Annotated in this window: 44 protein-coding genes and 1 riboswitch; of the genes, 16 read left to right on the top strand and 28 right to left on the bottom strand. The window is 62.0% G+C overall.

Annotated elements, in window-relative coordinates:
- The 6 genes from VJS46_RS04350 to VJS46_RS04325 form a co-directional block, all read right to left on the bottom strand.
- On the bottom strand, positions 1-608 hold a 608-nt coding region (locus VJS46_RS04350; protein WP_324058124.1), incomplete at its 3' end, for a phosphomethylpyrimidine synthase ThiC.
- 43 nt (positions 609-651) lie between these two features.
- Positions 652-763: riboswitch (TPP riboswitch) on the bottom strand.
- Between the two features lie 38 nt (positions 764-801).
- Positions 802-1,365, bottom strand: a complete 564-nt coding sequence (locus tag VJS46_RS04345; protein ID WP_324058123.1) for a hypothetical protein — start codon at positions 1,363-1,365, stop codon at positions 802-804.
- 350 nt (positions 1,366-1,715) lie between these two features.
- On the bottom strand, positions 1,716-2,357 hold the full coding sequence (gmk, locus tag VJS46_RS04340; protein ID WP_324058122.1) for a guanylate kinase: 642 nt from the start codon (positions 2,355-2,357) through the stop codon (positions 1,716-1,718).
- A 48-nt stretch (positions 2,358-2,405) separates the two neighbouring features.
- Positions 2,406-2,666 (bottom strand): hypothetical protein, encoded by a 261-nt coding sequence (locus tag VJS46_RS04335; protein WP_324058121.1) that lies wholly within the window; start codon positions 2,664-2,666, stop codon positions 2,406-2,408.
- Positions 2,667-2,720: 54 nt separating this feature from the next.
- A complete protein-coding gene (fumC, locus tag VJS46_RS04330) occupies positions 2,721-4,115 on the bottom strand; it encodes a class II fumarate hydratase (RefSeq protein WP_324058120.1) in 1,395 nt (464 codons plus the stop codon).
- Positions 4,116-4,260: 145 nt separating this feature from the next.
- Positions 4,261-4,737, bottom strand: coding sequence for an SspB family protein (locus VJS46_RS04325; protein WP_324058119.1), 477 nt, complete (start codon positions 4,735-4,737; stop codon positions 4,261-4,263).
- 82 nt (positions 4,738-4,819) lie between these two features.
- Between VJS46_RS04325 and hisB the strand changes: the two genes are divergently transcribed.
- From hisB to VJS46_RS04300, 5 genes are all read left to right on the top strand, one after another.
- Positions 4,820-5,416: an imidazoleglycerol-phosphate dehydratase HisB gene (hisB, locus tag VJS46_RS04320; RefSeq protein WP_324058118.1), complete on the top strand. Its 597-nt coding sequence runs from the start codon at positions 4,820-4,822 to the stop codon at positions 5,414-5,416.
- Positions 5,413-6,033 carry an imidazole glycerol phosphate synthase subunit HisH gene (hisH, locus tag VJS46_RS04315; RefSeq protein WP_324058117.1) on the top strand — a complete coding sequence of 207 codons (621 nt, stop codon included), beginning with the start codon at positions 5,413-5,415 and terminating at the stop codon, positions 6,031-6,033. The genes hisB and hisH overlap by 4 nt, the downstream gene beginning before the upstream one ends.
- Positions 6,030-6,767, top strand: a complete 738-nt coding sequence (gene hisA, locus VJS46_RS04310; protein ID WP_324058116.1) for a 1-(5-phosphoribosyl)-5-[(5-phosphoribosylamino)methylideneamino]imidazole-4-carboxamide isomerase — start codon at positions 6,030-6,032, stop codon at positions 6,765-6,767. Before hisH ends, hisA begins: the two co-directional genes overlap by 4 nt.
- On the top strand, positions 6,764-7,534 hold the full coding sequence (hisF, locus tag VJS46_RS04305; RefSeq protein WP_324058115.1) for an imidazole glycerol phosphate synthase subunit HisF: 771 nt from the start codon (positions 6,764-6,766) through the stop codon (positions 7,532-7,534). Before hisA ends, hisF begins: the two co-directional genes overlap by 4 nt.
- 72 nt (positions 7,535-7,606) lie before the next feature.
- On the top strand, positions 7,607-8,635 hold the full coding sequence (locus VJS46_RS04300) for an MBL fold metallo-hydrolase (RefSeq protein ID WP_324058114.1): 1,029 nt from the start codon (positions 7,607-7,609) through the stop codon (positions 8,633-8,635).
- A gap of 421 nt (positions 8,636-9,056) precedes the next feature.
- Here the strand turns inward: VJS46_RS04300 and VJS46_RS04295 are convergent, their stop codons facing one another.
- Genes VJS46_RS04295 through uvrB form a run of 6 tightly spaced genes read right to left on the bottom strand, consistent with a single transcriptional unit; the run spans position 9,057 to position 13,656 of the window.
- Positions 9,057-9,587, bottom strand: a complete 531-nt coding sequence (locus VJS46_RS04295; protein ID WP_324058113.1) for a hypothetical protein — start codon at positions 9,585-9,587, stop codon at positions 9,057-9,059.
- Positions 9,588-9,634: 47 nt separating this feature from the next.
- On the bottom strand, positions 9,635-10,405 hold the full coding sequence (locus tag VJS46_RS04290; protein ID WP_324058112.1) for a hypothetical protein: 771 nt from the start codon (positions 10,403-10,405) through the stop codon (positions 9,635-9,637).
- A 6-nt stretch (positions 10,406-10,411) separates the two neighbouring features.
- Positions 10,412-10,732: a HigA family addiction module antitoxin gene (locus tag VJS46_RS04285; protein WP_324058111.1), complete on the bottom strand. Its 321-nt coding sequence runs from the start codon at positions 10,730-10,732 to the stop codon at positions 10,412-10,414.
- Entirely contained in the window at positions 10,704-10,985 is a 282-nt protein-coding gene (locus VJS46_RS04280) for a type II toxin-antitoxin system RelE/ParE family toxin (RefSeq protein ID WP_324058110.1), read from the bottom strand. Before VJS46_RS04280 ends, VJS46_RS04285 begins: the two co-directional genes overlap by 29 nt.
- A complete protein-coding gene (locus VJS46_RS04275) occupies positions 10,982-11,425 on the bottom strand; it encodes a hypothetical protein (RefSeq protein WP_324058109.1) in 444 nt (147 codons plus the stop codon). The genes VJS46_RS04280 and VJS46_RS04275 overlap by 4 nt, the downstream gene beginning before the upstream one ends.
- A 47-nt stretch (positions 11,426-11,472) precedes the next feature.
- Complete coding sequence (gene uvrB, locus VJS46_RS04270) at positions 11,473-13,656, bottom strand: excinuclease ABC subunit UvrB (RefSeq protein ID WP_324058108.1); 2,184 nt, start codon at positions 13,654-13,656, stop codon at positions 11,473-11,475.
- A 69-nt stretch (positions 13,657-13,725) separates the two neighbouring features.
- Between uvrB and VJS46_RS04265 the strand changes: the two genes are divergently transcribed.
- The 4 genes from VJS46_RS04265 to VJS46_RS04250 are packed head-to-tail and all read left to right on the top strand — an operon-like array spanning position 13,726 to position 15,605.
- Positions 13,726-14,280 carry a DUF3617 domain-containing protein gene (locus tag VJS46_RS04265; protein WP_324058107.1) on the top strand — a complete coding sequence of 185 codons (555 nt, stop codon included), beginning with the start codon at positions 13,726-13,728 and terminating at the stop codon, positions 14,278-14,280.
- Entirely contained in the window at positions 14,253-14,456 is a 204-nt protein-coding gene (locus tag VJS46_RS04260; protein WP_324058106.1) for a hypothetical protein, read from the top strand. The genes VJS46_RS04265 and VJS46_RS04260 overlap by 28 nt, the downstream gene beginning before the upstream one ends.
- Positions 14,438-15,064 carry an arylamine N-acetyltransferase family protein gene (locus VJS46_RS04255; protein WP_324058105.1) on the top strand — a complete coding sequence of 209 codons (627 nt, stop codon included), beginning with the start codon at positions 14,438-14,440 and terminating at the stop codon, positions 15,062-15,064. The genes VJS46_RS04260 and VJS46_RS04255 overlap by 19 nt, the downstream gene beginning before the upstream one ends.
- Before the next feature lie 31 nt (positions 15,065-15,095).
- Complete coding sequence (locus tag VJS46_RS04250) at positions 15,096-15,605, top strand: DUF3617 family protein (protein ID WP_324058104.1); 510 nt, start codon at positions 15,096-15,098, stop codon at positions 15,603-15,605.
- A 161-nt stretch (positions 15,606-15,766) separates the two neighbouring features.
- On the opposite strand, the gene ssb is transcribed toward VJS46_RS04250, so the two are convergent.
- From ssb to VJS46_RS04200, 10 genes are all read right to left on the bottom strand, one after another.
- Positions 15,767-16,294: a single-stranded DNA-binding protein gene (ssb, locus tag VJS46_RS04245; protein ID WP_324058103.1), complete on the bottom strand. Its 528-nt coding sequence runs from the start codon at positions 16,292-16,294 to the stop codon at positions 15,767-15,769.
- Positions 16,295-16,356: 62 nt separating this feature from the next.
- Positions 16,357-18,213, bottom strand: coding sequence for a ferrous iron transporter B (gene feoB, locus VJS46_RS04240; RefSeq protein WP_324058102.1), 1,857 nt, complete (start codon positions 18,211-18,213; stop codon positions 16,357-16,359).
- Positions 18,210-18,485, bottom strand: coding sequence for a FeoA family protein (locus VJS46_RS04235; RefSeq protein ID WP_324058101.1), 276 nt, complete (start codon positions 18,483-18,485; stop codon positions 18,210-18,212). The genes feoB and VJS46_RS04235 overlap by 4 nt, the downstream gene beginning before the upstream one ends.
- Before the next feature lie 95 nt (positions 18,486-18,580).
- Positions 18,581-19,243: a COQ9 family protein gene (locus tag VJS46_RS04230; protein ID WP_324058100.1), complete on the bottom strand. Its 663-nt coding sequence runs from the start codon at positions 19,241-19,243 to the stop codon at positions 18,581-18,583.
- 167 nt (positions 19,244-19,410) lie between these two features.
- Positions 19,411-19,833 (bottom strand): 6,7-dimethyl-8-ribityllumazine synthase, encoded by a 423-nt coding sequence (gene ribH / locus VJS46_RS04225; protein WP_324058099.1) that lies wholly within the window; start codon positions 19,831-19,833, stop codon positions 19,411-19,413.
- An 18-nt stretch (positions 19,834-19,851) separates the two neighbouring features.
- On the bottom strand, positions 19,852-21,129 hold the full coding sequence (ribB, locus tag VJS46_RS04220; protein ID WP_324058098.1) for a 3,4-dihydroxy-2-butanone-4-phosphate synthase: 1,278 nt from the start codon (positions 21,127-21,129) through the stop codon (positions 19,852-19,854).
- A gap of 45 nt (positions 21,130-21,174) precedes the next feature.
- On the bottom strand, positions 21,175-21,789 hold the full coding sequence (locus VJS46_RS04215; RefSeq protein WP_324058097.1) for a riboflavin synthase: 615 nt from the start codon (positions 21,787-21,789) through the stop codon (positions 21,175-21,177).
- Positions 21,790-21,799: 10 nt separating this feature from the next.
- Positions 21,800-22,774: a bifunctional diaminohydroxyphosphoribosylaminopyrimidine deaminase/5-amino-6-(5-phosphoribosylamino)uracil reductase RibD gene (ribD, locus tag VJS46_RS04210; protein ID WP_324058096.1), complete on the bottom strand. Its 975-nt coding sequence runs from the start codon at positions 22,772-22,774 to the stop codon at positions 21,800-21,802.
- Positions 22,771-23,229, bottom strand: a complete 459-nt coding sequence (locus VJS46_RS04205; RefSeq protein WP_324058095.1) for a hypothetical protein — start codon at positions 23,227-23,229, stop codon at positions 22,771-22,773. The genes ribD and VJS46_RS04205 overlap by 4 nt, the downstream gene beginning before the upstream one ends.
- A 98-nt stretch (positions 23,230-23,327) precedes the next feature.
- Positions 23,328-23,546, bottom strand: coding sequence for a helix-turn-helix transcriptional regulator (locus VJS46_RS04200; RefSeq protein WP_324058094.1), 219 nt, complete (start codon positions 23,544-23,546; stop codon positions 23,328-23,330).
- A 781-nt stretch (positions 23,547-24,327) separates the two neighbouring features.
- On the opposite strand from VJS46_RS04200, the gene VJS46_RS04195 reads away from it, so the two are divergent.
- A complete protein-coding gene (locus VJS46_RS04195; protein WP_324058093.1) occupies positions 24,328-24,561 on the top strand; it encodes a helix-turn-helix domain-containing protein in 234 nt (77 codons plus the stop codon).
- A gap of 137 nt (positions 24,562-24,698) precedes the next feature.
- Here the strand turns inward: VJS46_RS04195 and VJS46_RS04190 are convergent, their stop codons facing one another.
- The 4 genes from VJS46_RS04190 to VJS46_RS04175 are packed head-to-tail and all read right to left on the bottom strand — an operon-like array spanning position 24,699 to position 37,423.
- Positions 24,699-25,355 carry a 4'-phosphopantetheinyl transferase family protein gene (locus VJS46_RS04190; protein ID WP_324058092.1) on the bottom strand — a complete coding sequence of 219 codons (657 nt, stop codon included), beginning with the start codon at positions 25,353-25,355 and terminating at the stop codon, positions 24,699-24,701.
- Positions 25,352-26,362 carry a glycosyltransferase family 2 protein gene (locus tag VJS46_RS04185; protein ID WP_324058091.1) on the bottom strand — a complete coding sequence of 337 codons (1,011 nt, stop codon included), beginning with the start codon at positions 26,360-26,362 and terminating at the stop codon, positions 25,352-25,354. Before VJS46_RS04185 ends, VJS46_RS04190 begins: the two co-directional genes overlap by 4 nt.
- Positions 26,359-32,829 carry a type I polyketide synthase gene (locus tag VJS46_RS04180; RefSeq protein ID WP_324058090.1) on the bottom strand — a complete coding sequence of 2,157 codons (6,471 nt, stop codon included), beginning with the start codon at positions 32,827-32,829 and terminating at the stop codon, positions 26,359-26,361. The genes VJS46_RS04185 and VJS46_RS04180 overlap by 4 nt, the downstream gene beginning before the upstream one ends.
- A gap of 4 nt (positions 32,830-32,833) precedes the next feature.
- Complete coding sequence (locus tag VJS46_RS04175) at positions 32,834-37,423, bottom strand: MupA/Atu3671 family FMN-dependent luciferase-like monooxygenase (RefSeq protein ID WP_324058089.1); 4,590 nt, start codon at positions 37,421-37,423, stop codon at positions 32,834-32,836.
- Positions 37,424-37,972: 549 nt separating this feature from the next.
- Between VJS46_RS04175 and VJS46_RS04170 the strand changes: the two genes are divergently transcribed.
- Both VJS46_RS04170 and VJS46_RS04165 read left to right on the top strand, forming a co-directional pair.
- Complete coding sequence (locus VJS46_RS04170; RefSeq protein WP_324058088.1) at positions 37,973-38,950, top strand: glycosyltransferase; 978 nt, start codon at positions 37,973-37,975, stop codon at positions 38,948-38,950.
- An 8-nt stretch (positions 38,951-38,958) separates the two neighbouring features.
- Positions 38,959-41,052, top strand: a complete 2,094-nt coding sequence (locus VJS46_RS04165) for an NAD-dependent epimerase/dehydratase family protein (RefSeq protein ID WP_324058087.1) — start codon at positions 38,959-38,961, stop codon at positions 41,050-41,052.
- A 314-nt stretch (positions 41,053-41,366) separates the two neighbouring features.
- Here VJS46_RS04165 and VJS46_RS04160 read toward each other — a convergent pair whose 3' ends face one another.
- Together VJS46_RS04160 and VJS46_RS04155 are read right to left on the bottom strand one after the other, a co-directional pair.
- Positions 41,367-42,521 carry a glycosyltransferase family 2 protein gene (locus tag VJS46_RS04160; protein ID WP_324058086.1) on the bottom strand — a complete coding sequence of 385 codons (1,155 nt, stop codon included), beginning with the start codon at positions 42,519-42,521 and terminating at the stop codon, positions 41,367-41,369.
- 3 nt (positions 42,522-42,524) lie between these two features.
- Positions 42,525-43,799 carry a glycosyltransferase gene (locus VJS46_RS04155; RefSeq protein ID WP_324058085.1) on the bottom strand — a complete coding sequence of 425 codons (1,275 nt, stop codon included), beginning with the start codon at positions 43,797-43,799 and terminating at the stop codon, positions 42,525-42,527.
- 269 nt (positions 43,800-44,068) lie between these two features.
- Between VJS46_RS04155 and VJS46_RS04150 the strand changes: the two genes are divergently transcribed.
- From VJS46_RS04150 to VJS46_RS04135, 4 genes are read left to right on the top strand one after another with little or no spacing between them, the layout of a single operon-like run.
- Positions 44,069-45,064, top strand: a complete 996-nt coding sequence (locus VJS46_RS04150) for a glycosyltransferase family 61 protein (protein WP_324058084.1) — start codon at positions 44,069-44,071, stop codon at positions 45,062-45,064.
- A gap of 19 nt (positions 45,065-45,083) precedes the next feature.
- Positions 45,084-45,674 (top strand): serine acetyltransferase, encoded by a 591-nt coding sequence (locus VJS46_RS04145; protein WP_324058083.1) that lies wholly within the window; start codon positions 45,084-45,086, stop codon positions 45,672-45,674.
- Entirely contained in the window at positions 45,671-47,254 is a 1,584-nt protein-coding gene (locus VJS46_RS04140; RefSeq protein WP_324058082.1) for an AMP-binding protein, read from the top strand. Before VJS46_RS04145 ends, VJS46_RS04140 begins: the two co-directional genes overlap by 4 nt.
- A 6-nt stretch (positions 47,255-47,260) precedes the next feature.
- Positions 47,261-47,500 (top strand): acyl carrier protein, encoded by a 240-nt coding sequence (locus tag VJS46_RS04135; RefSeq protein ID WP_324058081.1) that lies wholly within the window; start codon positions 47,261-47,263, stop codon positions 47,498-47,500.
- The last annotated feature ends 134 nt before the right edge of the window (positions 47,501-47,634 follow it).

Below are 47,634 nucleotides of genomic sequence, written 5' to 3'. Positions count from 1 at the left end.
TTGCGGCCGATCGCCATCGGCTCGGATTCGGGGTGGTTGATGTTGCTGGGAATGATGGCGCGGCCCCGAGCTACCTCATCGCGGACAAATTCGGGGGTGACATAGTCGGGGATGGAGGCGCCCCAGTCCTGCCCGTCGCGCACATATTCCTTCAGCCGTTCGCGGCCGAGATTTTCGCGCTCGGCGACATATTCCATTTCCGGCGTGATGATGCCGCGCCGGGCATAGTGCATCTGGGAGACATTCATGCCGGGCTTGGCGCGCAGCGGGCGCTTGACGACATTGGGGAAGGCGGCGACGCCCGCGGCGCGATCGGGACCTTTCAGGCCATTATCTTCCGGCTTAACATCGCGCGCGGCATAATCCTCCACATCGTCCCGGCCGACGATCCAGTCACGGCGCAGGGCTGGCAGGCCGGCCATGATGTCGATATGGGCTTCAGGATCGGTATAGGGACCCGATGTGTCATAGACCCGAACCGGCGGTTCGCCGCCATCGAGGGAGATTTCCCGCATGGCAACCTTGCGCTCGCCGACATAAATCTTGCGGCTGCCGCGAATGGGCCCGGTGGTGACTTTGAGTTCGGTGCGCGCCGGAATATCTGCCATCGCTCTATCTCCTTGGGCGGGTAGAGCGGCTTGCTCGCCGGCGGACCGGCTATGCTTCCGCTCCCTCCGCCAGTGTCAACTGGATCAGGTTCAGCGGGTCGCGGCCACGTCAGCCGCCTCTCAACCGCCTGTGGACGGTCCCCCGGGGATGGGCGCACTGTAGGGACAATGCGCCTCCGGGGAAAGAGCGAATTTATTCCACTGCGACCGACCTCGGCAGGAACCATCGCGCGATGACAAGACCCGCCGCCAGGAAACCCAGCACGTCACAGACGAAGCTGTAGACAAAATAGGGCCAGGGGGCATGGTTGAAGATCGGCTGGCCGATATGGATGTAAAGCGGTATCGCCACGGCAAAGGCGGCTACCAGCCTCGCCCTCAGCCCGAAATCCGCGAAATAATGGCCGACGGTACGAAGCGCGAAGGCGATGATGAGCGCCGACACAATGGCAAGGATGAGCCCGGCGAGCAGCGCCGCGCTGTCCATGACCGGGAAGCCGCTGGTGTTGAAATGCACCATCGCGGTCGGACCCCTGCCGTAAAGCGTCGTGCCCTGTGGCGTGCCGGGCCAGGGAATGGGATAGCTTCCGCTGCCGCTTTCGGTCAGATTGGCGGCAAGCGCCTGCTGGATGGTGGCGGATTCCAGGTCGCCGGTCTTTGAAAGGGCGATGCGGCTAAGCGGTGTCCCCCAGAAGATGAACCCCACCACATACATGGCAAAGCCGCCTGCGATGCCGCCAAGGATCGTCCGGACCATGGGCATTCCCTCCTGATGTTGTGGAGGGAGGGTGAGGCAGAAGGGGCGCCACGTCAATGGGTTGGACCGGCGAGCGGCGTGGTTGTTTGCGTCAGGCGACCTTCTTTGCCCCCCTCTCCAGAGGGAGTGTGAAAAATGAACATGCTGGGGGCATGTCCATTTTTTTTTTACACTGGATACGCAGACTTAGGCCGGCGCAGTCGGACTTAGCCGCAGTTGGGCGAGGGGTTCCCTGCTCCTGATGGGGCGCAACCCCTCACCAACTCCGGCTAGGCTGGCAGGCAGCCAAGCTTCCATATCCTCTCCCTATGGGAGAGGGAAACAGCCTGTCCTTCGGGCCAAACGGTCCCTCAAGCGCCCTTCGTCAGGCTCCGCACGAAGCCGATCAGTCCCGTCTGGCGGCTGCGGCGGAGGCGTTCGGCGGCGAGGATGGTCTTTACCTGCTCGAAACAGGCCTCAAGGTCATGATTGATGAGCACATAGTCATAGCCATCCCAGTGCCCGATTTCCGCTGCGGCGCGTTCCATGCGGGCGGCGATGACCTCGTCGCTATCGGTGGCGCGGGAGCGCAGGCGGCGTTCCAACTCCTTCATCGAGGGCGGCAGGATGAAGACGCGGACGACATCCCCGCCCGCCTGCTGAAAGAGCTGCTGCGCGCCCTGCCAGTCAATGTCGAAGAGGACGTCCCGACCAGAGGCAAGCGATTCCTCCACCGGTCCCCTGGGCGTACCGTAGCGATGGCCAAAGACATGCGCCCATTCCAGGAAAGCGTTATCGGCGGCCATTTCCTTGAAGGCTTGCTCATTGACGAAATGATAATCGACTCCATCCGTCTCGCCGGGGCGGATCGGCCGCGTGGTGGCGGAAACCGAAAGAGCGATATGATCGTCGGCGCCGAGCAGCTTGCGCGCAATGGTGGACTTGCCCGCTCCAGAGGGCGAGGAAAGGACGAATAACAGGCCGCGGCGGGCGGGCGGATCGGTAATTGCCATGACCGCTAGTGACGCAAGGCATGGGGTGAGGTCAAGGGGTGACGCGACTTACACGCTGTCCTGTTCGCGGGCTACCTTTTCCGCGGCTTCGCCCTCGGCTTCCGCGGCCCGGCGAGCGTCGGCGCTGCGTTTCATCTTAATGAGCTGGCGTGCAACGACCACGCCGCCGATGACGACCGCACCGGGGACGGAGCGGCGCAGCAAGGTGGTGGCCGCCAGTCCGGCAAGCATGCCCAGCGCCCCGGCCTTGCCCGTTTCGGACTTCACATGATTGGCGAGAACCGCGGTGGCGATCTTGTGCAGGACCAATGCTTCCTCCCCTGTCTGTTGAGGGCAATATAGGGGCGGCGTTCGCCCAGGCAATCACTCCTTCTGCCCCACCATGTTTTCCGGCCGCACCAGCCGGTCAAAGGTGGCGGCATCGATAAAGCCAAGCTCCAACGCCGCCGCTTTCAAGGTCTGGCCCTTGTCGTGGGCGTGTTTTGCGATCTTTGCCGCCTTGTCATAGCCGATTTCGGGCGCCAAGGCGGTCACCAGCATCAGCGAGCGTTCGACAAGCTCCGAAATGCGGCTGCGGTCAGGCTGCAGGCCATCGAGCGTTCGCTCCACGAAACTGTCCACGCCCGTGGCGAGCAACTGTATCGAGCGGAGCACATTGGCCCCGATCAGCGGCTTGAAGACATTGAGCTCCAAATGCCCCTGCATGCCGCCCGCCGTGACGGCCGCATGATTGCCGATCACTTGCGCGGCGACCATGGTCAGCATCTCGCACTGGGTGGGATTGACCTTGCCGGGCATGATCGAACTGCCCGGCTCATTGGCGGGCAGCATAAGCTCGCCAAGGCCTGAGCGCGGCCCCGAACCCAGCAGCCGGATGTCATTGGCGATCTTTGTCAGGGAAACGGCCAAGGTGTTGAGCACGCCCGAAAGCTCGACCAGCGTGTCGTGCGCGGCAAGCTCCGCGAACTTGTTGGGCGCCGCCGTGAAGGGAAGGCCGGTAATGGCGGCGATTTCGCGCGCCATGTCCTCGTCGAAAGTTTTGGGAGCGTTGAGCCCCGTACCCACGGCCGTTCCGCCCTGCGCCAGTGCATGCAGGCGCGGCTGCACGTCCCAAAGCCGCTCAATATTGGCGCAGATCTGAGCCGCATAGCCGGAAAACTCCTGCCCCAGCGTTAGCGGCGTCGCGTCCTGAAGGTGCGTGCGGCCGATCTTGACGATGCCCGCCCATCGATCCGCCTGCTCGGAAAGGCGGCTGTGCATGCTGGTGAGCGCCGGAAGCAACTGTCCATGCAACGCTCCGGCCGCAGCAATGTGCATCGCGGCAGGAAAGCTGTCATTGGATGACTGACCCCGATTGACATGATCATTGGGGTGGACCGGCTCTTTGCCCCCGCGCTTGCCCGTCAGTTGCTCATTGGCATAGCCAGCAATCACCTCGTTGACGTTCATATTGGATTGGGTGCCCGAACCCGTCTGCCAGATGACCAGCGGAAACTGGTCGTCCAGTTCGCCGGAGCGGATGGCAATGGCGCCCTCCTCGATCGCCACGGCAATCTTGCTGTCCATGCCATGATGACCATTCACCCGGGCGGCGGCCTGCTTGACGATCGCTAGCGCATGAATGATGCCGATGGGCATGCGTTCGGACCGGCCGAAGGGAAAATTCTCGATGCTGCGCTGGGTCTGCGCACCCCAATAGGCGCCTGCCGGGACCTCAATAGCGCCGATGGAGTCGGTTTCTATGCGCGTCTCGGACATGACGGGGCCTCCGGCGTTCCAATGCCCGTTCGGACCAAGCCCATCGGCCTTCCTTTTCAGGGGAGAAGGCCCTTCGACAGTTCAGGGCGAACGGATCGGTAAGGTCAATGTGGGCATAGACCCAATTGACTGCCAGCCCCGATCCTTATTTCTTCTTGCCGAAATCCACCGTCACGACGTTCGAGCCGTCCTCAGCCGGTGTTGGCGCGTCGTTTTCGGCTTCCTCATGCGGCTCGGGCTCTTCGCCGCCGCCCTGAACCTGGAACTGGAGCGCGAAATTCACTGCGGGATCCACAAAGGCCGTGATGGCAGAGAAGGGAATGACGAGCTGCGCCGGAACCTGGTTGAAGGTCAAGCTTACTTCAAAGCCTGAATGATCGACCTTCAGGTCCCAGAACTTGTTCTGAAGCACGATGGTCATCTCATCGGGGAAGCGTTCCGAAAGATGTTTCGGTATCGAAACGCCGGGCGCTGCAGTCTTGAAAGTGATATAGAAATGATGGGAGCCTGGAAGCCCGCCCGACGCTTCGATCTCGCCCAGAACGCGGCCGACCACTGCCCGCAGCGCCTCCTGTACGATCTCGTCATAGGGAATCAGGCTATCGGGCAGGTCGTCACTCATGCTTGCTTTCGTAGCGAAGGCATTGGGTGCGTCAAGCGCCCACGTTATTGCATCGAATGATTCTCCCGCTATAGGGATCGCCATGCGCAGCGCGGAAATCCATCGCCAGACGGCGGAAACGTCGATCGATGTCGAAGTGAATCTCGACGGCACCGGCGAATATGAAATTTCGACCGGCATCGGCTTTCTTGACCATATGCTGGAGCAGCTTTCCCGCCACTCGCTCATCGACCTGAAAGTGAGGGCGGTGGGCGATCTCCACATCGACCAGCACCACACGACCGAAGATACCGGCATTGCCATTGGCGAGGCGGTGGCGAAGGCGTTGGGCGATCGCAAGGGCATCACGCGCTATGGATCGGCCTATGCACCGATGGATGAGACGCTGACCCGCTGCGCGCTGGACATCTCCGGTCGTCCCTTCCTGGTCTTCAAGGCCGAATTCTCCAACCCGCGCCTGGGCGAGATGGACACTGAGCTGTTCGAGCACTGGTTCCACAGCTTTGCGGGAGCGGCGGGGATCACGCTGCACGTCGAAAATCTCTACGGCGTTAATAACCATCACATCATCGAAAGCTGCTTCAAGGCGCTGGCGCGTGCCCTGCGCGTTGCGGTCGAGATCGATCCGCGCAAGGCCGACAGCATTCCTTCGACCAAGGGTACGTTGGGCGGGCAATGACCGGCATCGTCGCCCTGGTCGATTATGGCGCGGGCAACCTCCACTCCGTCTATAATGCCTTGAAAAAGGCTGGCGCGGCGCATGTCGAGGTGACAAGCGATCCCGCCCTGGTGCGCGGCGCGTCGCGCGTCGTGCTGCCGGGGGTGGGCGCTTTCGCGGCCTGCCGCGATGCGCTTCGTGCGGTTTCGGGTATGGTGGAGGCGATGGAAGAGGCTGTGCTGGAGCGCGGCGTCCCCTTTCTCGGTATCTGCGTCGGCATGCAACTGCTCGCCGAGCGCGGTGAGGAGCATGGCAGCCATGAGGGGCTGGGCTGGGTAGCCGGCACGGTGCGGCTCATCGAACGCGCCGATCCGGCCATCAAGATTCCCCATATGGGATGGAATGATGTGACGCTCGTCCGCGAACATCCGCTGCTGCATTCGGGCGAAGCCTATTTCCTGCACAGCTATCATTTCGATGCCGCGAGCGAAGCGAACGTCATGGCGCGAACCGATCATGGCGGTCCGCTGGTGGCCGCGGTCGGCCGCGACAATATCATGGGCGTGCAGTTCCATCCGGAAAAGAGCCAGTCCTATGGCATTCAATTCCTCAGCCGGTTTCTGGAGTGGCATCCGTGAGTCTGATCGTTTTTCCTGCAATTGACCTCAAAGGCGGTCAGGTTGTGCGCCTTGCCGAAGGCGATATGGATCGGGCCACGGTCTATGGCGACAATCCCGCGCATCAGGCGGCCTTGTTCGCTGAAGCAGGCGCAGGGTTCCTGCACGTCGTCGATCTGGACGGCGCCTTTGCGGGCAAGGCCGTCAATGCCGGTGCGGTGAAAGGCATATTGGACGTTTTCCCTGGCCATGTGCAGCTTGGCGGCGGCATCCGGGACCGGGCGGCAGTCGAAGGCTGGTTCGACCTGGGTGTTTCCCGCGTGGTCATCGGCACTGCGGCACTCAAGAACCCCGAATTCGTAAAGCAAGCCGCCCGCGATTTCCCCGGTGGCATCGTGGTCGCCGTGGATGCGCGCGATGGTTTTGTTGCCACGGAGGGCTGGGCGGAGAAATCCGACATGCCGGTCGTGGACATGGCCCGGCGCTTCGAGGATGCGGGCGTAGCTGCGCTGCTCTTTACCGACGTGGGCCGCGATGGGCTGCTCAAGGGCTGCAATGTGCAGGCGACGGTCGACCTTGCCCGCGCAACGGACATTCCCGTGATCGCCAGCGGCGGCGTTGCGGGGATCAGCGACATTCGCATACTCAGCCTGCATGTCGAGGACGGCATCGAAGGCGTGATCACTGGCCGCGCGCTTTATGACGGACGGCTGGACCTGAAAGCCGCGCTGGCGGTGGCGGCGGCGGCAACATGACCGTCCGTACCCGAATAATCCCCTGTCTGGACGTGGCCAATGGCCGGGTGGTCAAGGGCGTGAACTTCGTCGATTTGGCCGACGCTGGCGATCCGGTGGAACAGGCCCGTCTCTATGACGCGGCGGGCGCGGATGAGCTTTGCTTTCTTGACATCACGGCAAGCCATGAGGCGCGGGGCACCATATTGGACGTGGTGCGGCGCACAGCCGAAGTTTGTTTCATGCCGCTGACCGTCGGCGGCGGCGTCCGCTCCGTAGAGGATGCGCGCGCGCTGCTGCTTGCGGGGGCGGACAAGGTGGCGGTCAATAGCGCTGCCGTGGCCCGACCGGAAGTGGTCGCCGAATTGGCCGACCGCTTCGGCAGCCAGTGCGTGGTCGGCAGCGTCGATGCACGGCGGGTGGGTGAGGGCCGCTGGGAAATCTTCACCCATGGCGGCCGCCGGGAAACCGGCATCGACGCTCTTCAGCATGCGGTCCGCCTGGCGGAACTGGGCGCGGGGGAACTGCTCGTCACCTCCATGGATGGAGACGGCACACGGCAGGGCTATGATCTGGCGCTTACCCGCACGATCGCAGATGCCGTGTCCGTGCCCGTAATCGCCAGCGGGGGCGTGGGCACGCTGCAGCATCTGGTGGACGGCGTCATTGAGGGGCATGCCAGCGCCGTGCTGGCCGCCTCCATCTTCCATTTCGGCCAGCACAGCATAGCTGAGGCGCATGCCGCCCTCGCGGCGGCGGGAATAGCGACCAGGTCCGCCGCGGCCTGATCAGATAAGGTCCGCTGGCCGCCTGTCCGTCCTTCAGCTATACTTCGCTCCCCCTTTTCAAAGGAGCGGGCCATGATCTTCGAACAGATCGTTACCGGTGGCTGCCAGTCCTATCTGATTGGCTGCGAGACGAGCAGGGCAGCGGCGCTCATTGATCCCGAACTTTCGCAAATAGACCGCTATCTGGGGCTTGTGAACCAATTGGGCGTGCATGTCCGCTATGTGGCCGACACCCATACGCATGCCGATCATTTCTCAGCCAGCCGGGAAATGGGGCGGCTGCTGCATGCCCCGGTCGTTATGCACCGCCTCAGCCCCGCGCCCTATGCGGACATGCGGCTGGACGATGGCGACATGCTGATCCTTGGCGAGTTACGGTTGCAGGCGCTGCATACCCCTGGGCACACCCGCGATTCCCTGTGCCTCGTGATGGCGGACCGCGTTTTTACGGGGGACACGCTGCTGATCGGCGGCACGGGCCGCACCGACCTTCCGACCGGCGATCCGAACGCACTTTTCGAAAGCCTGTTCGACAGGCTCCTCAAGCTGCCGCCTGAGACAATGGTGTTCCCGGCGCATGACTATAAGGGCCGTTCTCATTCCACCATTGGCGCAGAGCTCGCCGAGAATCCCCGCTTACAGAAGCGCGAGCGGGCGGCCTTTGTCGAGATGATGGAGCATCTGGACCTGGCGGCGCCCACCCACCTCACCGAGGCGCTCCGCACCAATATGAGCGGAGGCAGGACGGTGGCGCAACTGCTCGCCGAAGCGGCGGCCAAGGTGCCCTTCATGTCGCTGGAGGAGCTCAATAGCCGCATCGGAGGCAACGGCCGGGATATCGTGGTGCTTGATGTTCGCGAAAGAGAAGCATTCCAGGCGGGCCACATTCCGGGCGCCGTCCACCTTCCTCGCGGTCAGCTCGAGCTTCGGGTGAACAGTGAGCTTCCAGACCCCACTGCCAAAATCATCGCCTGCTGCGAGTTCGGGAAGATCTCGACGCTGGCCGCAGCCACGCTGCGGGATCTGGGCTTCCGCCGGGCCATTGCGCTCGACGGGGGAATGAAGGCCTGGCGTGAGGCGGGCTACGCCATGGAGGAGTGAGGGCCTGTTCCCCTGCCTTGGCCGCCGTGGGGCGCGCGACCGCTTTGAGATAATTCGTTAAAAATGAGAGGGGCCGCCAGCGCCTTTGCGCCGACGGCCCTTCAACATGGTCAGCGGCCGGAAGTGCCGTTCCGGAAAGCTTGATACCGCGCTAGAAGCGACGGAAATCCGTGCTTAGCAGCGAGCTCCCCGAATGGACTTGACCGACCCCCTTGCTGAACCATGAGACATCGGATCACCTCCTTTCGCTATGTTGAAACTGGTGTCACCGGCTCTTTCGATCTGGTGACACATTATGTGTGAATCATTCCGAGTCGGTGATCAAGGCTTGTAAAAATATAATTTCGAATCATAATAATGCGCTCGCGCCGCTGCCCTGGCGCTGCACTTTTCCATGATTTCAATGGGCTCGCTGTGGCGATCAGCCGCGGCAATCCTCAATTACCCGGATGAATTCCGCCCAGGGCGGCATGGCGAGATAGGGAAGCCCGCTCACCTCGACCACGAAGCGCCCCCGGCTGAACGCCATCCGGTCGAGTGCAGGATCCATGGCGTCAAGTTCTGCCACGACATAGGGCGGGTTGCTGGCGGTCGTTTGCGCCGCCCAGGTGGCATCGCCGAAGCTCGTGCGGACCCTCAGTTGGGCCGCTGTGCGCAGCGTTCCAGCTCGCGACAGGGTGATCCGGCGCCTGGACCGGTCGCAGCGCACGGCAAAGTCGGGCTGCATGGCGGGGCGTCCGAAGGAAGCCGCTGGCCCGTTCGCATCCTGAACATAGCTCCAGTCGCCCGGCGTCATCGGCCAGTTCCGCCAGTCGGCCCCAAGCGGCGGAGCGGCGGCGGCGGCAGGCGGAGGTGCCGGAGCAGGTTTCGGCGCAGGCGGCGGAGGGGACTTTGGCGCAACGCAACCACCAAGGGCCGCCAGCAGCATCAGCGAGGGAAGGATGAGGCGCATGGCGGTTGCTTATGCCCGCCAAGTCCCTGACGCTCAACCGCAAATCGCTACAGGAAATTATTGGGCCAGATCATCGTCCGCCACATATGAGCGACAGGCGATCCGTCAAAGCCCAGGCCCTCTTCCGGCTCGCGGAAGTTCCGGCCGATGATGCCGGTGAAGATTTCGGGATCTATTTCTTCGCCCTCATCGAAGAAGTAGATGTCGTAAAGCGTCACTTGCCGGGCACTCATGTACCAGCGATGGCCGCGCGCATATTCGGCATCGCGGCGGATATAGGCGGGCGGCACATAGTCGCGGCCGAAGAAGCGGTAATAGCTTTCCGGATAGTCATAGCCGACGCTTGGATCGGCGAAATAGCGCAGGCACTGGTGATATTGCACCGCCCAGGCGATTTCCTCGCTGACATAGGGGGCGATCAACTGCGCCCCCCAATAGCCATGATCGGCGCGCATCAGGCAGCCATTGGACATGTCATGGAGAAGGCAGGCCAGGACGATCTTCTCATCCAGCCCGTCGTCCAGCGCCCGCTTGGCAGAGGTCAGCAGATGGCGCCCGGTAAGCCCTCCAAAACGGTGCCTGAAGAAATCGAGCAGCCGCGGCCGTTCCGGCATTTTGGGCAGGGCGGGATTGTCACCCATCATGAAAACCGTCCGCTCATCCATCTTCGCGAGCAGCCCGTCCTCGGCATCGCTGAGCCCCGTCCCGGCCAGCGCCACCGGCGGCGGCAGGATCATCCGCCTGAGCCCCGCCTGGCAATGCTCCCCCTCAGCCGCCTCAGCGATCAGCAGGGCTTCCATCATTTCGGGGGTCATCATGGCGCGTCAGGCGGCGCGGGGAACGATACGATCGAGTTCGGAACCCAGGTTCCGTTTCGCCGCCAGCAGTTCATATCGATCTTGCAGGCGAAGGAAGAAACCTTCCGACATCCGGAAATAGCGTGTAAGCCGAAGATCAAGCTCGGCATCCATCGGGCGCACCCCATCGATCACCAACAGAAGCCGGTCAGGTGCAACAGCAATCAACCGCGCCAGTTCCTCCACTGAGAGGTCCAGCGGCTCCATGAATTCCGACACCAGCATTTCCCCGGCATGCTCATTAGGCAGCCAGTCGGGATTAGTGGTAGTCCGTGATTTCGACGTCATATGCGTCACCGTCCTTCCAGACGAAGCATATACGCCATTTCATGTTAATGGAAATACTGTGTTGGCCTGCCCGGTCGCCAGTCAGCGCGTGAAGCCGATTGCTGGGCGGGTTTTTCAGGTCGTCGAGGTCATTTGCCGCATCAAGCATTTTCAGTCTACGGAAAGCGCGCAGATGAATATCAGATGGGAGTTGGCGACTACGGACACCATTCCAGATTTTCTCAGTTTCTGGTTCGCCAAAAGAGCGGATCACCTCAGTTCATCCAAACGATGCCACTCCACATCACCGGGACGAAGCGCATGCCAAAAGCGCCAACCATTAACGTTCGTTCCCTCACAAACAGCGCCGGCGGCATCTGAGGGGCTGTTCCGCGTTACACCCGCTTGGTCAATCCACTTTCCACCTTCAATTTTAGCGGTATACGTTGACCCTTTATATGTTGCGCGCAATTTTGTACCGTTCGGAAAGTATGTTCCATTAAACCAGACACCTTCCACCAATAGTTCTGCCAATCCGGATAGTCCTCTTTTGGGCAAGCCATTGGATTGACCTTCAAGCAGTGCTTTTGCAATTTGCTGCATTGGATCGGGAAGTTGAAGCAATCGTCGGATAACGGCATTGTATGTATCCGCCTCAGTCCGCCGTAATGCGGTAAGGGCCTTGAATACATCAAAATCGATTTCAATCTGCATATTTCTCACCAATCTGAGAGAGAAACTATAGCAGATAAATTAGTTGGTCACCGCCCCATCTTCCGCTGCACCTTGCCATAGCGCAGCTTCCGCGTTCCGGGCTTGCCCTCGTGCGCCCGACCCTTGGGGGAGGCGACGCGCTCCTCCACTGGCAGGCCCAGTTCCTCCGCCTCCAGCTTGCGGATTTCGTCGCGGAGTCGTCCGGCTTCCTCGAACTCCAGATCGGCTGCGGCGGCGCGCATCTGCTTTTCCAGATCCTCGATATAGGCGCGGAGATTATGGCCCACGAGGTGCGGGCGATCGTCGACGCCGGTGTCGACCGTCACCTGATCCTTGCTTGCCACATGGGCGATGATGTCGCCGATATTCTTGCGAATGGTCTGCGGCGTGATGCGATGTTCTTCATTATAGGCGAGCTGCTTTTCCCGCCGCCGGCTGGTCTCGTTGAGCGCCCGTTCCATGCTGCCCGTCATACGGTCGGCATAGAGGATCACGCGGCCGTCGATGTTGCGCGCCGCGCGCCCGATGGTCTGGATGAGCGAGGTCTCGGATCGCAGGAAACCTTCCTTGTCGGCGTCGAGGATCGCGACCAGCCCGCATTCGGGTATATCCAATCCTTCGCGCAGCAGGTTGATGCCGACCAGCACGTCGAACACGCCCAGCCGCAAATCCCGGATCAGCTCGATGCGCTCCAGCGTCTCAACGTCCGAATGCATGTAGCGGACCTTGATCCCGGCCTCATGCATGAATTCGGTAAGGTCCTCCGCCATGCGCTTGGTGAGGGTGGTCACCAGCGTGCGATAGCCCTTCTTCGCCGTCTCCCTCGCCTCATGGATCAAGTCATCGACCTGGTCCTCTACAGGTTTGATCTCCACCGGCGGGTCGATAAGCCCCGTCGGGCGGATCACCTGTTCGCTGAAGACGCCCCCGGTCTGTTCCATTTCCCATGAGCCAGGCGTCGCCGACACGCTGATCGTCTGCGGGCGCATGGCGTCCCATTCGTTGAAGCGCAGCGGCCGGTTGTCGATGCAGCTTGGCAAGCGGAAACCATATTCGGCGAGCGTCAGCTTGCGCCTGTGGTCACCCCGCGCCATGGCCCCGATTTGCGGGATTGTCTGATGGCTTTCATCGACGAAAAGGAGCGCATTTTCCGGCAGATATTCGAACAGGGTGGGCGGAGGCTCGCCGGGCAGGCGGCCTGTGAGGAAACGGCTGTAATTCTCGATCCCGGCGCAGCTTCCGGTGGCGGCGATCATCTCCAGGTCGAAATTGGTGCGTTGCTCCAGCCGCTGTGCCTCCAGCAGCCGCCCTTCGCCCGTCAGTTCTTTCAGCCGCTCGGCCAGTTCATGCCGGATCGCCTCCATCGCCTGCTTGAGCGTGGGACCGGGCGTCACATGGTGGCTGTTGGGAAAGACCTTCACATAATCGAGGCTCGCCACCTTCTTGCCGGTCAGCGGGTCGAACTCGACGATCTCCTCTATTTCATCGCCGAAAAAGCCGATCCGCCAGGCTGTATCCTCATAGTGGGAAGGAAAGATCTCCAGGCTATCCCCCCGCACCCGGAAAGCACCGCGTGCAAAGGCTGCATCATTGCGCTTGTACTGAAGCGCGACGAGCTTGCGGATGATCTCGCGCTGGTCGGCTATCTCTCCCTTCTTCATCGAAAAGGTCATCGCCGAATAGGTTTCGACCGAACCAATGCCGTAAATGCAACTCACCGATGCGACGATCAGCACATCATCCCGTTCCAGCAGCGCGCGCGTGGCCGAGTGCCGCATACGGTCGATCGCCTCGTTTACGCTCGACTCCTTCTCGATATAGGTGTCGGATCGAGGCACATAGGCTTCGGGCTGGTAATAATCATAATAGCTGACGAAATATTCGACGGCATTTTCAGGAAAGAAGCTCTTGAACTCGCCATAGAGCTGCGCCGCCAATATCTTGTTGGGTGCCAGCACCAGGGCAGGGCGCTGGGTCGCCTCCACGACCTTGGCCATGGTGAAGGTCTTGCCGGACCCGGTGACGCCCAGCAGCACCTGGTCCCGCTCGCCTCCATTTGCGGTTTCGACCAGTTCCGCAATTGCGGCAGGCTGGTCGCCCGATGGTTCATAGTCGGACACCAGCTTGAACCGGCGCCCGCCCTCGCTTTTTTCGGGGCGCTGCGGCCGGTGCGGAACGAATGTCGCGCCGGTTTGGGGCTCGTCCAGCGTGGTTCTGATTTGAATCGTCATAGTCAGTTGATATGGTAGCGCAAAAGGGGGCCGCAATGACAGTTACGATCCTGGGGAGGAGCTGATTTCATGAAAGCATTGATCCTAAGCGCCGCGACCGGCCTTCTGCTGCTTTCCGCCTGCGGTAAGAACGGGGAGGGCGACGGCAAACCCATGTCCGCCGAGGATGTCGCCGAAAAAGTCAAGGCGGTGAAGCTGACGCCCGGCCAGTGGGAAACGACGGTCGAGATTTTGGACGTGAAGATGGAGGGCCTCCCGCCCGGCGCACCGAAGGGCATGATGAACAATATGATCGGCAGCAAGACGACAGTAAAAAGCTGCATCACGCCCGAACAGGCGGAAAAGCCCAATGCGGATTTCCTTTCAGCCCAGAAGGACGCCAATTGTTCCTATTCCAGCTTCGACATGAGCGGCGGCCTTATCAAGGCGGCGATGACCTGCAGCGGCAAGAATCAACCAGGCAAGCTGCAGATGAGCATGACTGGCAAATATGGCTCGAACAGCTATGAGATGAACCAGGAAACCAATATGTCGGGCTTTCAGCAAGGCATGAGCATGGCTATGAAGTCAAAGGTAACCGGCCGCCATATCGGCGAGTGCCCGGCTGGGGGAGAGGGCGCCTGACCGACCTGCAGGCTTATTTCGATCGCATCGGCCTGACCGGAACCGTTGCACCGGACCGGGAGGGCCTGCTGGCCGTTCAGCGGGCGCATCGGCTCGCCATTCCGTTCGAGAATCTGGACATTCCGCTTGGGCGTGGCATCAGCCTGATCCCCAGTGGGTGTTCGACAAGCTGGTGACCCGCCGCCGCGGCGGTTATTGCTTTGAGCAGAACCAGCTTTTCCTTCGCATGCTCCGGCATATCGGTTTTGAGGTGCGGTCGCTGTTGGCGCGGGTCTGGCTGATGGTTGAGGATGTTCCGCCGCTGACACATACGTTCAACCTGGTGAAGCTGGGCGGGGAGCATTGGGTGGCCGACGTGGGCTTTGGCGGGGACTTCACGCCGCCCATGCCGCTCGTCGCCGGCCGGGCGGTGGAGGTGCCCGGCGGCATTCTCTACCGGCTCATAGAGGACCAGCGGGGATGGGTGCTGCAGCGGGACGGCGGCACTGGATGGCAGGACCAGTACAGCTTCCTTCTGACGCCGGTGGAGCTCGTCGATCTGGAGATGGCCAATCATTGGACGTGCACCCGGCCCGGAACACGCTTTACCGCGCTGCGCATCGTCAGCCGCGCGCTGGCGGATGGGCGCGCCGGCATCATCGACCGGCACTTGTCGGTCACGCAGAACCGCTCGACACAGGAGCGGGAGATCACCGAACCAGAGGAATATCGCGCCGCGCTGGCCGATATATTTGGCCTCCGGCTGTCAGCAGAGGAGGTTGCCGCACTCGGCCTGTTCGGCTGAGCCATAATGACAAACAGGGGAGAATGGTGAAATGCAAAAGCTTTGGTTTATCGCCGTTGCCGCACTTCCGCTGGCCGCATGCGGGGGAGGCGGGGAGGAAAAGGCCGCTTCTACCGCCGCCGAAACGAAACCCCCATTGATGCAGCCCGGCGAGTGGGAAATCACCCACAAGGTCACCGGCTATAATTATGACGGCCTTACCGCCGCTGAATATCAGGCGAAGCTGGGCGAAACCGACACCGCCAAGGCCTGCATCACCGCTGCCACCGCCGAACGCCCGGAACCCGCCTTCCTGGCCGTCAATCGCGGCGATTGCAGCTATGACAATCTGACGACCACCGCCGACCGCGTTTCCGCCACGCTTACCTGCAAGGACGATGGCGGCACGCTCAATATCCTGCTCGACGGATCGAATCGCGCCGAGGGTCTGATTCTTGCAGAGCAAAGCACCTTCACGGCCGACGGAAAGCCGACCGTTCGGGCGTCAGCCGATGTGACGGCAAAGCGCCTGGGGGATTGCCCTGCGGCGAAACCGAGTTGAGGACGGTACTATAGCCGGTTTCCGTTTGGATGAGCCTGTCGAAGCCCTTCCTTGATGAAGAGGAGGGAAGCCGTCCTTCGACTGCCCGCCTGCGGTAGTCGTTCAGGACGGCTTCGACAGGCACAGAGCGAACGGATCATGGAAACCGAACTTGCCTAAAATCAGAACGGGACTTCGTCATCCAGGTCATTGTCGAAGCTCGGCCCGCTGCTGCGCGAACCGCCGCTGCGGCTGCTGCCGCCGCCAAAGCCGCCATCGTCATAGCCGCCGCCCGACGATCCCCAGCCGTCATCGCTCCGTCCGCCGCCGCTGAAGCCGCCGGATGAACCGCCGCCCTCCCGCGCATCGAGCAGCACCAGCTTGGCGTCGAAACCCTGAAGCACGACCTCTGTCGTATAGCGGTCCTGGCCGCTCTGGTCCTGCCATTTCCGGGTGCGGAGCTGCCCCTCGACATAGACCTTGCTGCCCTTCCGAAGGAAACGCTCGGCAACGCCGACCAGACCTTCGGAGAAGATGGCGACGCTGTGCCATTCGGTGCGGTCCTTGCGCTCGCCTGTCATCCGGTCCTTCCAGCTTTCGCTGGTGGCGATGCGGATATTGCAGACCTTGCCGCCATTCTGGAAGCTGCGGACCTCCGGGTCAGCGCCCAGATTCCCGACCAGAATCACCTTGTTGACGCTGCCTGCCATGCTGTCTCCTGTCGTCCTGCAATTGGGAGCGGCGAAATGCGCCGCATAAAGGGAAAATCCCCTTATAGCCCCAGCGCAGTCGCCGTCCAGTAGGTGATCCCGGCGAAGATATAGGCCAGGGCGAAGAGATAACCCATCATGAACAATGGCCAGCGCCAGCCATTGGTTTCACGCCGCGCCACGGCAATGGTCGAGATGCATTGCGGCGCAAACACGAACCATGCGAGGAAGGCCAGGGCAGTCGCAAGCGACCAGCGGCCCTGCAGCCTTTCCGTCAGGGAACGCTCCGTTTGTGCTTCATCGCCGCTTTCGATGGAATAGACCGTCGCCAGCGCCGACACCGCCACTTCCCGGGCCGCCATCGCCGGGACGAGGGCCAGCGAAATGTCACGGTTGAAGCCGATCGGTTCCATGACTTTATTCAGTCCGCCAGCGATCCGCCCGGCGATGCTGTAGTCCACCGGCGATACATCGCTGCCCTGCGGCGGCTTGGGGAAGCTGAGCAGTGCCCACAGGATCACCGTCGAGACGAAAATGATCGTGCCGGCGCGCTTCAGGAAGATGACGGCCCGCTGCCACAGGCCTAGCAGCACGTCGCGGGGGCGGGGCCATTGATATTTGGGCATTTCCATCAGAAAACCGCTGCTCTTGCCCTTGGTGACGCTCCGCCGCAGCACCAGCGCTGCGAGCAGCGCACCCGCAATGCCGCTCACATAGAGCAGGAACAGCACCAGCCCCTGAAGCCCGATGCCGCCTGCCAGCTCCCGGTTGGGAATGAAGGCCGCGATGATCACGGCATAGACCGGTAATCGCGCCGAACAGGTCATCAGCGGCGCGATCAATATGGTGGTGAGGCGGTCCTTGTGATCGCTTATCGTCCGCGTCGCCATGATGCCGGGAATGGCGCAGGCAAAGGAGGAGAGCAGCGGAATGAAGGCCCGGCCCGACAGGCCCACGCGGGCCATCAGCCCGTCCATCAGGAAAGCGGCGCGGACCATATAGCCCGTCGCTTCCAGCAGCAGGATGAAGAGGAAGAGAATCAGGATCTGCGGCAGGAATACGATGACCGATCCCACCCCATTGATGACGCCGTCGACCAGGAATGAACGCGGCACTCCGTCCGGCAGGCTCGCCGTCGCAAGATCGGCGGCTGAGGCGGCCAAGCCCTCGATCCAGGCGACCGGCGCCTCCGACCAGGAAAACACCGCCTGGAACATGACGAACAGCAATGCCGCCAGGATGACGGGTCCCACGACCGGGTGCAGCACCACCGAATCCACTGCGCTGGTCAGCCTACGCCGCGGCTTTTCGGAACGGATGGCGTTCCTGGCTATCCGGCGCGCCCGTGCCTGCACTTCCGAGAAACTGCCCGGGGCGACTGCCGTGGCCGATCGAGCACCGCCTGATCCGATGACCTCGCCAAGATGCTCACGCAGCGCGTCCAAGCCCCGCTTGCGGACGGCAACGGTGGGGATGACCGGTACGCCCAGATCGCGCGCCAGCACGTCCGGATCAAGCTCAAGGCCGTCCCGCTCTGCAAGGTCAACCATGTTGAGCGCCACCACTACCGGCAGGTCCAGCGCGATGAGTTCCAGCGCGAATCGCAAATGATTGTCCAGGTTGGCGGCATCCACCACGATGACCAAGGCATCGGGTTTCCGCTCGCCAGCCTGCAAGCCCATGACCACGTCGCGGGTCACTTGCTCGTCGGGGCTGGCGGGATTGAGGCTATAGGTGCCGGGCAAGTCCACCAGCTCGACCGGGCGGCCATCGTTCAAAGCCAGGCGGCCCGATTTCCGCTCCACGGTCACGCCCGGATAATTGCCGAGCTTCTGCCGCGCGCCCGTCAGCGCGTTGAACAGCGCACTTTTGCCGGCATTTGGATTGCCAACCAGCGCAACCAGCGGAATGCCGCTCATGCCGCCGCTTCCGACCGGTCGAAGTTGCTATGGTCCAGCGGGCGTACAGTGATCGCCGCGGCATGCAGGCGGCGCATGGCGACGATCATCCGGCCGACGCGGCAGGCGATGGGGCCGCGTCCGAACAGGCCGCCATGATGCAGTGCCTCAACCGTCACGCCTTCGCTGACGCCAAGCTCGCGAAGCCGTTGCCCTTCGACATCGGAAAGCGACGGCCAATGAATGCTGTCGACGGACGCTGGCTGGCGAAGCGGTAACTGATCGAGACGCAATTGCTGACTTTCAGGCAGAGAATATTTGCGGAAAAACCCTGCGATTGATTATCAATAACCAAGGGGAATTACCAGTCCTAGCTGCCATTTGAACATCAAATGGCGGGATAGCGCAGCCGACCGATGAACCGCGCCAAGCTGGGCCGGCGCTCTGAATTGGCGCGCCACTGTTGCTTTGTTCTTTCAAAGCGGATGATGCCGTCAATGCGGCGGCTGAGAAAGCCGCGCGTTTCGATCCATCCTTCGCTTTCGTCGCCGAGGAAGATGAGCAAGGTCGCGGCATAGACCGCCGCCAGCGTGGCGCGCTTGCTATAGTGATTGAAATCGGTCGCGACGTCCCCTGCCAAACGCCACATCTGGTCGGCCGCCCGCCATCCCAGCCGTGTTGCCGCGACCAGATTCTGCGGCAAGGCCATGATCGCCTGGGCGCGCCGAAGCGCCTCCCTTTCGGGAGCCAGCAGCATGAGCCGCGCTTCGATCAGCGCAGTGATCCGCTCTCGCACCTTCATGGGCGCCAGCGTTTCGGGCGGATATTTCCCTTCCATCTCTCGGTCGATCCAGGCGAACCATGCATCGATCATATCCATTGCGCCGCCGGGGAAGGCGAGTTCCACCATGGCCGCATCAAGCCCCGCCTCCGCCGCGGCGTTTCGGAGCGCCGCGCGGTTCCACCCGTCAAAGGCTGCTTGGCCCGGCAGGAGCGGGGCCAGATATTCACGCACTTCGTCCAGCGTCGGATCGACCGGCAGGCCTGTCATTGCTTGTCTCCCTGTCACTGCATGTAGGGAAGAGGGTGAGGGGAAGGAATAGGCAAATTATGGGGACGGGTGCTTGGTGGGGCCGGACATCCCACGTAAAGCAAACCGTCGTCCCCCCGCAGGGACGACGGTTTTCCTCTATGAAAACCCCACCAAGCTCCCAGCCCTCAACCCGCGAATTTCTGGCTGATCTCGAACATGGCGATGGCCGCCTTGGCTGCCTCGCCACCCTTGTTCTTATGCTTGCGGTCGGCTCGGGCCAGAGCCTGTGCCTCATTCTCGACGGTCAATATGCCATTGCCGATGGCGATACCGTCCATCGACAGCGCCATCAGACCGCGCGCGCTTTCGTTGGACACCACTTCGAAATGATAGGTGTCCCCCCGGATCACGACGCCGATGGCGACAAAACCGTCATAGCGCCCCGACTCTGCGGCCATGGAGATGGCGCCCGGAATCTCCAGCGCGCCGGGGACGGTCAGCACCTCGAATTTATGCCCGGCCTCTTCCAAAGCGGTCTGCGCTCCGTCGATCAGCATATCATTGAGATGGTCGTAAAAGCGCGCTTCCACGATCAGGAATTTGGCCATGATCTTGCCCCTTTGCCGTTAGTCGATGCGCCGCTCGCCAACCACGGCAAGGTCATAGCCGTCAAGCGCCACAAGGCTGTGATGGCTATTGGTGAGCAAAATCATATCGTGGACGCCCAGTTCCGCCAGGATTTGAGCGCCGACGCCATAATCGCGCAGTTCCTCCAGATTATATGTCTCGATTCCGGCATGAATGCGAAAGAGCTTGGTGAAGGTATCGGGCATGTTGCGATTGAGCAGCACGACGACGCCGGAGCCCGCCTCTCCGATCATTTCCATCGAACGCGACAGCAACTTGCTGCGCGGGCTGTCCATTCCCAGAAGATCGGAGAAAGGAGCGAGCTGATGCATGCGCACCAGCGTCGGCTGGTCGGGGTTTACCTTCCCCTTTTGCAGCACGACCTGCTCCGTGCCGGTCGCCTTGTTATAGAAGGTCATCGCCGTCCATTCGCCGCCCCAGCGGCTGGTGAACCTGGTTTCCGAGCGCTTTTCGACCAGATGGTCGTTGCGGCGGCGATAAGCGATCAGGTCGCGGATGGTCCCAATTTTCAGCCGGTGCTTCTGTGCAAAGGGAATGAGGTCATCCATGCGCGCCATGGTGCCATCGTCCCTCATGATCTCGCAGATCACGCCCGACGGATTGAGGCCCGCGAGCCTCGCGACGTCCACGGCCGCCTCGGTGTGGCCGGTGCGCACCAGCACCCCTCCGTTGCGGGCAACCAGTGGAAAGACATGGCCAGGCGATACAATGTCGTCCTTTCCGCGCGACGAATCGATTGCCACCGCTATGGTCCGTGCCCGGTCAGCGGCGCTGATGCCAGTGGTTACGCCGTCCCGCGCCTCGATGGACACGGTGAAGGCGGTTTCGTGCCGTGTGCCATTGTTACGGCTCATGAGGTCGAGGCCAAGCTGGTCAACCCGCGCCTTGGTCAGCGCCAGGCAAATGAGTCCCCGCCCATGCGTCGCCATGAAATTGATGGCGTCGGGAGTAGCCATCTGGGCGGGAATCACCAGATCGCCCTCATTTTCCCGATCCTCATCATCGACAAGGATGAACATGCGGCCGTTGCGCGCCTCGTTGATGATCTCTTCAGGGCTGGCCAGCGCTGTTCCGCCTTCCCGTTTCACCAGATAGCTTTCCAGCTTGCCCAATGTCTCGGCGGTGGGATTCCAGTCGGGCTCGTCCATGCGGCGAAGGGAGTTGGCGTGAAGTCCCGCCGCCCGGGCGAGCCCGGAACGGGACATGCCGCCTTCCGTAACCAGGTCGCGCAGTTTTTCGATCAGATCGGTGCTCATGCCGTCCCATTATCACATTATAATGTGATAACAAAGGCGCAAGCTTCACATAGCTGATTTTTGCACTTGCTGCATGCGCGACAAATAACGGGCAAGGACGTCGATCTCCAGATTGAAACTGCGTCCCGCCCGCAGGTTGTCGAGCGTGGTCATTTGCGCCGTATGCGGAATGACGTTGATGCCGAAATGAACGCTCCCGTCGGCCTGGTCCTCCACGCCGTTCACCGTCAGCGAAATCCCGTCCAGAGCAATCGATCCCTTGGCCGCAATGTTGGGGGCAAGCTCCGGGGGTGCCGCGATCACGATCCGCGTCGAATCGCCTTCGGCCTCGGCTGACACCAGCGCGCCAATGCCGTCGACATGGCCTGTCACAATATGTCCGCCGAGCTCATCGCCCACCCGCAGTGCGCGTTCCAGGTTCAAGCGCTGTCCCTTGGCCCACATGCCGGGAACAGAGCGCGAAACAGTTTCAGCCGAAACATCCACCGCGAACCAGTCCGGCCCCTTTTCCACGACCGTCAGGCAAACGCCGGAACAGGCAATGGATGCGCCAATGTCCACGCTTTCCATGTCATAGCCGCTGGCGATCCGCAGGCGCAGGTCGCCATGCTGCTTTGCATCTTCAATATGGCCGATATCCGTGATGATCCCTGTGAACATGCCCAATTCCCTAAGCGGCGCGGATGCGCTCGTAAAGCTCCATGCGGTCGAGGCCCAGCATACGGGCCCCCGCCAGCCGCCAACGTCCCTGCGCGGCGCCAAGTTTTTCAAGGCCGATGTCTCCCATCGCTGCCCTGCCGGCGCCGATCAATATGGGTGCGCGGTAGAGGAGCAGGCGGTCCACCAGATCCGCCGCGATAAAGGCCGATGCGGTTCGCGCGCCGCCCTCGACCATCAAAAAATCGGTTCCGGCCAGGCCGGCAATGTCCTCAGGCGCAGTGATGGCGTTCCATCCCTTGGGTGGCTTTCCCGCTCCCAGCATCACTCGCATGGGCGAGCGGTTCTCCAGCCCCGGCAGCCGCACGTCGAGTCGCGGCTGATCTGCCTCTACGGTACCGCGGCCCACCAGTATCGAATCATGCCGCGCCCGTTCCAGATGGGTATGCGCTCTCGCCTGCGGGCCAGTGATCCACTGGCTCTCGCCATTCGCCCGCGCAATTTGTCCGTCGAGGGATGTCGCAAGCTTCAGCGTCACATGCGGCCGTCCGTGGCGCTGCCGTGTGAAAAAACCGGCCATTGCGGTGCATGCTTCGGCTTCCATGATGCCCGTCATCACTTCCACGCCGCCGTCGCGGAGCATGGCCGCGCCCTGCCCATCGGTCCGTGGATCGGGATCACTCGACGCGATCACCACGCGCGTAATCCCGGCTTCCCGCAGCAAAAGGCTGCAGGCAGGTCCGCGATGAGATTGATGAAAGCAAGGCTCCAGCGTCACATAGGCACTCGCGCCACGCGCACCCTCTGCGGCCTCGGTAAGCGCCATGGCTTCGGCATGCGGCCGCCCGCCCGGTTGCGTCCAGCCGCGGCCCACGACATGTCCATTCCTGACGATGATGCAACCGACATTGGGATTGGGCGCCGTCCTGCCGCGGCCCCGCTCCGACAGGGCAATGGCAGCGGCCATATATCGGGCATCCGCGTTCACGGTTGCGGCGTGGCCTCCGGCTTGGCGGTCTTCTGCTTGGCTTTCGCCTCGGCCTCCATCTTGTCGAGCTGCTTCATCAAGGTGTCGACGGCCTCTTTCTCCCGCTTGTCACCGACAGCGGCTTCCTTGCGCCACTCGATGCCGAATTGATCGGCGACCTTCCGGAAATCCTGTTGCTTGCGCTTGATCGCCGCCTGCCGCTTCATCAGGTCGATCTTCTGCTGCGCGATGATGTCGGCATCGGACCGGCCTTCGCTCCAGTTCTGAATATAGATGATCTGCCGGCCTGGAGCCGTGTTGGTTTTCGAATCGATCAGAAAGCCCCAGATGATCGCCCAGGTCGCAGCAGCCGCAAGCCCCAGGAACAACAGCTTGTGCCGCCGTCCTTCGGCCAGATAGTCACGCAGATCGGTCCATGCCCGCTTGGGGGAAACAGGACGGGGAAGAATAGCCATGGCCGCTAAATAAGGGATGGAAGCTCATAGCGCCAGTGGGCCGCGCCGATTGCATGACGTCCAACCTCTTGCCGCCGCAAGATCGCAGCAGTCTCTTTTCAGCCGATCAGCCCATGGGCGATGGCATAGGCCACCATGTGGGAACGGTTTTTGGTCCGTGTCTTCAGGCGTATATGATCGATATGGCGCTCCACCGTGCGTGGAGCGATAGCGAGCTTCTTGGCAATTTCCTTGGCCGATAGGCCGGTCGCAATGCACGTTAGAACCTGCACTTCGCGCGGCGTCAGCCAAAGCTGGGCGTCCTGGTCCACATCCATCGTTTCAATCCCCCTGCCCCGGCAAGTTCCGGGGCCTAAGCCGGCAATGCCCTGTGAACGTCCGGCGTAAGCATAGAAGTCAGGAGAATAGTTTGTATCAGGGGTACTCGATAGCCAAGCGTGGAGAGTAGTTAATCTCTATGGCCAAGACGGGCCCGTCTCCATCGTAGCTGTGACTATTTTCGTTTATACCCTTAGATATATATTGCGTTTCCGGCTCGATTTTCCGTGCTTATTCTTTTGATAATCATGGATAATTTGCCGTGGTAAGACGCGGCAGAAAAGTTCTGGCCAGGTAAAACATTAGTTCTATTCCCCGAAATAACCGCATCTGGATTCACTGCTGGGGTCCGTCAGTTCGTTTCTGTCCCAAAACGAAACAGATACGGCGGTATTTTTGCCATGGGATAAACGCATAATCTGTTTGATCCGTTCCCGGATTCCTTCTGCGTCTCAGTAGCTTATGCGTCTGTGTGGCCGTATGGATTATCCTTGTCCAAAATGCGCCAAGGTGTCGCTATTGCCCGACTCGGCCCCGGCGTGAAATATAGTTGCTGTGACGAGAGCACGGTCCGGCGCCAAAAAGACTTCGTCATCCTCCGGGTCGCAAAGAGCGGTAAGTACATGCCCTGATCATTGGGGTGTACGCAGGTAAATCTTTTGGAACAGCTTACCTTGCTTTTGCGATTCTGCGCAAATCAGCACTTCATTAGACGTGGAGTGTTTCCTTCGTTTGCGTCACATTGCGAATGTCAGGTAATGCGCAGATTTGGGGGTAGCCATGTCGCATGCTGATGCAACAACTTCTGTTGAACTGACCAACAGGGAGTCGGAAGTACTCCGCCTTGTCGCATTTGGTCTTTCGGCCAAGAAGGTGGCAATGGAGTTGGACATCGCACCTTGTACGGTGGAACGCCATATTGAAAATGTCCGCCTCAAGACGCGGACCCGCAATCGGGCTCATATGATCGCCTATGTCATTCGCGCCGGCATTCTGCCGACCCAATATGGCTGATTTCCGGGTGGGGGTGCAGGAGATGGCGGCGGACGGCGCGCACATTCGGTCTGCCCGCCACCATCGCCCGCATGCCCTTTCTTAGAATTGTTGATTGCCGTGATTTCCGAGACGCCAGGCTTCAATCTGGCTCGAAATCACTGCAACAGCCGGGCCCATGAGGCGACATGGCCTGCAATCCGGAACGAACCCACTTCGATTCCGCCCGTTTCAAAGGGCAGCCTGCAGCGATCTGGCTGAAGCTGCGTCTCGATTTCCTTCGGTGAACGGCTGAAACCAAGGCCCGCTGCCTTCAGGCAAGCCTCTTTGCGGGTCCAACCCCAAAGGAACAGAAGGCTTGCTTGCTCCTCATTCGAGGCGACATGCAGCATCTGCAATTCCGAGGCCGTGAAAAGTTCTCCCGCGATTGCCGACGCGTCTGGAATGATCCGCTGCTGCTCGATATCGACACCCAGTTCATCGGCAGCTCCGATCCCGATCAGGGCGAGCCTGTGAGCATAGCTCAGCCCGAAACCCATATTGCCCTGCGCAAGGGCTGGTTTTCCGTGCGATCCTTTCACAAAGCAGACCTGCTCAGGCGAAATGCCCAAGCGCGCCCCAAGCAGCTCCCGCAGCGCCGCATGAGCCGCCAGATAACGGTGCCGGTCCCAACGAAAGCGAAAACGCCCCGCACGCTGCCTCTCCTCGGCAGAAAGCCAGGCCAGGCACCGCTGGTCCAACTCCATCGAAAGATCGAGCAGCCATAATTTCATCGGCGCCGCCACCCTAAGGGGAATAAGGGCGTCCAGCCTCATCGAGCGTCCGGTAAAATCGGTGGTTTCGAAGCCTCGCCCTTCAACAAGGCTGAATGCCGGACAAAATCCTCGAGCAACCGCTGCGGATCGCCGTCGGCCAGCGCCTGCATCCGTCTGCGTAGCCGCCATAGCAGGTGCGCCAGGATCCAGCACAGATCGGCCGCGATCGCATAGAGGCGGCCATGATTCTTCAGGAAATAGTGCCGCCGGGACTCAAACCAGTAGGCCGGCATCCGGCGGATCACCCGGTCCTTGCCGGTTACGCCCGTGCTTTGCCCGGCGATGTGGAGGACCCGCGCCTGCGGCACATACCAGCATTCCCAGCCGGCGCGTTGTGCCTGCAGGCAAAAGTCGGTTTCCTCATAATAGAGGAAATAGCGCTCGTCCATTGCGCCGATTGCGTCGAATAGATCCCGCCGGATCATCATGCTCGCACCCGATACCCAGTCCACTGGCTCGGCTTCGCTTCCCATTTCCTGCACGGCTGCATGGCCGCGTAGCAAATGGCTCACCAGGCCCAAACGTGCGCCGCGTTCTATCTCGCCCAGCAATGAGGGAAAGCGGAAGGTATAAGGCCAGGGATGGCCATCGCGGTCTTCGAGCAGAGTGCCGGCGATGCCCGCCCTTGGATGAGCGCGCATGAACTCAATGAGCGCCTTCATCGCGCCGGGCCGGGCGCGCGTGTCGGGATTGAGCAGCCAAACAAGATCCGCTGGACCGCGAACCGCCCGGTCGGCTGCGACCGCGCGATTGTTCCCCTGAGCAAATCCGCCATTGATGGGAGACACCACCAGTCGCGCCCAGCGGGACCAGCCCCTCTTTCTGATCGCGGAGTCTATGCGGTGGCAGCTATTGTCGCCGGACGCATTGTCAACCACCACGACCCGCGCACTGGGATGGGCCTTCATTTCCGCTGCAAGACTGGCAAGGCAGTCCACGACCAGAGCCGCCGTGCGGTAGTTCACGATCGCCACAAGGACCGAAGGCTCACATTCCGAAGCACTCATGGCGCGATCAGTTCGGGCACAGCCTTCAGGGGCGCTCTTGCTGCCTCAGCTACTATCTCGCCCGGCAATGAAGTCGGTAAAAGCTGCCGCTCCAATGCCGCATCAATGGCTTCTTGCACCGCCCGGGCCAGCACCTGCACATTGGGTTCCTGCAGCGTGCTGGTGTGCCCTCCAGGCACCTCCACCAGCGTGACGGGCTCGGCTACCCGTTTGCCCCAGCCCATGATGCAGTCGCTGAACTGCAGGCCGAAAGGTATGTCATCCGGTGCGCCGGTCCCTTGCGTCGCCTTGTAGAGCACTACATTGCAGTCGCAGAGCAGCCCTTGGGGGCGATGACGGCGATGCGCGACCTGATAAAGCTCAAGGAAGGAAAGAGTGGACGCCGGCGCCGCCCCATCCGAGGCGCTGCGCATCCGGTCCACTTCCCTATGGTGGCGCAACCGGTCGAGCCGGGAGGTGAGTTCATAGGCGATGATGTTCGCCATCTTTCGCGCAAGGACAAGCGGCACCGTCAGGACCTCAGCGGCAGTTTGTCCCCTGAAGCTTAGCGCGTCCCGCAAGCGGCGGAGCCGCGCCAGCGTCACCTGGAACGGCCGCTCCGCCGCCTCCACGTCTGCCGCGTCAATGATCCCGACAAAGCCGACATCCTGCCCGCTGTCCTGAAGCTGCCGCGCCATTTCGAAGGCGATCACGCCCCCTGCGCAGAGCCCCGCCAACAGATAGGGACCCTCCGCCTGGACGGCACGTATCCGCGAGACATAGGCGCTCGCCATCTCATCGATGCGGGTATGCGCATAAGAACCATCGGCGCGCATTTCGGGCTGCAGGCCATAGACATGATGCTGCTTGTCTAGCAGCAGCGCCATGCTGCGGTAGAGCAGCGTTTCGCCAAGGCCGTCATGCACCAGGAAAAGGGGCGGCTTGCCCTTGCCCGGGCGGAGGGAGACAAGGCCCGGCACGGCGTTCGCCGGCGTGCCGGGAATGGCTTCAGCCTGTCCTTCCTCTGCGGGTGGCGGTTCGATCATGGCCGCAAGCTGCGCAAGAGTGGGTGCTTCGACGAGGGCTGTCAACGGCAGCGCCTTTCCGCTTTGTTTGCGAAGGCGGTTGATGAACTGCACTGCCAGCAGCGAATGGCCGCCAAGGTCGAAAAAGTCATCGCCGCGCTTCACTTGCGCCACGCCCAGCATCTCCGACCAGAGTTCAGCGATCATCTGTTCCGCCGAAGTCGCTGGGGTGTCCTTCCCCTCCAACTGGCTGGCAAGCGCTTCTCCTCCCTGCTGTGTCCGCTTCGGCGCCCGCAACTTCGCGACAATGGAGGCCAGATCAAGCGGAGAAACAATGATGTGCGGCCCGGCGCGCGCGCTCAGGACATGCTCGACGACCGCCATGCCCTCAGCAGGCAAAAGACCCTGGGCGTTGTCAGCGGCAAGAGGGCGGTGCGTGAGGCTGCGGCCTCTTCCGCTCTCTGCGCCGCCCATCATGACGCCGCCATTCACCCGCATCATGGTGAAACCGCCGATTTCCGCCAGCACCTGCCCTTCTGGTGTGGCAATGGTGACGTCGAAAATGGCTGTGGAGGCAGGCACTCCGCCCCGGTAACGGATATGGCTGACCACCTGGGCCGGCAAAGGCGCGAACAAGCGGACCCGGCCATAAGAGGCAGGGGCATAAAATTCCCTGGCAACATCGCAGGAAGGGATCAGCATCTGCGCCCCGGCTGTCGAAAAATCCAGCAGGGCGGGGTGCAGGTGGATATGCTCCAGATCGCGCGCGAAGCCTTCCGGCAGGCACAGTTCGATCAGCGCCTCCCCATGACCGATATGAAGCGCGTCCACATTGTCCCACCGGCCACCAAGCTTCAGATGCGCGGTGCTTGGCATCGCCTGCTTGCCGCGCCGTTCCTCGGGACAGCGCCCCAGGATCGCCTGACGGTCCAGCTTCCCTGCCGCTGTCTGTTCGGCCGATGAGACATAGCCCCGGGCATGTTCGATCCAATCCCCTTCATCGGCGGAACCGGCAGGGCGCCCGAGCAGCGCGAGCCGCCAGACATCCCCGCCCTCATGACGAAGATCGGCCCGCATCTCACGGCTTTGCCCATCCGCAACGGCAAAGGGCGTCAGAAACAAGAGCTCACGTATCTCGACAGGTCCCGGCCCCATGTCCTGAAAGGCGGCACGTGCAATCTCGACATAGCCTGATCCTGGAATAAGCGCCTGTCCGCAAGCCAGCCGGTGCTCATCGAGAAGCCAGCGCGTCTCAGATGCATAACATGCCTCATAGACGCGCCGGTCCCGGGACTGGAGCAGCAGCCGGTCGATGAGCGGATGGTCCACCGCTATGCTTTGCGCCGGGTCCGCATGGTTCTGCTGATCGGCGATCCCTGTCAGAGCCGCCGCCATGCCGACTTCCCGCCACTGGCTCCAGCCGACCGAGATCACCGCAGTCGATCCGCTCTCCCGCTTCGCCTTGGCAAAGGCGTCAAGGAACGCATTGGCCGCTGCATAGTCGACCTGCCCGGCAATACCGGCAATGGCGCTGATCGAGGAAAAGAGCATGATGAAGTCGGGCTGATGCCCTGCGAGCGCGGCATCCAGCGCGAACGTGCCCTGCAGCTTGGGTGCAAGCACCTTTGCCGCATCCGTTTTGGACTTCAATTGGACGGGGCCATCGTCGAGGACGCCCGCCGTGTGGAAAACGCCGTGAATCTGCCCGAACCGGCTCCGCACGGCGGCCACGGCGCGGCGCATGGCCCGGAAATCGGCTGTATCGGCGGTCTGTATCATGACCTCCGCGCCCTTGGCTTCGAGAGACTTGATCTCCCGGATTCGGCGGCTGGTGACATCGCCGGGCGAGTGCTCCGCGAGATGGCCGGCCCAGCATTCCCGAGGCGGCAGCGGAGTCTTGCCGACAAGCGCCAGCCGCGCTCCATAGGCATTGCTCAAATGCCGCGCCAGCGTAAGGCCAATGCCGCCAAGGCCGCCCGTAATCAGATAAGTGCCGCCCGGCCGCAGCCTGGTCGGCGAATGCGACACGGCCGGAAGGGACATGGCCTGCATCTGCTCGGCCCAACGCTGCTCATTGCGATAGGCGACAGCTTCCGCCAATTCGTCGGCGGACAGCTCCGCTGCCAGCGCCTCGACAAGATGGCTTCCCGCCAATGAACCGGCCCGTGGCAGGTCAAGGTCGATGCTGCAAAGCGACAGGTTGGGATATTCGCGCGGAATGACACGGCAGGCACCCAATGCAGTCGCCTTTGCCGGAATCCGCCCGCCTTCATCCAGCACGCGCTGCATCCTGTCGGTGATGAGCGCCATTCGAATGGGCTGGTCGATTCCTTCCTCGCCCAGCGCCTGCGCCAAATGCAGGAGGCTGAAAAAGCCGCGTTCCAGGATGCGCTCCACGCCTTTGGAGGACGCCAGGCTCCGGCTCGGCCCATTCACAAGCCACAAATGATAGATATGCTGGGGCACAAAGCCGATGGTTTGGAGGAGTGCCCGATAATCCTCGGCCATGGCCGGGCGCATCTGATAGGCATCGAGCCCCTCCAGCCTGAAAGCCGGCCCCCGGTGCACGGTAGCAACCCGGCTGCCTTCCGCGCGGAGGCGGCGCACCAGCGCTTCGCCAAGGCCACAATCGTCAAGGAAGACCAGCGCCGTAGCTGGCGGCTCCCCCCGTCCAAGACGCGGTGTCCTTTGCCAGACGGGCTCGTAGAGCCATTGGCCAGGATCATCGCTCCGGCCGCCGCCGCTGCTGTCGCCATGGCCCGCCAGGCGCAAGCCGTCCTTGCCCGGCTCTATCCAGTGCCGCTGCCTTTCGAACCTGTATGTGGGAAGCGGCACGCGCCGCCGCCGCTCGCCTTCCCAAAACTGTTCCCAGGACACCGGGACGCCGACTGCCCAGAGCCGCCCCAGCACGTTCAGCATGTAGGCGAGGTCATCGGCCCGCTCGTCGGAATGGCGCAGCGAGTTGAACACCGGCTGGTCGGGCGGGCGGGAAGGATGCTGCCGCGCCAGGCTCGCCAATGTCCGCCCCGGCCCCACTTCCAACAGCACTTGCTTCCGCTCCGACAGCAGCAACTGCAATCCGTCCGAGAAGCGAACCGTGCCCCGCAAATGCCGCACCCAGTAATCCGGGTCGGTGGCTTCGGCCGCGCTGATCCAGTTGCCGGTGAGGCAAGAGATGAATGGAATTGCGGGCGCATTCATGCGGACGCTCTGCACCAGCTCCCGGAAGGGACCGAGAATGGGCTCCAGCATCTCCGAATGGGCGGCGACGGAGATCTGCACCTCCTGCGCCTCGATTTCGCGTTCGGCGAGCGCCGCCTTCAACCGTGCGATCGCTTCGACCGGGCCGGATGCCACGCTGAGCTGCGGCCCATTGACCGCCGCGATGGATAGCCCCGGTTCCAGCAGCGCCCGCAATTCCTCCTCCGCCAGAGGAACGCTCAGCATCCGTCCTTCAGGAAGCGTCTCGAACAGCCTTCCCCTGCCGCTGGCGAGCTTCAGCACTGAGGGGAGATCGAACACGCCCGCCAGATGGGCCGCGACATATTCGCCCATGCTGTGACCCAGCATGGCCGCAGGCTCGATACCCCAGGACATCCAGAGCCGCGCCAGCGCATATTGCACGGTGAAAAGAGCGGGCAGGGCGATTGAGGGGCGATTCAGCGCCTCCCGCACAATTGCTTCATCCCCGGCGACCGGAAACAGGAACGGCTTTATGTCGACGCCGCAACTTGCCGAAAGGATGGTGAAACATTCATCGGCCGCCTGTCGGAACACGTCTTCTGATTGATAGAGGCCAAGCGCCATATCGGGATATTGGGCGCCGCCCCCTGCAAACAGGAAGGCGGTGCCACGTTCCCCCTGCTTGCATTCCTGCGTAAAGCCGCCCTCGATTGCCGCAGCGGCTTCGGCCGCATCCGAAGCCACGGCAATGCGGCGGTGACGAAGGGCCTTCCTGCCCACCTGCAGTGTGAAGGCGGCGTCGGCCAGGTCCTGATCGGGATGCGCCCGCAGATGATCGGCCAGCGCGGCCGCATTGGCTTCAAGCGCTGCCTCGGTTGCCGCCGACAGCACCAGCAATTGCTGGGGCCGTGACGGACCGCCAGCAGGCAGGGGAGGGGCTTCCTGCAGGATAACATGGCTATTGGTGCCGCCCACGCCCAAAGAGCTGACCCCCGCTCGCCGGGGCCATTGCCCCCGCCGCTCCCAGGGCCGAAGCGTGCTGTTCACAAAAAAGGGGCTGCGCGCAAATTCGCAAGCGGGATTGGGTTCCGCAAAATTGAGGCTTGGCGGAATTTTCCCCTCGGAAAGCGCCATCGCCACCTTGATGAAGCTCGCCACCCCGGCCGCCGTGTCGGTATGCCCGATATTCGGCTTGACCGAGCCAAGGGCGCAATAGTTGGTTGCCTCGGTGTCCTGCCGGAATGCCTGGGTCAGCGCTGCCACCTCGATCGGATCGCCGACCGGCGTGCCTGTTCCATGCGCTTCGACATAGGTGATCGTGTCGGCAGTGACTCCACTGATGCTCAGCGCCTCGCTGATCACCTTCGCCTGTCCGTCGACGCTCGGCGCGAGGTAACTGACCTTGCCGACGCCGTCATTGTTGACGGCCGAACCCTTCACCACGGCATAGACATGATCCCCGTCCGCCAATGCGTCGCGCAAGCGCCGCAGCGCGACCACGCCGGCGCCGCTGCCAAAGATCGTGCCCGCCGCGTCCGCATCGAAGGCGCGGCAACGGCCGTCGGGCGATAATATCTCGCCCTGTTCGAAGAGATAGCCTTGCCGGTGCGGCAATTCGATGGTGACGCCCCCGGCAAGCGCCATATCGCTTTCGCCATTGAGCAGGCTCTGCACGGCCATATGAATGGCCACGAGGGAGGTGGAACAGGCCGTCTGCACATTGACGCTCGGTCCCTTGAGATCGAGCAGGTAGGACGCTCTCGTCGTCAGGAAATCCTTGTCGTTTCCTGTGTGCCGCAACAGGAAGAAACCCACATTGTGCAGCAGCTCCGGGTTGGTCAGCAGATTGTAGGGCAGATAGGCATTGTGGCCCGAGCCCGCGAATATGCCGATGGCTCCCGCAAAGCGTTCCGGCACATGCCCCGCATCCTCCAGCGCCGCCCAGGCGCATTGCAGGAAATGGCGGTGCTGCGGATCCATGATCGCCGCGTCACGAGGGCTGAGGCCAAAGAGGGCGGCGTCGAACATCTCCATGTCGGGCAAGGGCGCGCCCGCCCGGACATAGTTGGAGCGCTTGAATATCCGCTCATCGACGCCTGCAGCCTTCAGTTCCTCGTCGGTGAAGCGGGTGACAGCCTCCACTCCCTCCCTCAGATTGCGCCAATATTCCTGCAGATCCGATGCACCCGCAAAGCGGCAGGCCATGCCGACAATGGCGATGTCCGTGTCAAGAGCGGGTTGGCCGGGTCCGCCGTTGAAGTCAGGATTGGACTGATACATGACCTCACCTCCCCTCGCCCAAAGCGACGGGAACACGCCCCGCGATCCGGCGCTGCAGCGCTGCTCGCCGTCCTTCCGCTCGGCTCTGGCCCTCTTCGGCTGCCTTGCCCCCGCTATCCGCGCCCGACAGATGCGCGCTCAGCGACTGGACGGTGGGAAAGCGGAAGATGTCGGTGATCGGCAACTCGCGGCGAAGCTCCGTCCGCAGCCTTCGATGCATCTGCACGGCGAGCAGGGAATGACCGCCAAGGTCGAAGAAATTGTCGCGGGTGCCGACCTGGGAAAGCTTCAGCACGTCGCACCAGATGGCGGCGATCCGTTCCTCCATGCCCCCTGCGGGCGCCACGAAATTTTCCGTGGTGGATGCAATGGCAACCGGCTCCAGCGGGGGCAGGGCGTTCCGGTCTATCTTTCCATTGGGCGTCTTGGGCAGCAGGGCAAGCGGAATGAGATGTGCTGGGACCATGAAGTCGGGCAACCGCGCCTTGAGAGTCTCCCGGACGTTTGTCACCAGTTCGGGAGCGAGTTCAGGCGCGACAAAGGCAATAAGCTGCTTGTCGCCCGCCTCATCCTCACGCGCTACGACCACGGCCTCATGCACTTGCGCATGACTGGCAAGCGCCGCCTCGATCTCTCCCAGTTCGATGCGATAGCCGCGCACCTTCACCTGATGGTCTAGGCGGCCAAGGAATTCGAGAGCGCCGTCCGCCCGGCGCCGTCCCAGATCGCCCGTGCGGTACGCTCGCTCGCCCGGACGCAGCGGATCGGCAATGAAGCGCTCGGCCGTAAGGCTCGGTCGGTCGAGATAGCCCCTGACAACTCCGTGCCCGCCAATGACGATTTCCCCAGGCACTCCCGGCGGCAGCGGCTGCTGGCGGCTGTCGAGGATATAGACATGCTGGTTGGCGAGTGGCTTGCCCAGCGGCACTGCGCCCTCCGCGCCGTCCAGCACATGCGTCGCTGACCAGATGGTCGTTTCGGTCGGACCATACATATTGGTGACCGTGCCGCTGACGAGGCCGCTTAGCTCCCGCGCCAGATCCGGCGGAAAGGCTTCGCCCCCGATCATCAGATGCTTCAATGCCGCAATCGGCTTCCGCGCATCAGGGTCGGCCAGCAGCAGGCGCATCATCGAAGGTGTGCACTGCAGATGCGTGACGTCATGGCGTTCCATAAGGGCCGGCAACGGCTCTTCGCTCCGGGCGCGCTGACCCGCCGAAGCCTTCAGCCGCACTTCGTTGAGATAGGGAAGGTGCGCCAGCACCGTATCCGCCGCGACGCCGAAATCGATGAGGCAAGCAATCTCATCGACGCCTGCCGCACGGACCTGCTCCACCATCGCCATGCAGCTTTCGGGTGTCCCGAAAAGCCCGCTCGTCTCATAATAGCGGTCAAAGGCAAAGGAGAGCAGCGTCTCCATGTCGGCCGGGGACAGAGCCTCCAGCGCGTCCTGTCCGGCCAGTTCGTTCATGCCCGGCCGCCGCTTGAATGCGGGGAAGGCCCAGGCATATTGCTTCACCAGGCTGGTTGCCGTGCGTAAATAGGCGATCATTGGTTCGCGCACCGTCTCCCGCACCTTTTCGGCGTCGGGTCCGGCAAAGCTGTGCAGCATCAGTGTCACATGTCCATCGCCAGCATGTCCCGCCTCCCGGCGCGCGGATCGATAGGCGGCGAGCTTTTGGGACAGTTCCTCCAGCGTCTGCCCCAGAAGGTGCGTCAATATGCCGGCACCCGCCCGGCCCGCCGCCGCAAAGGTTTCCATATTGCCGGCAGAGGTGATCCAGAATGGAAGCTCCGCCTGCACTGGCCGCGGCAGAATCTTGACGTCCACCGGCTTGCCCAAAGGCCCTGCGAAAGAGCGGCTTTCCCCCCGCCAGAGCGCACGGACCGCTTCCATGCCCTCGATCAGCGCCCCGGAACGATCCGCGAAGGATTCCGGGCGCAGCACGAAATCATTGGGCTGCCAGCCAGAGGCAAAGGCGATACCTGCCCGGCCGTTCGACAGATTGTCGACGACCGACCATTCCTCCGCCACCCGCGCTGGATGGTGCAGCGGCACCACGACGCTTCCGCCCCTGATCTCCACCCGGCTCGTAACGGCGGCGACCGCCGCGCCCGTCACCGCCGGATTGGGGTAAAGTCCGCCAAAGGCATGAAAATGCCGCTCCGGCGTCCAAACCGCGCAAAAGCCGTTCTGATCGGCAAATTTCGCGCCATCCAGCAGCAGTCGGTACTTTTCGCCGGGCTCGCTCTCCGCATCGGCGGCGAAATAGAAGAGGCTGAAATCCAGCGGACGCCTGGCCGGGGCTGCAGCATCTGTCAGCTCTCCCCCGGCCGCAAGAACCACATGCATGCCCCGGCACAGCGTCCAGCTGAGCTCGAGCACGGAGATATCAAAGCTGAGGCTCGTGACGGCAAGCCAGCGCCCCTGGGGCGTGATCTGCTGGTCCATACCCGCGAAGAAATTCGCGACATTGCGATGCTCAACCATCACGCCCTTGGGCTTGCCGGTGGAGCCGGAGGTGTAGATCACATAGGCGAGGCTGGCGGGGCCAGCGCCGCTTTCCACCGGATCCGCGGAGTGATGCATGATGGCCGGCCAATCGGCGTCGATCCGCACCAGCGCCGCGCCCTGTTCCACAAGCCCCCCGGCCAGATGTGCCTGAGTGACGATCACCTTTGCGCGGGAGTCGCTCACCATATGCGCGATCCGCTCGGCTGGATATTTGGGATCGAGCGGCACATAGGCGCCGCCCGCCTTCTGTATGGCGATCAGCGCAACCAGCATCTCCAGCGACCGTTCGACGAACAGCCCCACCAGTTGATCGGGCCCGACGCCCAGCCCTTGCAGGTGCCGCGCCAGTTGGTTGGAGCGCCGGTCAAGCTCGCCATAGCTAAGATTTTCGCCCCGGCAGGTGGCGGCAATGCGCTCGGGCGCGCGCCTGGCCTGCTCGGCAAACAATTCATGGACGCAGGCCTCGGCCCGCCACGGGGCATCGGGTCCGCTCCAAGTGCGCATGGAGTGAAGCTGTTCGACAGAACTCAGTAACGGCAATTCTCCCACGGGGTGCTGCGGCTCCTCGTCCGACGCTCTGAGCAAGGCCAGCAAACCCTGCTGCATGGACTCGATTGCCGAAGCATCAAGGCGCGCTGGATCATAGAACCAGCCTGTTGCCTTTCCGTCAGACCGGATGGCGATGGTCAGGTCGGATCCCGGCAGCGGCCGCACATCCTCCAGCCGTTCAGTGATCAGGACGGAGACAGGCAGCAGCGGCCCCTCCCGTCCCTTCATTTCAGGCATGCGCGCAACAAGATCGGCAGCAAAGCCAAGCCGCCGGTGCACTTCGCGCACATCGGCGGCGATCTTTTCCTGAAGGGACGCCATGCCCGCCGCAAAATCCACATCCGCGCGGACGGGCACCTGCGGCGAGAACCAGGCTTCCAGCCCCTCATGGGAGGCGGTCATCACCGGATCGGTGTAGCCAATGTCGAACACGGCCTTGTCGGAAAGCCTCGCGATCAGCGCCACGGTGGCGGCGAGCACCGCCTTGTCTCTCCCAAGAACATCCGGGCCGGGCATGACGAGTTCCGCGTGCGCCATGATATCCCGACCCGGATGTCGATCCCGTGCGACTAGGGGGAGGTCGACGGGACCAAGGGATGCGATACGGCCGCGCCAATAATCCTCGTGCGCGGCCATAGCCGAATTGATCTCGCTAAGTGCCGAAAGCATCTGGGGAGACAGAGGATCGAACTTCGTTCCTTCAGCCAGGCCGAACCGGCTGGCGGCTTCTCCGGGTGTCAGGTCCACCCCTTCCAGCGTGGCGAAGCGGCGAAGGGCAATGTTCCTGCCGATGGTGGCTACGACAATGCGGTCAGGCTGAATTTCCAGGATCGTTCCGGGCGCAAGGCAGGAATCGGATGCTTCAATGCCGGTCGCTTGCACCAGCATCAACTTGCCCGCAAAGCTTGCCTTTGCCTTTCCGACGGGATTGGCATAGCCCCCGAAATCAAGCGCCCGCACCAGCGCATCGATTGTTTCCGCCGGATGGTTCCACTGAATGGCGCAAGCCGCCTCTGGCCTGTGCCGCCGAGAGAAATAGCGGGCCGGGCCATGGGGCTGCGCCTGGGGCACGATGCGGCCGTTGCCCAGGCCGTCCACCAGTTCCTCGAAGCTTTCGATCGCCGCGGCAAAGCATTTGGTGTTGAGCGAAAATGCCGTCTCGCCTTCCTCAATGGCAATGCCCCGCGCCGTCAGCACCTCGCCGGCATCAACCTTGCCGGTCATCTGGTGCCATGTGATGCCGTGCAGCGGCTCGCGATTGAGCAGCGCCCAGACGGGTACGTTCAGCCCGGCATAATGCGGCAGCGGCCCGTCATGGAAATTGATCGCTCCTTTGCTGGGCAACCTCAGCACTTCGCCGGACAGCACCGACAGGTTGGTGACGCTGAAGAGATAGTCGAACGGCTCGACTCCGGCGGTAGGCAGATCATTTGGCCTGTCGATGAGCACAATTCCCGTTTCGCTTGCCCAGTCGCGGATGGCAGTCCGCTGCGATACCACCGCTGCGATCTCATGGCCGCGGGCCTGCAAGGTCCTGGCGCATTGAATTAGAAGAGATTCTTCGCCAATAAGCACGCAGCGCCAGGAAGAATGCATCACGGACTCCCGCCAATTAGAATCGCGGCAGCGGCTTTCGAAATGAACCCCCCCGGTCCGCATGAGCATCAAAGCCCCGGATATCGGCCAATCTTAAATACCGCTTCAGATGAACATTATGAACAATGTTGCATTAGAGACAATTTTTCGAATTGCCTTGGGATAAATCCCCACTGCCTTAGGCATAGGTCATATTCGCGGCGATCATTTATACTCTGAAAGGAGTATGCGAATTCTCGATTTGGCTAGGTTGAGGCAATATCGCAATTGGCCCTGCTTCCGGGCCATTCCTGAGGCTGTCATCCTCTCCGGGTTCCCGGCCCCTCATCGCCATGTCGTGAGGAGCTATAGCAACTTCTTATTGGGGAATTCTGCCGAGTTTATTGCCCACCGTTCGGCCGTATGCTGAGGCCATGGCTCCTCGTCGAAAAAACAGCATGGGGCGCGTGTTCAAGCTCCTTCGCCGATCAGGATGGAAATGACATGGCCACGCAAAAGCTAGGGGCCGTCGCAATCGGCCGAAATGAAGGCGATCGGCTGAAGGCCTGCCTGCGGTCTCTGGTCCTGCTCTGCGCTCATGTCGTTTATGTCGACAGCGGTTCTTCCGATGACAGCGTCGCCTTTGCGCGCGATCTGGGCGTGAGCGTGGTTGAACTGGATATGGAAACCCCCTTTACAGCGGCCCGTGCACGCAATGCGGGGTACAGCGCCCTTTTGGCCGAGGTTCCCTCATTGGATTTCGTCCAGTTCGTCGATGGCGATTGCAAGGTGGCGGCAGGCTGGATCGAAGCAGGCGTCAAGGCCCTGGAGGAGGATCCCTCCTTGGGCCTGGTGACCGGTTGGCGGTCGGAAATGCACCCTATGGCTTCTGTCTACAATGCAATGTTCGAAGCTGATTGGCATCGTCCCGCTGGGCCGATCGTTACCTGCGGGGGCGATATGATGGTGCGGGTTGAGGCCTTCCGTCGGACCGGAGGGTTCAATCCCGAAGTAATTGCTGCCGAAGATGATGAATTTTGCCTGCGGCTCGGCAAGGCTGGCTGGCGCCTTGAGCGCCTGCCACTGCCGATGACCCTGCATGATGCCGATATGAAAAGCTTTGTCTCCTGGTGGAAGCGCACGACGCGCAACGGTCATGGTTTCGCTCAGGTCGGTCAGATGCATCCGGCGCATTTCCGGCGCGAACGTCTGCGTGTCTGGATTTACGGCCTGCTGCTTCCGCTGATCTTTCTATTGGGACTGATTGTTGCGCCGCCGGTATCGCTTCTGGTGCTTGCAATCTATGCGCTTTCCTATCTCCGAACAGCGCATGGGCTGAGCCGCCGCGGAATTGGGCAGGCGATGGCGCTCAAGCAATCCTTCTTTCTGACCATTTCGAAGGTCCCCAACCTTCTGGGGATGCTGATCTATCACAACCGGCGCAGCACCGGCAGTGACATGCAGATCATCGAGTACAAGTAGGAGAATACATGGTTCCGCCAGAAAGGTTGCGAGTCGGCATGGTGGGCGCCGGCTATATCGCGCGATGGCACGCCGATGCGGTCCTCGCGACGCCTGGACTTCGGCTGACCGCCATATGCGACCGGCAACAGGATGCAGCGGAAGGTCTGGCCACAGCTTACGGCGTCACCGCTTTCACGGATATCGACGCGATGATCGGGGCCGGGGTCTGTGATGCCGTTCACATTCTGACGCCACCCCAATCGCATCATCCGCTTGCGCTGCATTGCCTTCGGCGGGGACTGCATGTGCTGGTCGAAAAGCCGGCCGCGCTTTCCATGTCAGAGCTCGAGGAAATGGTGGCCACGGCCGAGGCCGAAGGGCTTATGCTCAGCATCTGCCACAATTTCCTGGGTTTGCCCTCCTATCAAAAACTTCGGAAGATTACGGCTGAAGGAAAGCTGGGACTGGTTTCCAGCGCGCAGATCAACTGGTCCTTCCCATTGCCTCCGCTCAGGTCCGGCCCCTATGGAAGCTGGCTGACGGACCAGACGCGCAATCTGCTGCTGGAACTTGGACCGCATCCCTATTCCCTCGCTGTCGATCTTCTTGGGCCTCTTGAGATTGAGCATGTCAGCCTAGGCCAGTGGATTGCGATGCCCGGAGGTGGAAAGCGGCCCCAAAGCTGGCGCATTCTGGCGCGCGCAGGCAATGTCGATGTGACGATAGCGCTGTCGCTGGTCGAAACCTTCGATGACCGCTCGGTGGTTTTGCGGGGCTCAACCGGCATGGCGCGATTGGACTATGCTTCCGATACGCTGGTCGCGACGGGGGACAATAGCGCTGAACTGGTTCTCAACCCGCTGCTCAAGGAACTGGAAAGGGCCAGCGCACATTTGCGCGAAGGCTTGAGAAATGCGGCGCTCCAGGCGGCGTCCCTGAATCAGAAAAGCCCCTATGGTCTGAGCTTTCGACGCACCATCGCAGCGGTCTATGAGGGGCTGCGCAAAAATAAGCCTGACCCGCGCTTTGCCCCTGCCACCGCGCTCAATGTCATGCGTGCCATCTCCGACAGCCTGGCGCTACTGCCGCCGCTTCCTGAGAAGCGGACTGCCCCGGCCGGAACGCCCAAGCCGAAGGTCATGGTCATCGGCGGCACTGGTTTTATCGGGCGCAACCTGACCCGTCGCCTGGTCGAGCGCGGTCATGATGTTCGCGTTCTTTCGCGTGGCGCGGCCGGACCCTTCGGTGACATTTCGGACCATGTGGAAATGATGGGCGTTTCCTTGCTCGACGAGGATGCCCTGGCCCGCGCGATGGAAGGGATGGACTGCGTTTTCAACCTGGCCCGATCCAATGACCGCAACTGGAAAGATGCGCTTGAGAACGATGTTGGCACTGCCTTGCGGATCTCGCGCGCTGCACGGCGGGCGGGGGTAAGCCGCCTCATCTACACCGGCACGATCGCATCCTATAATATGTCCGACCCATCGCGCGTGATAACGGAGAACACCGCTTTCGGGGATATGTCGAAGCGCAATGTCTATGCCAGGTCGAAGGCAGAATGCGAACGCCGCTTGATGGATATGCATGATGGCGAAGGCGCGCCCCTGGTGATCGCCCGTCCAGGCATTGTCGTCGGCAAGGGTGGGCCCTTGCAGCATTGGGGCATTGCTCGCTGGCATGGCTCCGGCACTGCAAGGCTATGGGGGAAGGGCCAGAATGTCCTGCCTTTCGTACTGGCCGATGACGTTTCAGACGCTCTGATCGCCTTGATGGACTGTCCTGAAGCGCTGGGAGAAAGCTTCAACCTGGTTGGCGAACCGATGCTGACAGGGCGCGATTATTTCGATGCAATCCACCAGCGGCTTGGCGCGCGCCTGAATGTGTCGTCTTCCAATCTCACCATGCTCTGGGCGACCGATCAATTGAAGCAGCTATTGAAGGAACAAGTTTTGCGCCGCAGGGATGCGGGCGGAATGATTCTGGCTGACTGGAAATCGAGGGGACACTTGTCGCGATTTGACAATGGCAAGGCTCGCCGCATGCTGGGATGGGCGCCGGAAGCCAACCGCGACAATTTCCTTCGCCGCGCGATCGACGAGGCCCGCCTCTTCTGGTGATCCGCGATGGAAGCAAGGTAGGCGGCCAGCCCTAAAGTGATTTCGAGCCAGATGGAATCATCTGGCGGCTCGGAAATCACGGAGAACAAGGGAATATTAGACTCGTTCCGGTTCAATCAGAACCGAAACGAGTCTAGAGCGGGATAGACTCACCTCCGTTCGTGTCGAGCGAAGTCGAGACACGTTCACCTCAGGTCAGCGTCCCTCGACTTCAGCGAAAGCTGAAGTTTATCCCGAGCGCCTGCCTTGCAGGCAGTCGAGGGGCTCAGGACGAACGGAGACGGCTCAGCCTGATTAAAACATGATCTTGGCCGTCATGGCTCGCGGCTCGTGCGCAGCCAGTCGCGCTGCGGCCGCACCAGTAGGCGGCCATAGATTGGCAGCTTCCAAAGCATATAGAAGGGGATTTGCGCCAGCGTCCTTGCTGGAAGCAGTTCCTTCCCCCAACGGCTCCATACCGCGAGCAAGCTGACCGCAAAGAGGACGCAGCCAAGGCTGAGGGCCAGCAGCGGCATTAGGATGCCGGACTGCCAGCCATAGACCAGAAGGCCCAGAAGCCCGCTTGCCACGCTCATCCCGAGCAGGCTGAGCGGCGGAACGGCAACGTCCAGCGCCAGCGGGAGGGCGGCGGGCCGCTGTAAAGTTGCTCGCAGCAGGCGTGGAACATAGCGGATCGCGGTAGAGATCTGGCCATGTTCCCAGCGCGTCCGTTGTCCCACCGTCGCCGCCTCGCTGCTAGCGCTGCTGGTGAACGACGCGCCCTCATCGAATATCACGCGGTGCCCCCCAAGGAACAGCTCCAGCCCCAACTGAAGATCCTCGACTAGGCTGGCGCTCGCGAGCGGCGCGTCCTTGAGCAGTTCCCATGGAAAGGCCATGCCGGTTCCCTGCAGCACCGCCGAACCTGACAGGCGAAGCAGCCCGCGCTGGCGAACCAGGTTTCTGATCTTGAAGGCAAAGGTCGAAATGCCGATCAGCGACCCCGCTTCGGCGGGTGGAGTGAGGAGGAACAGTCCCTGCACCGCCGCCTTTTCCTGCCGCGCAATCGCTGCCAGCCGTTGCAAGGCTCCAGGGCCGGGCGTGCAGTCCGCGTCCAGGATGATCGCGATTTCGGGCGGATCATCGCTCAATATGTCCCTGCCGAAATCGAGCGCGAACCCCTTGCCACGATGGCCGGGATTGGTCCTGGTGGCGACAAAGGCCCCGGCCCGCCGCGCCGCTGCGGCCGTGCCGTCCGTGCAATTGTCGGCGATCACCACCAGCCGGTCGCAGGGCCGCAATTGCGCCCGCGTAGCCTTCACCGCCGCTGCAATGCCCCACACTTCGTCATGTGCCGGCATCAACACCGCAAAGGCCGGAGCTTCCGCAGGCGCATCCTGGTGGCCGTCAGGAAGAAATGCCGCCAGGAACTCGGCCGAAAGCCAGAGCAAGGGAAGGAGCAGCATTGCCGCAAGCACCCATGCCATCATGGCTCACCCTCCCACCAGTGGCCGGAACAGATCGGCTAGCTGCGCAGCATTCCGGTCCGCATTATGATTCCGCAGCACCCGTTCCCGTCCGATCTCGGCCATGCAGGCAAGCCGCCCGGGATGGCAGTCCAGCGCCTCGCGCAACGCCTCGGCAAGGGCGGGGCGGGACCCGGCAGGCACCAGCCAACCGCATTGTTCGTCCACCAGCTCAGGAATCCCGGCGATGCAGGTCGCTACCACCGGACGGCCCAAGGCCAGTGCTTCCATGATGACGACCGGCAATCCTTCTGCAAAGCTCGGTAATATGAGCGCGCGCGCTGACAATATCTCCCTGCGCACTGACTCGGCGTCCCGCCAGCCGGTGAGTGTGACCCGCCGCTCAAGACCAAGGGTCCTGATCTGGGTTTCGAGTTGCGGCCGCATTTCGCCATCGCCAATGATCCGCAGCGAAAAGAGATGGTCGCGCGCCACTTCCGCCGCCGCTTCCAGCAACAGATTCAGTCCCTTCTGGCTGCTGAGGCGTGCGACGCAGACCAGGATATTGGAGTTGGGCAGCGATGCGGTTGGAGGCTCCTCCTCCAGCAGCCGGCGTTCCAGCCCGCAGCGGACGACCTTGATCTTTGGCCAGTCGGACATGCGCGCCCAGCGCATCAACTGCCCTCTGCCGAAATCGGAGACCGCCACGACAAAACTGGCGCTCGCCATTTTTTCGGACAGGAGCAACGAGGCAGGCGCGTCGAACTCATCCGGTCCATGCAGCGTCATGCTGTAAGTGATGCCGGAAAGCACGTGCGCCAGCCGGGCGACGGCAGCCGGGTTGGTACCGAAATGGACATGGACATGGCGAATGCCCGCCTCTTCCATCATCCGGACGAGCAGGCATGCCTCCATCAGATAGGCGATCGAGCGGACCTGTCCCGAATGTCCGCGCAAACCCGCCCCAATGGCAAGCACCAGCGCCTGCGCAAAGCGGTAAGGCCGCCTGAAGAACAAGGTCAAGAAGGCTGCAAACAGTCGCATGCGCAGGCCGTCGAGCAGAACAACAGTCTGCTCCGCTTCCATCTGGTCGGCAGGATCGGGAAGATCTTCGCCGCTGGCCCGGATCGAGAAGCGATGCACCTTGAAACCCTGCCGCTCCAGCGCCGCGATTTCCCGGCGAATGAAGCTGTGGCTCACCTTGGGATAGACATTGGTCAAATAGGCGATCGGCAACGGAGTGACCGCGCCGCACCACCGATCGAACGCGCTCAGCCTTCGCTCATCCAGAACGATCTGCATCACGCTCCTCCCACGCCTGGCAGACCTATTTTGTACCTCTGGGCGCGGGTCTGGATAGCCTTGATATCGTCCACTGAAGTCTACTCAGTATCTATTCGCGCCCGGAAAATACCCACGGACTAGCGATCATGGCTGGCGAAAGCGAATGGCAGTAATTTTGGGCTGTAACAGCAGTTCGTCATCCCTCTCCGCTGGAATGACGGGAACGGAGGCACACAGCCTTGATCTCCTTTCGGCCCGGCATCAATTCGCTTCGAAAAGCGGTGGGCATGTCCTTTCCGGACCTGGAATCGGCTGCTGTGGACCGCTGGACCATGGCGCCAGCCTGCAGGCGCTATGTCCGCCCCGCCAAGTTCCTGCCCGGCCAGCTTGAACGCATCCGCGCTGCCCATTTCGGCACGGTCGCAGAGGTGATACGGGATTTCCGCGGCGGCTATGATGCATTGCAAGGGGAGACGCTGGGCTTCCGTGCAAGGCATGTCGATCTGGTGGACGGCGTGCTCTACGCCGCTCGCGCCAACCGCAGCCTGCGGCCTCGTACGCGGCCGCTCCCGCTCTATGCGGTCCCCCGGGAGGTCGCCACCGGCGCAGTCTATGAAAGCTGGGTGGGGAATCGCTGGTTCGGCAACTGGCTGACGGAAGATTGTCTGACCTATCGCTTGGCAGAACGCCATGGATTCCCGGTTACGACGCGGCTGCCGTCGGGCGGGCATGTCACCCGTTATGCGGAACGGCTTGGCATTCATCCTGCAACCGTCGGCCGCGTCCATTTCGACGAACTCGTCTTCTTCCGCGACTCTTCGCAAAATCTGGACAAGCAGGCGCGGGCGGAAGAGCTTCGGTTACGCCTGATGGCGAACATTTCTGCGCCTGAACATCCCGGCGTGTTCCTGTTGAGGGGCAGTTCGGGGGACTGCCGCCTTCTCGCCAATGAGCGGGTTGTCGCGGAGAGGCTGGCGCTGGAGCGCGATTTCCGTGTGCTTGATCCGTCCTTGGCGACGGTGGACGAGATCATCTTCCATTGCGCGGGGGCAAAGGTCATTGCCGGGGTAGAAGGCAGCCATCTGGTGCATGGACTGGCGGTCATGCCGCGCGGAGCCATGCTCTTCGTTATTCAGCCGCCCGACCGCGCCGTCGCCGCGTTGAAGATCATCACTGATCGCCAGGACCAAGGCTATGCCTTTGTCGTGGGGAAGGGAAAGCAGGATCATTTCATCGTTGACTGGATGGAGGTCGAGCGCACGCTCGATCTCGCGCTGTCATGAGGGGGCAGGGGGGCATAAGATGCTGATCGAACTGATCCGGCAGGACTACCGGCGCCACGGAAGTTCAACATTCAATGCAGCATTCCTGTCGCTGCTGCTTTACCGCTTCGGCCGCTGGTCGCTGCAAAGACGCAGTCCGATGGCGCGCCGCTTGCTGGGAAAGCTCTATGGCGTCATGAACGTCTTCGTTGCGAACATCACCAAGATATGGATTCCCCCGCAGGCCACTATTGGCGAGGATTTCCACATCATCCATGCCGAAGGCTCGCTTTCCATCCATCCTGATGTAGTGATCGGCGACCGCTTCGGCGTGATGCACAATGTCACGATCGGCACCAACATGACCGATGGCGCGCCAGTGATCGGCGACGATGTTTTTGTCGGGGTGAATTCCACCCTGCTTGGCCCCATCAGGATTGGGGACCGCGTACGGATCGCCGCGAACACGGCGGTCTCCACCGACATCCCGAATGACTATGTGGCGGTTGGCTCACCCGCCAAAATCTATCCCCGCCTCGGCCCATGGCCCGACGCGACGGCGCTGGCGTCCACGGCCCACCGGAAGAGGGCGGCCGCTTCTTCTCACAAAAGCGTGGAACAGGTGCCATGAACGCGCTCACGACAACCTTCTATCAGCTGCTTGCCGACAACCTGCCGGAACGCGCCGAGAAGCCAGCGGTGATCGACGGGGATCATTCCGTCACCTATGCCGAACTGTTGGCAGAGACGGGCCGCCTTGCCGCTTATCTGCATCATTGCGGGATCAAGGCCGGCGACCGGGTGATCGTCCAGCTCCGCAAGAGCATGGCCGAAGCCGCCGCGATGTTCGCGATTGCAAAGGTTGGCGCGGTTGTTGTGAACGTCAATGTCCAATGGACGCTGGAACAACTCGGCTATGTCGCTGACGACTGCCGCGCCAGGCTGATGATTGTCGAGCAGAAGGTCGCCGATGCCCTGGCGCTGCGTCCGTTGCCCGCTTCGGTCCGGCACATCCTCTGCAAGGGCAAGGCGCCCGACGCCCCGCGCTTTGACTGTTGGGAAAGCGCCCATGGCCATCCCCTGGACGAAATGGCCCGGCTCGACACCGACCTTGCCATGATCATCTATACGTCCGGCTCAACCGGAAAACCCAAGGGGGTGATGCTCAGCCACCGCAACATCATCGCCGGGGCGCGGTCGGTGGCCCGCTATCTCAAGCTCCGCGACGACGACCGGCTGCTGAGTGTGCTTCCGTACAGTTTCGATTATGGACTGAACCAGCTCACCACCATGATGCTGATGGGCGGCACCATAGTGCACCAGCCTGTCGCCATGGCGACGGAGGTTGTCGGCGCGATGCAGCGGCATGACGTCACAGGGGTCGCCGCCGTGCCGCCGCTCTGGAACCAGATCATCCGGCTGCTCGAGCAAAAACCCGCCGCTTTCCCGGCGCTCCGGCGCATCACCAATTCGGGTGGCAAGATCCCTCTCAACGTGCTGAGACGCATGCCGGAGGTCTTTCCCGGCGCGGACATCTACCTCATGTACGGTCTTACCGAGGCTTTTCGCTCGACCTATCTTCCGCCCAGGGAATTCAAACGGAAAATGGGCTCCATCGGCCGCGCCATTCCGGGCGCGGAGATCTACGTCGTCAAGCAGGGCGACGGCATTGCCGGTCCGGGCGAACAGGGCGAGCTGGTCCATCGCGGCCCGCTGGTCAGCATGGGCTATTGGGGACAGCCTGAAGCCACGCGGGAGAAGATCCGCCCCTGCCCGGAGCTTGCTCATCTCATCGGGGAAGAGCCGGTGGTCTATAGCGGCGACATTGTCGAAATCGATGCGGAAGGCGATCTGTGGTTCGTCGGCCGCAATGACGCCATGATCAAGACGAGCGGTTTCCGCGTCAGCCCCGACGAAATCGAGGACCTTGTCTGCCGCAGCAACCTTGTAGCCGATGCAGTCGCCTTCGGCATCAATGACAATGACCGGGGCCAGCTCGTCCATGTCGCGGTCACGCCGCTCCCTGGCTTTACCGAAGCGGCGCTCATGCGGCACTGCCAGCGCGTGATGCCGCATTATATGATCCCCAGCCGGATCCACGTCTGGCAGGACCCCATGCCCCGCACCGCAAGCGGCAAGCTGGCGCGCCCCGACGTGCGCCGCCATTGCGACGACCGCCTCCGGTCCGAGGGCCAGATCGCAGCGGAGTAGAACATCATGGCTCTTACCCCCCGGCAACTCATGACCTACCTCATGGACGAGCTTAACCTCGGTCAGGAGCTGGATCTTGAAAGCGAGCTCTTCTCCACTGGAGCGCTCGACTCGGTCTCGATGCTGAACCTCATCACCTTTGTCGAGGAAACCGCTGGCGTCCAGATCAGGGCTGAGGATGTGACGCTGGAAAATTTTGACACCGCCGCCCGCATTCTTCGCTTTGCTGGGGCGGAGACGGCCTAGGCGCTGTCTGCATTCATAGGATTCCCTTTTCCGAAGAGTTCTGATTCAAGGTTGTCGAAGGAGACGAGCTTTGAGCAGACGGGTACTGACGGACGAGCAATGGGGCCGGATCGAGGGCCATCTTCCCGGTCGAG

This window comes from Rhizorhapis sp., assembly GCF_035276005.1.
GTDB lineage: Bacteria > Pseudomonadota > Alphaproteobacteria > Sphingomonadales > Sphingomonadaceae > Rhizorhapis.
This window is presented reverse-complemented; position numbering and strand designations above follow the sequence as displayed.

Coding starts and splice junctions, on each gene's coding strand:
- VJS46_RS04345 (WP_324058123.1), bottom strand. CDS start 1,365: ATGGTCCGGACGATCCTTGGCGGCATCGCAGGCGGCTTTGCCATGTAT.
- VJS46_RS04325 (WP_324058119.1), bottom strand. CDS start 4,737: ATGAGTGACGACCTGCCCGATAGCCTGATTCCCTATGACGAGATCGTA.
- feoB (WP_324058102.1), bottom strand. CDS start 18,213: ATGAGCGGCATTCCGCTGGTTGCGCTGGTTGGCAATCCAAATGCCGGC.
- VJS46_RS04195 (WP_324058093.1), top strand. CDS start 24,328: ATGTCGCATGCTGATGCAACAACTTCTGTTGAACTGACCAACAGGGAG.
- VJS46_RS04285 (WP_324058111.1), bottom strand. CDS start 10,732: ATGACGTCGAAATCACGGACTACCACTAATCCCGACTGGCTGCCTAAT.
- VJS46_RS04190 (WP_324058092.1), bottom strand. CDS start 25,355: ATGAGGCTGGACGCCCTTATTCCCCTTAGGGTGGCGGCGCCGATGAAA.
- uvrB (WP_324058108.1), bottom strand. CDS start 13,656: ATGACGATTCAAATCAGAACCACGCTGGACGAGCCCCAAACCGGCGCG.
- VJS46_RS04295 (WP_324058113.1), bottom strand. CDS start 9,587: ATGCGCCTCATCCTTCCCTCGCTGATGCTGCTGGCGGCCCTTGGTGGT.
- hisH (WP_324058117.1), top strand. CDS start 5,413: ATGACCGGCATCGTCGCCCTGGTCGATTATGGCGCGGGCAACCTCCAC.
- VJS46_RS04200 (WP_324058094.1), bottom strand. CDS start 23,546: ATGGATGTGGACCAGGACGCCCAGCTTTGGCTGACGCCGCGCGAAGTG.
- ribH (WP_324058099.1), bottom strand. CDS start 19,833: ATGGCCAAATTCCTGATCGTGGAAGCGCGCTTTTACGACCATCTCAAT.
- VJS46_RS04290 (WP_324058112.1), bottom strand. CDS start 10,405: ATGATGACCCCCGAAATGATGGAAGCCCTGCTGATCGCTGAGGCGGCT.
- VJS46_RS04230 (WP_324058100.1), bottom strand. CDS start 19,243: ATGACAGGCCTGCCGGTCGATCCGACGCTGGACGAAGTGCGTGAATAT.
- VJS46_RS04300 (WP_324058114.1), top strand. CDS start 7,607: ATGATCTTCGAACAGATCGTTACCGGTGGCTGCCAGTCCTATCTGATT.
- VJS46_RS04150 (WP_324058084.1), top strand. CDS start 44,069: ATGTCCTTTCCGGACCTGGAATCGGCTGCTGTGGACCGCTGGACCATG.
- fumC (WP_324058120.1), bottom strand. CDS start 4,115: ATGTCCGAGACGCGCATAGAAACCGACTCCATCGGCGCTATTGAGGTC.
- VJS46_RS04170 (WP_324058088.1), top strand. CDS start 37,973: ATGGCCACGCAAAAGCTAGGGGCCGTCGCAATCGGCCGAAATGAAGGC.
- VJS46_RS04265 (WP_324058107.1), top strand. CDS start 13,726: ATGAAAGCATTGATCCTAAGCGCCGCGACCGGCCTTCTGCTGCTTTCC.
- VJS46_RS04205 (WP_324058095.1), bottom strand. CDS start 23,229: ATGGCTATTCTTCCCCGTCCTGTTTCCCCCAAGCGGGCATGGACCGAT.
- VJS46_RS04140 (WP_324058082.1), top strand. CDS start 45,671: ATGAACGCGCTCACGACAACCTTCTATCAGCTGCTTGCCGACAACCTG.
- VJS46_RS04165 (WP_324058087.1), top strand. CDS start 38,959: ATGGTTCCGCCAGAAAGGTTGCGAGTCGGCATGGTGGGCGCCGGCTAT.
- VJS46_RS04215 (WP_324058097.1), bottom strand. CDS start 21,789: ATGTTCACAGGGATCATCACGGATATCGGCCATATTGAAGATGCAAAG.
- VJS46_RS04250 (WP_324058104.1), top strand. CDS start 15,096: ATGCAAAAGCTTTGGTTTATCGCCGTTGCCGCACTTCCGCTGGCCGCA.
- ribB (WP_324058098.1), bottom strand. CDS start 21,129: ATGAGCACCGATCTGATCGAAAAACTGCGCGACCTGGTTACGGAAGGC.
- VJS46_RS04275 (WP_324058109.1), bottom strand. CDS start 11,425: ATGCAGATTGAAATCGATTTTGATGTATTCAAGGCCCTTACCGCATTA.
- VJS46_RS04155 (WP_324058085.1), bottom strand. CDS start 43,799: ATGCAGATCGTTCTGGATGAGCGAAGGCTGAGCGCGTTCGATCGGTGG.
- VJS46_RS04135 (WP_324058081.1), top strand. CDS start 47,261: ATGGCTCTTACCCCCCGGCAACTCATGACCTACCTCATGGACGAGCTT.
- ssb (WP_324058103.1), bottom strand. CDS start 16,294: ATGGCAGGCAGCGTCAACAAGGTGATTCTGGTCGGGAATCTGGGCGCT.
- VJS46_RS04180 (WP_324058090.1), bottom strand. CDS start 32,829: ATGTATCAGTCCAATCCTGACTTCAACGGCGGACCCGGCCAACCCGCT.
- VJS46_RS04185 (WP_324058091.1), bottom strand. CDS start 26,362: ATGAGTGCTTCGGAATGTGAGCCTTCGGTCCTTGTGGCGATCGTGAAC.
- hisF (WP_324058115.1), top strand. CDS start 6,764: ATGACCGTCCGTACCCGAATAATCCCCTGTCTGGACGTGGCCAATGGC.
- gmk (WP_324058122.1), bottom strand. CDS start 2,357: ATGGCAATTACCGATCCGCCCGCCCGCCGCGGCCTGTTATTCGTCCTT.
- hisB (WP_324058118.1), top strand. CDS start 4,820: ATGCGCAGCGCGGAAATCCATCGCCAGACGGCGGAAACGTCGATCGAT.
- VJS46_RS04145 (WP_324058083.1), top strand. CDS start 45,084: ATGCTGATCGAACTGATCCGGCAGGACTACCGGCGCCACGGAAGTTCA.
- VJS46_RS04160 (WP_324058086.1), bottom strand. CDS start 42,521: ATGATGGCATGGGTGCTTGCGGCAATGCTGCTCCTTCCCTTGCTCTGG.